This window comes from uncultured Treponema sp. (genome assembly GCF_946187725.1).
Taxonomy (GTDB): domain Bacteria; phylum Spirochaetota; class Spirochaetia; order Treponematales; family Treponemataceae; genus Treponema_D.
In genome coordinates, this window is sequence record NZ_CAMHSK010000014.1 from 1 (window position 1) to 57,671 (window position 57,671).

General features: G+C 43.3%; 49 protein-coding genes and 2 tRNA genes (1 of these 51 running past the window's edge). 14 read left to right on the plus strand and 37 right to left on the minus strand.

Going from position 1 to position 57,671, the window contains the following annotated elements; all coding sequences use genetic code 11:
• Positions 1–207 precede the first annotated feature (207 nt).
• The 5 genes from Q0Q74_RS07140 to Q0Q74_RS07160 form a co-directional block, all read right to left on the minus strand.
• Positions 208–474 carry a hypothetical protein gene (locus tag Q0Q74_RS07140; RefSeq protein WP_294429654.1) on the minus strand — a complete coding sequence of 89 codons (267 nt, stop codon included), beginning with the start codon at positions 472–474 and terminating at the stop codon, positions 208–210.
• Positions 475–549: 75 nt separating this feature from the next.
• Entirely contained in the window at positions 550–999 is a 450-nt protein-coding gene (locus Q0Q74_RS07145; RefSeq protein WP_294429655.1) for a YcgN family cysteine cluster protein, read from the minus strand.
• Between the two features lie 4 nt (positions 1,000–1,003).
• Positions 1,004–1,909 (minus strand): undecaprenyl-diphosphate phosphatase, encoded by a 906-nt coding sequence (locus Q0Q74_RS07150; RefSeq protein WP_294429656.1) that lies wholly within the window; start codon positions 1,907–1,909, stop codon positions 1,004–1,006.
• A 10-nt stretch (positions 1,910–1,919) separates the two neighbouring features.
• Positions 1,920–2,783, minus strand: coding sequence for an alpha/beta hydrolase (locus tag Q0Q74_RS07155; protein ID WP_294429657.1), 864 nt, complete (start codon positions 2,781–2,783; stop codon positions 1,920–1,922).
• An 18-nt stretch (positions 2,784–2,801) separates the two neighbouring features.
• Complete coding sequence (locus tag Q0Q74_RS07160) at positions 2,802–4,631, minus strand: M3 family oligoendopeptidase (protein WP_294429659.1); 1,830 nt, start codon at positions 4,629–4,631, stop codon at positions 2,802–2,804.
• Between the two features lie 116 nt (positions 4,632–4,747).
• Here Q0Q74_RS07160 and Q0Q74_RS07165 point away from each other — a divergent pair, with 116 nt between their 5' ends.
• The gene (locus tag Q0Q74_RS07165; protein WP_294429660.1) at positions 4,748–6,016 is read left to right on the plus strand and encodes an HD domain-containing protein; all 1,269 of its coding nucleotides are present in this window, start codon (positions 4,748–4,750) and stop codon (positions 6,014–6,016) included.
• A gap of 4 nt (positions 6,017–6,020) precedes the next feature.
• Here the strand turns inward: Q0Q74_RS07165 and yfcE are convergent, their stop codons facing one another.
• On the minus strand, positions 6,021–6,587 hold the full coding sequence (yfcE, locus tag Q0Q74_RS07170) for a phosphodiesterase (RefSeq protein WP_294429661.1): 567 nt from the start codon (positions 6,585–6,587) through the stop codon (positions 6,021–6,023).
• A 53-nt stretch (positions 6,588–6,640) separates the two neighbouring features.
• Positions 6,641–8,476: an arginine--tRNA ligase gene (gene argS, locus Q0Q74_RS07175; RefSeq protein ID WP_294429662.1), complete on the minus strand. Its 1,836-nt coding sequence runs from the start codon at positions 8,474–8,476 to the stop codon at positions 6,641–6,643.
• 224 nt (positions 8,477–8,700) lie between these two features.
• Between argS and Q0Q74_RS07180 the strand changes: the two genes are divergently transcribed.
• Positions 8,701–9,852: a glycoside hydrolase family 88 protein gene (locus Q0Q74_RS07180; protein WP_294429664.1), complete on the plus strand. Its 1,152-nt coding sequence runs from the start codon at positions 8,701–8,703 to the stop codon at positions 9,850–9,852.
• A gap of 67 nt (positions 9,853–9,919) precedes the next feature.
• Here the strand turns inward: Q0Q74_RS07180 and Q0Q74_RS07185 are convergent.
• The 8 genes from Q0Q74_RS07185 to Q0Q74_RS07220 form a co-directional block, all read right to left on the minus strand.
• Positions 9,920–9,992 (minus strand) — tRNA-Thr (locus Q0Q74_RS07185).
• An 88-nt stretch (positions 9,993–10,080) separates the two neighbouring features.
• Positions 10,081–10,545 (minus strand): hypothetical protein, encoded by a 465-nt coding sequence (locus tag Q0Q74_RS07190; RefSeq protein ID WP_294429665.1) that lies wholly within the window; start codon positions 10,543–10,545, stop codon positions 10,081–10,083.
• 207 nt (positions 10,546–10,752) lie between these two features.
• A complete protein-coding gene (locus Q0Q74_RS07195) occupies positions 10,753–11,754 on the minus strand; it encodes a restriction endonuclease subunit S (protein WP_294429666.1) in 1,002 nt (333 codons plus the stop codon).
• Entirely contained in the window at positions 11,744–13,609 is a 1,866-nt protein-coding gene (locus Q0Q74_RS07200) for an N-6 DNA methylase (protein ID WP_294429667.1), read from the minus strand. Before Q0Q74_RS07200 ends, Q0Q74_RS07195 begins: the two co-directional genes overlap by 11 nt.
• A gap of 263 nt (positions 13,610–13,872) precedes the next feature.
• Positions 13,873–14,898 carry a sugar kinase gene (locus tag Q0Q74_RS07205; protein WP_294429668.1) on the minus strand — a complete coding sequence of 342 codons (1,026 nt, stop codon included), beginning with the start codon at positions 14,896–14,898 and terminating at the stop codon, positions 13,873–13,875.
• Positions 14,899–15,214: 316 nt separating this feature from the next.
• The gene (locus Q0Q74_RS07210; protein WP_294429669.1) at positions 15,215–16,174 is read right to left on the minus strand and encodes a hypothetical protein; all 960 of its coding nucleotides are present in this window, start codon (positions 16,172–16,174) and stop codon (positions 15,215–15,217) included.
• A 21-nt stretch (positions 16,175–16,195) separates the two neighbouring features.
• On the minus strand, positions 16,196–16,723 hold the full coding sequence (locus Q0Q74_RS07215) for a hypothetical protein (protein WP_294429671.1): 528 nt from the start codon (positions 16,721–16,723) through the stop codon (positions 16,196–16,198).
• Positions 16,720–17,028: a hypothetical protein gene (locus tag Q0Q74_RS07220; RefSeq protein WP_294429672.1), complete on the minus strand. Its 309-nt coding sequence runs from the start codon at positions 17,026–17,028 to the stop codon at positions 16,720–16,722. Before Q0Q74_RS07220 ends, Q0Q74_RS07215 begins: the two co-directional genes overlap by 4 nt.
• Before the next feature lie 174 nt (positions 17,029–17,202).
• On the opposite strand from Q0Q74_RS07220, the gene Q0Q74_RS07225 reads away from it, so the two are divergent.
• Positions 17,203–17,541, plus strand: a complete 339-nt coding sequence (locus Q0Q74_RS07225; protein WP_294429673.1) for a helix-turn-helix transcriptional regulator — start codon at positions 17,203–17,205, stop codon at positions 17,539–17,541.
• 70 nt (positions 17,542–17,611) lie between these two features.
• On the opposite strand, the gene Q0Q74_RS07230 is transcribed toward Q0Q74_RS07225, so the two are convergent.
• Together Q0Q74_RS07230 and Q0Q74_RS07235 are read right to left on the minus strand one after the other, a co-directional pair.
• Entirely contained in the window at positions 17,612–18,163 is a 552-nt protein-coding gene (locus Q0Q74_RS07230; protein WP_294429674.1) for a histidine phosphatase family protein, read from the minus strand.
• Positions 18,163–18,699: a peptidylprolyl isomerase gene (locus Q0Q74_RS07235; protein WP_294429675.1), complete on the minus strand. Its 537-nt coding sequence runs from the start codon at positions 18,697–18,699 to the stop codon at positions 18,163–18,165. Before Q0Q74_RS07235 ends, Q0Q74_RS07230 begins: the two co-directional genes overlap by 1 nt.
• A gap of 133 nt (positions 18,700–18,832) precedes the next feature.
• On the opposite strand from Q0Q74_RS07235, the gene Q0Q74_RS07240 reads away from it, so the two are divergent.
• Genes Q0Q74_RS07240 through Q0Q74_RS07250 form a run of 3 tightly spaced genes read left to right on the plus strand, consistent with a single transcriptional unit; the run spans position 18,833 to position 20,826 of the window.
• Positions 18,833–19,714: a GNAT family N-acetyltransferase gene (locus Q0Q74_RS07240; protein WP_294429676.1), complete on the plus strand. Its 882-nt coding sequence runs from the start codon at positions 18,833–18,835 to the stop codon at positions 19,712–19,714.
• A gap of 8 nt (positions 19,715–19,722) precedes the next feature.
• Entirely contained in the window at positions 19,723–20,247 is a 525-nt protein-coding gene (locus tag Q0Q74_RS07245) for an NUDIX domain-containing protein (protein ID WP_294429677.1), read from the plus strand.
• 39 nt (positions 20,248–20,286) lie between these two features.
• Positions 20,287–20,826, plus strand: a complete 540-nt coding sequence (locus tag Q0Q74_RS07250; protein ID WP_294429678.1) for a hypothetical protein — start codon at positions 20,287–20,289, stop codon at positions 20,824–20,826.
• 208 nt (positions 20,827–21,034) lie between these two features.
• Here Q0Q74_RS07250 and Q0Q74_RS07255 read toward each other — a convergent pair.
• Positions 21,035–21,106: transfer RNA gene (locus Q0Q74_RS07255), tRNA-Cys, on the minus strand.
• A 100-nt stretch (positions 21,107–21,206) separates the two neighbouring features.
• On the opposite strand from Q0Q74_RS07255, the gene Q0Q74_RS07260 reads away from it, so the two are divergent.
• Positions 21,207–22,895, plus strand: a complete 1,689-nt coding sequence (locus tag Q0Q74_RS07260) for a glycoside hydrolase family 3 protein (protein ID WP_294429679.1) — start codon at positions 21,207–21,209, stop codon at positions 22,893–22,895.
• A 105-nt stretch (positions 22,896–23,000) separates the two neighbouring features.
• On the opposite strand, the gene Q0Q74_RS07265 is transcribed toward Q0Q74_RS07260, so the two are convergent.
• The 3 genes from Q0Q74_RS07265 to Q0Q74_RS07275 form a co-directional block, all read right to left on the minus strand.
• A complete protein-coding gene (locus tag Q0Q74_RS07265; protein WP_294429680.1) occupies positions 23,001–23,681 on the minus strand; it encodes a tRNA-uridine aminocarboxypropyltransferase in 681 nt (226 codons plus the stop codon).
• A gap of 69 nt (positions 23,682–23,750) precedes the next feature.
• A complete protein-coding gene (locus Q0Q74_RS07270) occupies positions 23,751–26,798 on the minus strand; it encodes a right-handed parallel beta-helix repeat-containing protein (RefSeq protein WP_294429681.1) in 3,048 nt (1,015 codons plus the stop codon).
• A gap of 85 nt (positions 26,799–26,883) precedes the next feature.
• On the minus strand, positions 26,884–27,387 hold the full coding sequence (locus Q0Q74_RS07275) for a hypothetical protein (protein WP_294429682.1): 504 nt from the start codon (positions 27,385–27,387) through the stop codon (positions 26,884–26,886).
• Between the two features lie 246 nt (positions 27,388–27,633).
• Here Q0Q74_RS07275 and Q0Q74_RS07280 point away from each other — a divergent pair, with 246 nt between their 5' ends.
• Positions 27,634–28,608, plus strand: coding sequence for a phosphatidylglycerol lysyltransferase domain-containing protein (locus tag Q0Q74_RS07280; protein ID WP_294429683.1), 975 nt, complete (start codon positions 27,634–27,636; stop codon positions 28,606–28,608).
• 12 nt (positions 28,609–28,620) lie between these two features.
• Complete coding sequence (locus Q0Q74_RS07285) at positions 28,621–29,103, plus strand: hypothetical protein (RefSeq protein ID WP_294429684.1); 483 nt, start codon at positions 28,621–28,623, stop codon at positions 29,101–29,103.
• Positions 29,104–29,155: 52 nt separating this feature from the next.
• Here Q0Q74_RS07285 and Q0Q74_RS07290 read toward each other — a convergent pair whose 3' ends face one another.
• The 7 genes from Q0Q74_RS07290 to Q0Q74_RS07320 all read right to left on the minus strand — a co-directional run bounded on the left by Q0Q74_RS07290 (position 29,156) and on the right by Q0Q74_RS07320 (position 34,660).
• Positions 29,156–29,452 carry a type II toxin-antitoxin system YafQ family toxin gene (locus Q0Q74_RS07290; protein WP_294429685.1) on the minus strand — a complete coding sequence of 99 codons (297 nt, stop codon included), beginning with the start codon at positions 29,450–29,452 and terminating at the stop codon, positions 29,156–29,158.
• Positions 29,442–29,693 carry a hypothetical protein gene (locus tag Q0Q74_RS07295; protein ID WP_294429686.1) on the minus strand — a complete coding sequence of 84 codons (252 nt, stop codon included), beginning with the start codon at positions 29,691–29,693 and terminating at the stop codon, positions 29,442–29,444. The genes Q0Q74_RS07290 and Q0Q74_RS07295 overlap by 11 nt, the downstream gene beginning before the upstream one ends.
• Positions 29,694–29,750: 57 nt before the next feature.
• On the minus strand, positions 29,751–29,993 hold the full coding sequence (locus Q0Q74_RS07300) for a TIGR03905 family TSCPD domain-containing protein (protein WP_294429687.1): 243 nt from the start codon (positions 29,991–29,993) through the stop codon (positions 29,751–29,753).
• Between the two features lie 25 nt (positions 29,994–30,018).
• Positions 30,019–31,215 (minus strand): ABC transporter permease, encoded by a 1,197-nt coding sequence (locus tag Q0Q74_RS07305; RefSeq protein ID WP_294429688.1) that lies wholly within the window; start codon positions 31,213–31,215, stop codon positions 30,019–30,021.
• Entirely contained in the window at positions 31,209–31,895 is a 687-nt protein-coding gene (locus tag Q0Q74_RS07310) for an ABC transporter ATP-binding protein (RefSeq protein WP_294429689.1), read from the minus strand. The genes Q0Q74_RS07305 and Q0Q74_RS07310 overlap by 7 nt, the downstream gene beginning before the upstream one ends.
• 142 nt (positions 31,896–32,037) lie before the next feature.
• Positions 32,038–33,099 carry an HlyD family efflux transporter periplasmic adaptor subunit gene (locus Q0Q74_RS07315; protein ID WP_294429691.1) on the minus strand — a complete coding sequence of 354 codons (1,062 nt, stop codon included), beginning with the start codon at positions 33,097–33,099 and terminating at the stop codon, positions 32,038–32,040.
• 10 nt (positions 33,100–33,109) lie between these two features.
• Positions 33,110–34,660, minus strand: coding sequence for a hypothetical protein (locus Q0Q74_RS07320; RefSeq protein ID WP_294429692.1), 1,551 nt, complete (start codon positions 34,658–34,660; stop codon positions 33,110–33,112).
• Positions 34,661–34,713: 53 nt separating this feature from the next.
• Between Q0Q74_RS07320 and Q0Q74_RS07325 the strand changes: the two genes are divergently transcribed.
• Positions 34,714–34,845, plus strand: coding sequence for a hypothetical protein (locus tag Q0Q74_RS07325; RefSeq protein WP_294429693.1), 132 nt, complete (start codon positions 34,714–34,716; stop codon positions 34,843–34,845).
• A 124-nt stretch (positions 34,846–34,969) separates the two neighbouring features.
• On the opposite strand, the gene Q0Q74_RS07330 is transcribed toward Q0Q74_RS07325, so the two are convergent.
• Together Q0Q74_RS07330 and Q0Q74_RS07335 are read right to left on the minus strand one after the other, a co-directional pair.
• Positions 34,970–36,175, minus strand: coding sequence for a TraB/GumN family protein (locus tag Q0Q74_RS07330; RefSeq protein WP_294429694.1), 1,206 nt, complete (start codon positions 36,173–36,175; stop codon positions 34,970–34,972).
• A gap of 81 nt (positions 36,176–36,256) precedes the next feature.
• Positions 36,257–37,603, minus strand: a complete 1,347-nt coding sequence (locus Q0Q74_RS07335) for a tetratricopeptide repeat protein (RefSeq protein ID WP_294429695.1) — start codon at positions 37,601–37,603, stop codon at positions 36,257–36,259.
• Positions 37,604–37,809: 206 nt separating this feature from the next.
• Here Q0Q74_RS07335 and Q0Q74_RS07340 point away from each other — a divergent pair, with 206 nt between their 5' ends.
• On the plus strand, positions 37,810–39,420 hold the full coding sequence (locus Q0Q74_RS07340) for a hypothetical protein (protein WP_294429696.1): 1,611 nt from the start codon (positions 37,810–37,812) through the stop codon (positions 39,418–39,420).
• A gap of 164 nt (positions 39,421–39,584) precedes the next feature.
• Positions 39,585–41,012: a trehalase family glycosidase gene (locus Q0Q74_RS07345; RefSeq protein ID WP_294429697.1), complete on the plus strand. Its 1,428-nt coding sequence runs from the start codon at positions 39,585–39,587 to the stop codon at positions 41,010–41,012.
• A gap of 227 nt (positions 41,013–41,239) precedes the next feature.
• Here the strand turns inward: Q0Q74_RS07345 and Q0Q74_RS07350 are convergent, their stop codons facing one another.
• Positions 41,240–41,944 (minus strand): response regulator transcription factor, encoded by a 705-nt coding sequence (locus Q0Q74_RS07350; protein WP_294429698.1) that lies wholly within the window; start codon positions 41,942–41,944, stop codon positions 41,240–41,242.
• 196 nt (positions 41,945–42,140) lie between these two features.
• On the opposite strand from Q0Q74_RS07350, the gene Q0Q74_RS07355 reads away from it, so the two are divergent.
• Positions 42,141–47,648: a carboxypeptidase-like regulatory domain-containing protein gene (locus tag Q0Q74_RS07355; protein WP_294429699.1), complete on the plus strand. Its 5,508-nt coding sequence runs from the start codon at positions 42,141–42,143 to the stop codon at positions 47,646–47,648.
• A gap of 187 nt (positions 47,649–47,835) precedes the next feature.
• Here Q0Q74_RS07355 and Q0Q74_RS07360 read toward each other — a convergent pair whose 3' ends face one another.
• The 5 genes from Q0Q74_RS07360 to Q0Q74_RS07380 form a co-directional block, all read right to left on the minus strand.
• Entirely contained in the window at positions 47,836–48,810 is a 975-nt protein-coding gene (locus tag Q0Q74_RS07360; RefSeq protein WP_294429700.1) for an Rpn family recombination-promoting nuclease/putative transposase, read from the minus strand.
• Positions 48,811–49,029: 219 nt separating this feature from the next.
• The gene (locus tag Q0Q74_RS07365; RefSeq protein WP_294429701.1) at positions 49,030–50,433 is read right to left on the minus strand and encodes an ATP-dependent 6-phosphofructokinase; all 1,404 of its coding nucleotides are present in this window, start codon (positions 50,431–50,433) and stop codon (positions 49,030–49,032) included.
• 263 nt (positions 50,434–50,696) lie between these two features.
• The gene (locus Q0Q74_RS07370) at positions 50,697–52,394 is read right to left on the minus strand and encodes an ammonium transporter (RefSeq protein ID WP_294429702.1); all 1,698 of its coding nucleotides are present in this window, start codon (positions 52,392–52,394) and stop codon (positions 50,697–50,699) included.
• A 427-nt stretch (positions 52,395–52,821) separates the two neighbouring features.
• Positions 52,822–54,666, minus strand: coding sequence for an asparagine synthase B (gene asnB / locus Q0Q74_RS07375; RefSeq protein ID WP_294429703.1), 1,845 nt, complete (start codon positions 54,664–54,666; stop codon positions 52,822–52,824).
• A gap of 129 nt (positions 54,667–54,795) precedes the next feature.
• Positions 54,796–55,479: a PrsW family glutamic-type intramembrane protease gene (locus tag Q0Q74_RS07380; RefSeq protein WP_294429704.1), complete on the minus strand. Its 684-nt coding sequence runs from the start codon at positions 55,477–55,479 to the stop codon at positions 54,796–54,798.
• Between the two features lie 351 nt (positions 55,480–55,830).
• Here Q0Q74_RS07380 and Q0Q74_RS07385 point away from each other — a divergent pair, with 351 nt between their 5' ends.
• Positions 55,831–56,433: a shikimate kinase gene (locus Q0Q74_RS07385; protein WP_294429705.1), complete on the plus strand. Its 603-nt coding sequence runs from the start codon at positions 55,831–55,833 to the stop codon at positions 56,431–56,433.
• 33 nt (positions 56,434–56,466) lie between these two features.
• Here Q0Q74_RS07385 and Q0Q74_RS07390 read toward each other — a convergent pair whose 3' ends face one another.
• On the minus strand, positions 56,467–57,671 hold the 3' portion of the coding sequence (locus Q0Q74_RS07390) for a cation:proton antiporter (RefSeq protein WP_294429706.1). Its footprint extends 538 nt past the window's final position; only the last 1,205 of its 1,743 coding nucleotides appear in the window; its start codon lies off the right edge, out of view; the stop codon is at positions 56,467–56,469.

Here is a 57,671-nt window from a genome sequence, read left to right on the forward strand (position 1 = left end):
CTACGGCCTCCGGGTTATGAGCCCGACGAGCTGCCAACTGCTCTACCCAGCGTCGTTCAATGTTCTGTTAGAATAGTATAAATATTTCTTTTTGTCAATATTTATTTGTATTAAAAACAATATTTATTTTTGTACAAATTGATATTGCTTTTGGAACAATTTTCTCATATGCACTTTCGTTTTAGCGGCTGGGGAACTGCGAGAATATTACTCGTCCTTTTCGTATATTGCTTCGAAATCGGATTGTTTTATGATGTAAAAATCGCCTTTTTTGCCACGAACTACATAATCGCCGAGGTTGGCTTTTTCGATTTTTTCTGCGTTTTTGACTTTGAGGACTGCATCAAGGGTGCCGTCTTTGTCCATATCGGCATAGTCGAACATTGCGAACTGACTGGCGAAGGTTTTTATTTCTGACTGATTTTTGCCGTTCCACTGAACAGCCTCAATGATTTCCTTTCTTCGATATTTCATGGGGATATTCTAACATAAAATCTTGAATATTTTTACAATTTTTTTTGATTTGTTGCGTTTTTAGCTTATGGATTTTTATGCTTGTCCGTCAATCTCATAGTCTTCCCAGTTTTCTTCTCCGGCATCGCATTCGTGTATGCCGTTTTGGATCATTATTCCGCTTTTTTTTACGCTTTCGAAGCTGCCGATTATAAGAGGATGCCAGTCGGGGAGAGGATTTTTGTAGTATAGGCGGCGGTATGCGCATGTTTCCGGGAGCCAGTCACATTTTCCGACATTGTTTTTTGTGAGGTGGGAACATTCTGGTTGCTTTTTGAAGCGGTTTTCGTAGTCTGTGCAGCGGCAGGTTTTTAAGTCGAGAAGGTCACAGGCGATTCTTGTGAAGTGGATTTTTGTGTTTTTTCCGCGCCCTGTGATGAATTTTCGGAAGCAGCAGAGACCGCATCCGTCACACAAGGCTTCCCATTCTTCTTCCGTCATTTGTGCGAGCGACTTTGTTTTGTAAAAATCGTTTGAAGATGGCATGTTTTTAGAAGAAAATCAAGCCGAGTATACCGAGAGGAATCAGGTAGCAGGCAAACCATTCCAGCTTGCCTTTGCGGATAAGCTTCATCAAAATCGAGAGCGAAAGATAGCCCCATGCAAAAGAAGCAATGCATCCGCAGAAAACTGGAAGTGCACCAATCTGACTGCCGACTTCGCCCAAGTCTTTTGCTTCGAGCACGAATGCGCCCAAGATTGCCGGAATTGAAACGATGAACGAGAATTCTCCGGCGGCGGCACGGTTTACTCCTGCGAACTGTGCACCGGCAATTGTTGAACCAGAACGGCTTATTCCAGGCAGCGTACCGATTCCCTGCATGAAACCGATGAAAAGTGACTGTCGGATTGAGATTCCTTTTGCTTCGAGCGGGCGGTCGTGTTTTTTTGCCCAGAAAGAGCTGAAAATCAAAAGACAGGCCGTGAAAAGGAAGCCTGCACAAGTGACTTTTATCGGCATTTCTGGAATCAGTTTGCTTGTGACGATTCCCATTGCACCGGTTATGACAGTCGCAAAAATCACGGCGAGAATTGTCTTTCGGCCAAGTTCATCCGTGCCTGTGAGCAGGTCTGTTTCCGGGGGCGTTACGGGGGCGGAGCCACCGTTAGAAGGGGTAGCGGAAAACGCTTGCGTTTGGAGCGAGGGGAAGGCATTCCCCTTTTGATTTTTAAAAATCCAGCGGAAAAGAATCACGAAGAGGCGGGCGATTTTCTTTCTGAAATAGAGAATTACGGCCGCAAGTGTTGCGAGATGAAGCATTACATCAAAAAGAAGTGGAACATCGTTTAAACCGAAAAGTTTCTGTGCGACGGCGAGATGGCCGCTTGAAGAAATCGGCAGGAATTCCGCGATTCCCTGCAAAACGCCAAGAATAATTGCTTGAAAAACAGACATTTTATACTCCTTAAATATTTATAGACGGCAAACCTTCAAACCAGTTTACAAAAAGTTCGGGCCAGACAGCGCATTCTTTTTCAATGTTGGAGCTGTCCGCCAGTGCTGATTCTGAATTTGCCAGCGAAAGCGCATGTTTTCCTCTATTAAATAGATGATACTCGAAATCGATATTTTTTTCATAGAGCGCATCTGCGAGAAGAATTGTGTTTTTGGCCGGAACTGTTTCGTCGTGAACCGTGTGCCAGAGAAAAGACGGCGGAAAATCAGTAGAAACATTCTTTTCGAGCGAGACGACATCGCGCATTTCAGTGTGGCCAAGCTCCCGGCAGATTTTTTCTGAATCGGATTTGGAAATTGAACCGATTACATTCTGAATGGAAGCTTCGTGACAGAATCGTTTGTCAGAAGTGATTACCGGATAACACAAACATAAATAGTTCGGGCGAATTTCATCGCTTGTGTGATGAACATAATCTTTCAAAAAGCGTGAATTCCAAAAGCATCCGAGACTTGCTGCCAGATGCCCGCCAGCCGAGAATCCGCACACGATGATTTTTGAAGAATCGATTGCCCATTTTTCGGCATTTTGACGGATAAGTGCGACTGCATTCGCCAAATCACAGAGAGCATCGGGAAATTTCATTGGTGCGACAGCGTAACTTAGAATCGCTGCATGAAATCCAAGCGAATTCATTCGGAGTGCGACAGGTTCACCCTCCCGATGACCAATGTGTTCGTATCCGCCGCCAGGTATTACAATCACGAGCGGGCGTTTTCGTTCCGGGTTGAAAGTACTTTTTTCTATTATATATGTTTTTAAACAAGCCGACGATTTATCTCGATTCGGAAGCTCAATAGTCTCGTAAATCATTATGCTTTTCCTTTGGGATTACGCCAGCTTTTTCAGTAATTCAAGTTCGCGGGAATACATTTCGATTCCGCTTTTCCAGAAATCTTTTGTCGTGATGTCAAATCCGCACTTTTTGCATAAATCTTCGCAACTCATGTTACCTGTGTGTGAAAGAAGTTCCGAATAGGTTTTGGCAAATTCTGCACCTTCTTTCTGGTAGAGTGCGTAAAGCCCTGCGGCAAAAAGCTGACCGAAGGCATACGGGAAATTGTAGAAATCAAGCCCTGTTGAGTAATAGTGTGATTTGACGGCCCACATGTATTCATGGCGTTCTGAATTCAAGCCGTTGCCGTAAGATTTTTCTTGTGCTTCCTTCATGAGCCTGCAGAAATCTTCTGAATTAAGCTCGCCATTTTCGCGTTCTTCAAAGACGCTTTTTTCAAAGTAGAATCGGCAGAGGATATCGACTAAGACCTGGCTAACATCCTGCAAATCCAAATCGAGAATCTGAATCTTTTCGCTGTCAGAACATTTTGAAATCATATCCTGCTTGACGATTGTTTCTGCAAAGGTCGAGGCGGTTTCGGCCAGTGTCATCGGGTAAGAGAAGAATGCGGCCGGCTTGCCCTTCATGCATGAAAAATGGTATGCGTGACCAAGTTCATGTGCGAGCGTTATGATGTCGCTGAAAGCACCCGTGAAGTTGGTCATGATGCGGCTCTGGTGTCCGAGTGCAAAATCTTCATCGTATGCGCCGCCGACTTTTCCTGCGCGAACCTCTGCATCAATCCAGTTTTCGGCGAAGGCCTTTTTAGCAAAATCTCCCATTGCCGGACTGAAAGAAGAATATCGTTCGATTATGTATTCGCGTGCTTCGTCGAAGGACCATTCTTTTGAAAGCAGGGAAGTTCCTGATTTTTCGGAATCTTTTGACATTGGAGCAAAAAGGTCGTAGAACGCAAGTCCGTTTTTGTCAGTGCTTGCGGTCTGGCCGTTTTTGTGCAGGAAATCTGCCTTGAGCCTGAAATATTCTCGCCACATCGGAAGACTGTCTTCGATTGCGCCGATAAGTGCATCCAGTGTTTTTTGAGAAAGGCGTGCCGAAGAAAGTGAGCGGTCGAGTGCCTTCTGCCATTTGCGGCGGCGGTTCAGCGTGAGGGTTTCGCCTTTGAGGTTTGCAAGGCAGGCTGCGAAGGCAATTTCGTTCTGTTTGAGAAGGGCAATTTCCTTTTCGTAAGATGATTTTCGGAGCGAAGAATCTGGTGAATAGGCATCGTTACGAAGTTCGTTGAAAGTTTTGCCTGTTTCTGAATCCTTGAGGTTTGAAATCAGCTGTTCGTGGAGTCTGTCCCATGCGTCTCCGCCGGTCTGCTGCAGCTCGCCTGCAAGTTTTTCACATTCCGCGCTCATCTGATGTTTGGTTTCTTCGAGTGTTTCGTTCAGAAGGTAGCGGTAATCTTCAAACTCTGGGAATCGCTTGTAAAAATCTTCAAGACGACCTGAATTGGCAAGCAAAACTGACTTGAAAGTCAAGTCGAGCTGTTTGTAGCGCAGCGTGAGGTTGTCAATCTGTGTGATATTGTTGAGGTAAGCCGTATTCGTGGTGTCGACTGAATAAATTATGTAAGCGTAGGCGTTGAGTGTTCCGCAAAGGGCGGCAACTTTATTGTCTGCTTCAAGAAAGCCTTTTAGCCATGTCGGAAAATCAAAATTTTCGTTTGCATTTTTGATGAAAGTGCGTGCTGCTTCCAGAAGATTTTCAAGATTTTCCATTCCTGCCGTGAAATCAGCAAGAGCGGCCTTGTATTCGGGTGAATTTATAGAAGAAAAAAGTGTGTTTAGGTTCCAGTGTGGGATTTTGTTATTCATAAAAACTATTATGCTGTCTGAAAAAAGATTTTTCAACTGTCCGCAGAATCAAATCTTTCAATTTTGAGTGAATTCATGATATTCTATAGGGAAAGGCTTAGAAATGGGGGCTTTAAATGCAAAATTCCTTTGAATCGGTAAAGACTTGCACCTTGAATCACAAATATGAGCAGGCTATCAGCAGGGAAATACCAATCTACTCTCGTGGAAATGGAATCCGCTCTGAATTTGAACGCGACTACACCCGTTTGCTTCACTGTCAGGCTTATTCAAGGCTCAAGCATAAGACACAGGTCTTTTTTGCACCCCATAATGACCATGTTTGTACAAGAATGGAACATGTGCTTCATGTGGCTTCGGTGGCTTCTACGATTGCAAAATATCTTGGACTTAATCAGGAACTTACTCAGGCGATTGCAATCGGGCACGATATCGGTCATGCACCGTTCGGGCATTCTGGCGAGGATATTTTAAACGACTTGCTTGGAAAAAAAGAAGGTGCGAATGCTCCCAAAAAATTCTGGCATGAACGGAATTCCCTTTTCTTTGCTGATTTTATTGAGACTCTTGATGATCCTAACGGAATAAAACGACCGCTGAATCTGACTTACGCTGTGCGTGACGGCATAATCTGTCATTGCGGCGAAATTGACCAGCAGGGGGTAAAACCGCGTGATGAAGCAATCAATCTTTACGAAATCAAACGGCCCGGATTTGTTCAGCCATTTACCTGGGAAGGCTGTGTCGTAAAAATCAGTGATAAAATCGCTTTTTTGGGGCGTGACATTCAGGATGCGCGCTCTTATCATCTTCTTGACATGGGCAGTTACCGTCAGCTTAGGGAAATCGTCACCGAAACGCTTGGAATGACAAAATCAGGAAAGACTCTTTCACATCGAAGCGGGCGGGCTGTAAATCCGAGTGTATTGATTAATGATATGATTGTTGATTTGTGCGAAAATTCTAATCCCGATGAAGGTCTGTTTTTTTCAGAAAGCTACTTTCACTTTATAACCGAACTGAAAAAATTCAGCTATGCGAATATTTACAATCACTGGAGACTTGTTGAATTCCAGAAATATGCAAGAAATGTCCTTGAAACGATTTTCAACACACTGATGAGGGCGCAAATCTATGTTCAAAAAGGCACGGTCGAGGTTCATCTTAGTGCCTATCCAAAATTAGGTGATGAATTTTGCAAGTGGCTTCTTCACTATTCAAATTATGCCGAAAAGACGAATCAAAAAAAGCCCCTTAACTACGAAACATCCGCCGTTTTCGACATCACCGACAACGAAAGCTACAAAAAATGCGTCATAGAATTTATCTCAGGCTGCACTGACCAGTTTGCGATAGAATGTTTCACAGAAATAATAAGCTTTTAGAGAATCAAACTTCGTTCTTGCGAATCAATTTTCCTTCTATAGAATACAACCCGATTTTCACTTTCTCTTTTTCTGCTTCCAGGATTCCGCAGGTTTTGCCGTCGTTGCATTTGGGGAGCGAGATTGAGCCTGGATTAAAATAGAAAAGACCCTTTTCTTCTTTTAACTCTGTGACATGAGTGTGACCGCTCAGAACGATTGAACCTTTGGGAAGAAGTGTAGAAAGCTCGTCGTGTGTATAAAGATGCCCGTGGTGCAAAAAGAGCCGGCGAATTCCGTTTGGTGCGGGAAGTGCGATTGTACTATAGGCGTTGAGACAGGGGAAGGTAAGCATCATTTCGTCAACCTCACTGTCGCAGTTACCGCGCACGCAGATGAGCTTTTCTTTACGCGCATTCAAAAGCTCCGCGGTGCGCTTAGTATCCCAGCCTTGGGGAAGCGGGTTCCTCGGACCGTGGTTGAGATAGTCGCCCAGGAGGATGATTGCGTCAACTTTGCTTTCAAAGGAAGCAAGAGCCGTTTCGAGGCATTCTGCGCTTCCGTGGATGTCGGAGAGGATTAGGAAGGTCATGTTTTTCTCCAAAAAAATGCGCCGCACGGAGGCGGCGAAATGTGTTTTTATGACTACATGCGATCCAGATACGGCACGAGAACCAGTCCCATTGCTTCTTTGAGCACCCGTAGCGTTGCCTTTGCGAGTGTGAGGCGGGCTTCTTTGAGCTCTTTTGTCTCGGCGCTCATAATCGGGCACTGCTGGTAGAATTTTGAGAAGAGTTTTGCGATGTCGTAGATGTAGTTTGCCATGATTGACGAGTCTTTGGCTGTTGCGGCTCTTGCTATGGTCTCCGGGTACTCGCCAAGGCGTTTTACCAGATCCCATTCTTCGCCTGCTTTGAGAAGTTTTGCTGCGTTCTCAGGACTTGCCGGGCTTGTTCCTTCGTCTGCGGCCTTTCGCAGGATTGAAGCGATGCGTGCTCCCATGTACTGCAAATATGGGCCTGTGTTTCCGTTGAAGCTCAATGATTCTTCCGGATTGAAAACCATGTCCTTAATCGGGCTGACCTGAAGAAGATAGTAGTGGAGGGCGGCGAGTGCGACTTTTTCTGCGACCTCATCTGCGTTTCCGACTTCTTCTTCGCGGCCTTTTTCTTTGATTGCTTTGAGTGCGTCTGCGTGGAGCGAGTCAATCAAATCATCTGCGTCAACGACTGTGCCTTCGCGGCTCTTCATTCGACCGTTCGGAAGGTTTACCAGGCCGTAAGCGAGGTGATAGAGTTTGTTCGACCAGTCAAAGCCGAGTTTTTTGAGAATATAGAAGAGGACTTTGAAATGGAAGTTCTGCTCTGTTGCGACGACGTAAACTAGCTCGTTGAAAGCCCAGTCTGAGTGGCGGCTGATTGCGGTTCCGATGTCCTGTGTGATGTAAACGGATGTTCCGTCTTTTCGGAGCAAAACCTTTTCGTGGTCTTCACCGTCTTTTCCTTTGCCGACTGCTTCTGTTACGTCAACGCGAACGCTTCCGTCCTCTGCCTTGAAGAATACGCCTTTTTCCAATCCTTTCTGGATTTCGTCCTTTCCTTTGAGGTAGGTTTCGCTTTCAAAGTAGAATTTGTCGAAGCTGACTCCCGTGCGATTGTAAGTTTCTTTTACGCCGTTGAAAGTCCAGTCGTTCATTGTCTGCCAGAGCTTTCGGGTTTCCTCATCGCCTGCTTCCCATTTTCGAAGCATTTCTTCGGCCATTTCCTGTGCCTCAGGGTGAGCTGTCTCCGGCTTGTCCTTTTCGCCCTTCAAGTAGCGGTCGAATTCAACATAGCACTGACCTACAAAGTGGTCTCCCTTCATTCCCAGACTTTCCGGTGTGTCGCCGTTTTTCTCGTGGAAGAGTTTGTATGCGAGCATTGACTTACAGATGTGGATGCCGCGGTTGTTGATAAGGTCAACTTTGCAGACCTCGGCTCCTGCCTTTTTGAGAATGCGTGAAACTGATTCACCCAAAGCGTCGTTTCGCATGTGTCCCAGATGAAGGGGCTTGTTTGTGTTGGGTGAAGAGAACTCAATCATGATTTTGCTTCCGGCAAGGTGCGGCTTTCCGTCATTGCCCAAAGTTCCGAAGTTCTCGCCCTCTGTTTCGATTTTTGTAAGGATTGACTTTACGGCACCTTTTTTGTCCATTTTGAGGTTTACATAAGGGCCAACAGCGAGCACTTCACCGATTCCGGCAGCTTTTCCGCTCTCGTTAATGAGCTTTGCCACTTCCTGCGCAATCTGCGGTGGTGCTAATCTGAGCGATTTCGCGAACATGAACATTGGAGAGCCGATGTCGCCCATCTCTGGATTTGGAGAAGGCTGCACGACGAGCTTTTCTGCCTGTGCTTTTTCTGCTTCAATATTTTTTTCTTCGATAATTTTATTGACTGCTTCAGCCAAAAGATTCTTAAATTCTGTCTTTACATCTGCCATAATGTACATATTATAGAAAAAAGTAGGCTTTAACAAGACAGACTGTGATTTTGTTTTTAACGCAATAATCCTAGGTCTGATAGGAATTTTCCCTTACTATTCCGTTGCTTTCGTATTATTATGTAATATAGATGAAATTTGCTTGCATAATTACGGCACTATTGTCATTTTTTGCACTTAGTGCTTGTAAAAGTACAAATATTGAAAAAAGTAGGAGCCATATCGTGGATACAAAAGTAATTGACCAATATATTGATGATTTGATGACAAAATCGACTGCCGAAATTCCTGTCTGGAACATCGAAAAGGCGCGGGCTGGCAAAAAGTCTGGCTGGGATTACATTGACGGTTGCATGATTATGGCTCTTCTGGAGCTTTACGATACCAGCAAAGACGAAAAATTCCTCAAATTTGCGGATTACTACGAAGATTTTAGAATCAGTGATGACGGCACAATCGACGGTTTCAAAAAAGAAGAGTGGAACATCGATTCAATCAACGGCGGAAAGAATCTTTTCCCTCTCTATGCGCTCACTAAAAAAGAAAAATATCGCCTCGCTCTCGATAAGCTTTACGAGCAGGTAAAATCTCAGCCACGCACAAAAGAAGGCAATTTCTGGCACAAAGAGATTTACCCGAATCAGGTTTGGCTCGACGGCCTTTATATGGGCTTGCCGTTCTACATGGAATACGATGCAACTTTCAACGGCGGCAAAAACAAGGACGACATTTACAATCAGTTCTTCAATGTAGAAAAACTGATGAAAAATCCTGCTGACGGACTTTACTATCACTGCTTCGACAGCTCAAAATCTGCTTTCTGGTGCGACAAAAACACCGGTCTCTGTCAGAACTACTGGCTCCGTGCGCTTGGCTGGTTCAGTATGGCAATGCTCGACACTTTGAATCATGCTCCTGACAAAGGAAGCGATAACTGGAATCACTTAAAGCAGATGTTCATCAATCTTCAGGATGCAATGCTCAAAATTCAGGATGAGAGCGGAATGTGGTATCAACTTCCGGCTTTGCCAGATGTAAAGGGCAATTATCTTGAGACTTCAGGAACTTCAATCTTTGCATATTCTCTTTTGAAGGGCTTGAGGACTGGAATTTTAAGCGGAACTCCGAACGAAGAATCATACAAATCAGCCGGAATCCGTGCATTTGAAGGAATCTGCAAAAAATATCTCAATACTGATTCTGGAAAACTGAGCCTGGGCGGAATCTGTCTCGTTGCTGGCCTTGGTCCTGAGAAAAACCGCCGCCGCGATGGAACGGTAGCTTACTATTTGAGCGAGCCTGTCGTTCAGGACGATGCAAAAGGTGTCGGCCCGTTCATCCTTGCGTATAACGAATACGCTTTGTTGAAGAAATAAGCAGACTTTGGCCGTTAACAATTTGCTTTAAAAATAAAAAAGCTTCTGTCTGTTCAGAAGCTTTGCTAGCCGACTGTCGGACTTGAACCAACCACCTGCACGTTACGAGGGTGCTGCTCTACCGGATGAGCTAAGTCGGCGGGAACGGATTGCAATAATCAACCGTTATTGTGGAAGAAATTATATCATTTTTTGGCTTTCGATGTAAAGCCTCTAATGGTATTTTCCTTAGTTTACATTTGAAAGAGCGCCCGTTCCGCCGAGAACTGCTGTTACAGCACCGCCGATTGCACCTCCGACAGCGGCTCCGATTCCAGTACAAATCAAAGCTGCTCCCACGACAATTGCAGCTCCAATGGCAATTTTCTTCCAGTTGTTCTTGAACCAGCTGCCAATTCCGCCACCTGAAACCATATCAAGTTCTTTTTCGGTAAGTTCAACTGTCTCGCCTTTGTTCTGGCCGTTTACGGCAGCTTCAAACTGAGCCTGAACGAAATCCATCTGTTCCTGCAATTTTTCTACTTCAAGTTCAGGATAAAACGCGTGAAGATTTTCAAATGCTTCTTTTGGGGTTGAGGCTGTTTCTACGATTTCAGTTATTTTCTCTACATCGAATTTTTCTGATACTTTCTCGATTTCTGTCTCTGCGACACCTGCGTTTGCCAAAACTGTTTTCATCTCTGCGTTTGTCATAATTTTCTAAAATCTCCTTCTATGACTCGCCATTGCTTTTCCGTAATGGTTCAATTTTAAGGAAATGCCCTACAGGGATGTAGGGTAAGAGCAAAGAGAGAATTTCGTAAGAAATTCTCGTTTGAACAGGAAATACAAGGATGTATTCCCTGTTCAAATATTTATACGAAGGAGTTTGAGGGAAGGCTAAAAAAAATCAGAATCTTTTTAAATTCTGTCGCTATAAGGCAGTGATTTTATATAATTTTCCATGAAAATGTAATCAGGCGTGCCGTCTTTTGTGGTCGGAAGTTTTAACACAGTATTTTTGATAATATCCATTTTGAACGCTCTGCCATATGAATAGCGATAACTTTCTTTTCGGAGCAATGTGACGATGAAAAGACCTGTGAATTTATTTAGCCAATCGGCTCTGATAACAACAATATGGTCTCCGCAAATGAAATCATTTTCTTGATATGAAACTGTGGCAGTAGTATCTCCAATTACGATTGCATTACCACTTTGAATGCCTGTAAGTTCTTGATTTTTGACGAAAGATTTTACACCATTTTTTTCATCGGTTCTTGTGATGTATGGAACTGAATCTTTTGAATTTGGATCGGAATTTATCAGATAGTCATCATTATAGGCTTGTGCCTTATTAATAGAAGAAATTATATCTCCAAAGCGGAATCGTTGCCATTTGCTTGTATCGGGAGAGGCTGGTTTTTTCGTGATTTTTGTTGTAATCAGCTTGTGGTGCAATGATTTAATGAAGCACTCCATGAAATTCCAGTCAGGTGAACCGGTGGTCGTTACAGGGAGTTTGATTTTGGATTCCTTCATTTTTTCGAGCGTCCATTTTCGCCCATAACAGAATCTGTATTGTTCCTGCTTGATTATCGTGCATAGAAAAAGAGCGTTGTATTTGTTCATCTCCCAGCCTTTTGCATAAAGGACATTTACATCATCGCTTGCCCAAAAAGGCTCGTCTTGATGAAAGGCTTCTCCGACACTTCCGTTATAGTTTACAGTTATACAGTTTGGTTCCCAAAGCTCATTTTTTGGAATGTCAATTTTTTCGCGAATACCGTTGTTTTCGCTAATAGCTCCAAGAAAGTTCACATTTCCAGAAATCATATCTGATTTTGTGAGTCTCTTACCTTTTTGAAAGTCAAATAAATCTCCGAGAGTAAAATAGTTCCAATTTTTGACATCAAGATTCATAAGCCGCTCCGCATTTTACTTTGTATGCCAAAAAATTATTTATCGTCTGCTGAAAGTCATCCACTGTGAGTGTCGAATAATCTGTTTTCATGTATGCTTCGCAAAGCCATTCATCTTCCCAAGTGACGCTTTTCCGTGCTGTCAAGCCATCCTCAATATCACGGTTTCGGTAGAGCGTTACCCATTTTTTCTCGATTTCTGTCCATTTGCTGAAAGCGTCGATTCGACCGAGCTTCTTTCGTTTTACAAATCCGTCATTTTTGTAGTACCCGAAGAAAGTTTCCTGTGTGCTGTCGTGCGGAGTATGTGCTTCCCAGACCATAACGCAGACCGTTGTTCCCACCGGATAGAAAATATCGTCGGGCATTGAGAAAACTGCTTTGAGGGTGTGATGTTTGAAAAGACGCTCGCGAGTTGTCTTGAACTTTGTGCCGATTGCACAGCTCATCGGAACGACTACAACCCCAGTTCCACCGGGAGTGAGAATATCAAGCAGATGTTCTGTGAATTCAAGTTCTTCCTTGTCACCCTGTGAATATGGCGGATTTATGAGACCGATGTTTATATTCTTTTTTTTGAGTTCCTGCGTGATTTTTTCGTTGAAGCAGTCACCCTTGTAGATATTCGATTTTCCGTCTTTCCGGATAATCATGTTCGCAATTGCGAGCGTGTAAAGCCCGTCGTCAAACTCAACGCCGTACAGACCTTCTTTTCGAATTCGCTCAACTTCTTCAGGATTCGCACTCTTGAACATTCGGCTCATTGCCGTTACAAGGAACGAAGCCGAACCGCAGCAGATATCCACGACCTTGCTGTTTTTGTTTACGCCTGCCAAATCGCACATAAACTCCGTGAGATGCTGTGGAGTAAGAACGATGCCGAGTCCGCTTCCGTCTCCGCCAGAATACTTGATGAATTCGTGGTAGAACACGCCCAAAGCGTCAAGGGTGCTGTCGGCATAATTCATCATAGGCTTGATTTTCATTTCAAGCTGCTCTATGTACCAAGTGATTGAGTTTTTGTGGCCGAGCGGAATTTCCTGAAATTTCGTATTGTCCTGCAAGGTCTTGAAAACCTGCTTTATGTAGCTGATTCGCTCGTTTCTTATGTCGCTTTCGGCAAGAACATTTTCGATTGCCGCCTGAATATTCTGCATGACGAGTTTGTAAGATGTGAGCGACTGGTAACTCTTACAAAAATCATCGTCATTCAATGCAATTAAAATTCCTGCGATGAAAATTGGCTTGTGAGATTCGGTGACTTTGATTTCGCGCAAGGCTTCGTGCATGATGATTGCGGTCTCACGAATCTCATCGAGCGAGTATGATTTTTTGATTTTCTTTCCGTTTATAAGCTCGATGTAGTTTTTTGGTTCAAGAATCAAATCTTGGATTTTCTTCAATTCTTGAAACGAATCAGCTCCCTTCTGCCAGTAGAAAGTGCTTGCCTTAATCTCGTTTTTCTTTGTTCCGCTCACGGCAACAGCAATTACATTGTATTCTTCTTTTAGGTGCTTTGTGTAAAAGAGAACTCCGTCTACGGCATAATCTTTTGGCTTTGAGCAATCTTCGGACTGGTGAAATTTGACAGATTTTTTGCACTCAACCACAATGATTGTTGAGGTAGCGTCATTAAAAGTGATTACATATTCAGGTTTTGCTTTTCCACTTCCTGTAACTGAATAATCACTCAGACTACATTCTTTTGGCTTTCCACCCATTTTTTTGAGAAGATTTTCTATTTTATCGAGAGATTCACAATCGCCCTGTGGAAAGACATAACCGAACGAATTTTCGCCGATTGTGCATTTCATTTCGCGAAGAGTAAGACTTTCCGTGTACTGCTCGATTGCCATAAGATTACCTCGAAAATATTATAGTAGATTTGTATGATAGTGTCTATACAAAAAAAGCGGGGCATATGAAAATCTGATTGCCCCATTTCTTTTTGTCACAAGAACAACTCTCTGTGCTCTCCATAGCTCTGTGAGGATTTAAAATAAAAAAAGACTCTCGTATTACCGAAAGTCTTTCCTAAATCACATATAAACAATCTGTGGGTAATTTCTGTCGCTCGACAACTCGTTAGAATTGCCGTTACGATAAAAATCGAAGATTTTTATCGCTGAATTCGTCCAGAACCGTCGCCGCCTGCGAGCTTGTTAACTTCGTCCTCAGAAACCATATTGTAGTCTCCGATGATTGAGTGCTTCAAGCAAGATGCTGCAACTGCCCAGTTGATTGAATCCTGCGTGCTCATTCCTTTGAGCTGTGAGTGGATGAGTCCGCCGCCGAATGAGTCACCGCCACCTACGCGATCAACAATCCACATCTCGTATTTCTTTGAGAATGCGTAGTCTTTGTCGTCAACGTAGAGAAGAGCCTGCCAGTCGTTGCGGTTAGCGTTGATTGATGAGCGGAGAGTGATTGCGACTTTTTTGAAGCCGAATTTCTCTTTGAGCTGGCGAGCAACTGAAACATAACCGTCGTTGTTCAAAGTTCCCTTAGTTGTGTCAGTTCCTTCAGATTTGATTCCGAACACGTCGTTTGCGTCGTCCTCGTTAGAGATACAGACATCGACATATTTACAGATTTCTGTCATTGCTTTGCGGGCTTCGTCTTTTGTCCAGAGCTTTCCGCGGTAGTTAAGGTCACAAGAAGTTGTGATGCCCATTTCGCGAGCTGTTTTGCAAGCTTCGATACAAGCAGTTACCATGTTTGGTCCCAAAGCCGGAGTGATACCTGTGATGTGGAACCATTTTGCGTCCTTGAGGATTTCTTTCCAGTTGAATTCTTCTGGTTTTGCGAGCTGAATTGAAGAGCCTGCTCGGTCATAGATACATTTTGAACCACGCTGAGAAGCGCCTTTCTCGTTATAGTAGATACCAACGCGCGGACCGCCACGAACGATGTACTCTGTGTGAACGCCGTATTTGCGGAGTGAGTTTACAGCTGCCTGACCGATTTCATGAGTCGGGAGTTTTGTAACGAAATATGATTCATTTCCGTAGTTTGCGAGAGAAACAGAAACATTTGCCTCACCACCACCGAATGTTGTTGTCATTGAATCAACCTGCACGAAACGATAATAATCAGCCGGCTGAATGCGAAGCATCAATTCACCAAAAGTAACTACCTTTGCCATAGTCTAAACTCCTAGAATTTAATTATTTTAGAAAGTATATGACAGCAAAGGGCCTTTCTCAATTAAAGATTATGCCATGAATTTGTATTTTAGTGACAGAAAAAGATGTTGGACGCTACCGTGCTTGCGCACGGTCGGGCTTTTCGCGGTTCTAATAAAAGCCCGACAGGATGTAGGGTAAAAGCAAAGAGAGAATTTTCTTCTAGAAAATTCTCGTACGAATCAGAAAATACAAGGATGTATTTTCTGTTCGAAACAATCCCTAGCGCATTGAACACCGTGGCTCAAGCCAAGCTTCCATACAGGACATTTTCTTTTAATATTTTGAATCCCCATTTGTTACAGGTAACCCTACATACATTCCTATCATATAATCGTCTTTATTCAAGTAAGAAAGTTCACCCCTTAAAGAAATTTTCTGGAGTATTGCTCGAATACCAACATCCCATTTCCATGTAAAACTTGCACCAGAACCTAAAGGAAAATACGAGTCTTCCATTAAGCAGCCAATTCCACCGCCACCATATACTCCTAAATCAAAATAATTCCAGCCAAACTGCTCACCAATATTTATATCAAAAAGCAAAGCACTGTTTCCGCTAAGGGCATAATAATCAATCTGCCACATAAAAATACCACTGTGCCATACATCTGCTGTAATTGGCACACTTTCACAACTTAAGGCAAGACCGATTGTTGAATCTGCGAAGAGTTTTTCACGAGGTGTTTGGACACCTACAGACCAGATAAGATACAAATCATCATCACTTGCATAAAACTCTTTACCAGTAATAATGTCTTTGTAATATCTTCCTGCGTTTCTGATGGTTTCTTCCGGGTCACTGGAATTTGCCGTATCGCTTGGCGGCTGTTTATAGCTCCTTTCTGGTGGCAGAGGTAGATTATTCAAATATTCAGGGCATTTCGTCAACAGGGGGGAATCATAATTATGATTTGGCCGACATTGAATTTCCTCACCACTTGTAGAAATATATCCGTACACAACATATCCACAATTGTCCGTCCAAGTCGGGTCAATCCAAAACTGAACACCATCATCCCTCTGTATCCAAAGCCATGAGTGATGAACAGCCCTCTCACCTCTTCCATCTGCATGTCTATGTGTTTTTACGGAACGATAACCACCTGCAGCAGGAATTTTAACATAAACTCCGTTTTGCACTGTTGTATAGTTATTACTACTGCCTGGATATTGCAAAATAATTGTGTTTGTATCAGAGTGAACCCCTGCAATCCAAACCTGCTGCTCGTACATTCCTTTTGAGTTGTAATAATTTTATGGATAAATTCCATGTTGCTTAGATATGCTTCCATTAAAACAAAAACCAAAGTATAGTAAATCATTATCAAGAACAACATACTCTGTATCATCATAACCGTTAAAAACATCATATACTTTCGTTATATACTTATATTTGACACTATAGGTATTTCTATAAGGAAAATTTTTTACTATACTGGAAAAAGAATTAAATATTCTGTCATCATTTTCTGAATCAGCAGGCAAGAAGTATATTTCTATTATTTTTCCTTTGTCATTAAAATAATAGTTTATATAGTCAAAAAATAAACCTTCATATTTTACACCTCTTGCTTGAATACAATTTTTGTTTTGTTCAGCAACATTCCATTTTATTCCCCATATTCCTAATTGTTTTTTTACTTGTGTTATTGTAGATGCTTTTGTAAATCCCATAACATTCAAAGGCTGTTTTGAATAGCTATATCCTTGAGTTGGAACTGATTGTGCATATAACTGTAACAATAGCACCAAGAAGATTATTATTGAAAAAACTTTTTTCATTGATTTTCTCCTGTCGATTTCAAATATCCTGCATTTTCAAGACAGTTTATTAAAGCTTGTTTCGTTTGCTTTGCTGCGTGTCCAAGCGGTGAAACAGGAATTGTGTTTTCAACTTGCAATTCTTCAATCCAATATTTTATATTTTGAATTCTTTCCTTTATTGATCCAACTTCTCTCTGATAAATAGACGCGTGTTGCTTTATATTCTCAATACAAGTATTCATATCTATTGAATTCTTTTTAATGACATATTCGTATACACAAACCTCGCAACAGATTATGTCTTCTTCTAACTTCCATTCCATATTTTCCACCTACGTAAAAACAGATATTTTATCTTCAATACTCTTATTTATACCAAAAATAACGACTATTTCTCTTACATAATAATGCTAAAATATATTTAAAGCAACTTTTTAAAATTTATTTACAGATAAATAATCAGTTTTTAGAAAGTCATATGAGTCCATATTTATCGTATGTCTGTAAAAGAAACCTTTATAAGAAATCTGAAGTATTTTAGAAAACAAAGTGGCTTAACTCAGAATCAACTGACTCTAGAAATTGACATGGGGTTGGGCTACATCAACAGCGTTGAGCAAGGAATCTTTTTTCCGCAGCCAGATGTAATTGATTTGATTGCGAATGTTTTAAAAATCAGCCCGTCAAAACTCTTTGATGAAAATGCAAGTCCTCAAAATGTTCTTTCCAATTCCGAGGAAAGTTTTGTTGATAAAATAACCGATACGATTTTGAAAAAACTTCGCCCAGTCATAAAAACTGACATCAATGCTGCAATAAGGGAAATTGTAAAGTAGAAAAAGCTAATGCGTTAGCGGGTGTAGACGGCGATGTACTGAATCCCTAGCGCAGAGATCTCCGTACACACTATCGCAGCTGTTTTAGCTTGCAGTTCTCTATCCCCGCTTCCCAGAACTGTGCGAGCGGAATGTTTTTTACCTGACAGATTATGCTTGAATTCATTGCACCGTGGCCAACAATCAGGACATCCTTGCCGGCTGTCAAATCAGGTTCCACGACTTCTTTAAGAAAATTGCCTGTTCGTGCAAAAAGTTCTTCAAAAGATTCTCCGCCTTCAGGGGCAATGTAATGTTCCGGATCTGTAAAAAAAGCGAACATCTGGCAGTCACGGTTTTCGTATGCCTTTTCGACACCTTCAAACACACCGAAAGACATTTCAATGAGGCGATTGTCGATAATGATAGGGATTTCGCGGTCACGGAGCAGGATTTGTGCCGTTTCCCTTGCACGCACCAGCGGTGAGCAGTAGCAGACATCAAAGTGCACATCTTTGTATTCTGTTCGTGCATCATCTGCCATCTGCCGTCCCTCATCGTTCAGGGGAATGTCAGTGCGCCCCTGAAGTTTTTTGAGGTTGTTCCAGTCAGTGCGTCCGTGCCGCATGATATAGAGACTCATTATTCGCCACAGCCACCGCAACCGCTTCCACAGCCGCTGCCGCATGATGAGCATCCGCCGCCGCAGCCGCCACATCCGCCGTCTACGAATGGTGCAAGCTCTTCTTCGGTTGCATCGCGGACATCAACAACTTCTACATCAAAGCAGAGTTTTTTGCCTGCAAGCTCGTGGTTTCCGTCAACAGTGATTTTGTCGTCTGTGACTTTTGTGACTTTTACAATCATCGGACCTGTTGCTGTGTCTGCCTGGAACTGCTGGCCGACTTCAATCGGGAAATTTGCATCGAACTGGCTTCGTGGAACTTCTGCAACGAGTGCTTCATCATATTCGCCATAACCCAATGCTGGTTCAATCTCTGAATGAAATTTGTCGCCTGGATTTTTGCCTGTAAGTTCCTGCTCAAGCCCTGGAATGAGCGACCCGATTCCGTGCATGTATTCAAGCGGCTCTCCGCCAACAGATGAGTCGAGCTGATTTCCTTCGACATCTTTAAGCGTGTAATGAATTTTTACCATCTTCTGATACGCAATTTCCATATTGTACTCCAAAAAATTGTGTCTTCATCGGATTTATCCCGATTTTCTTCCATATAAAAATATAGAAAAAATCACAAATATTCAAATAAAATCTGCAAAATCCGGGAAGTTGTGGTATAATTTTTTAGTCGAAATGCTGATTTTTGAACTTATCGATTGCGACGGACCGGGATTCATGCAGGTTCGCAATCAGGTTTTTGATTATCTTCTCGCAAATGAGCACAAATGTGTTTCACTTGTGGCTCACTTTATTAAAAAAGACACAAAAATCCTCTATATTCTCGATGAGCGCAACAGCATTTGGGGTGTGCTTTCCATTTCTTCTGGCGGGCAAATCCTTCACTGTCTCGAAAGCGATGTTGTTCTTCCCGTTATCGAAGAATACTTTGGTGCGGTCAAGCCTCAAAAATTGCACAGCATAATCGGTGAACAAAAATACAGTGACGCAATCGCAAAAATCTTCCTTCAAAAGTTCGGTACTGTTCCCAAAATCTCAATCGATTACGCTTTAATGGAATACAATGCCGCCTCTGCCGAAGCCGCCGAACTTGCCCGAAAAATCGATTCCAAAAGAAAAGCTTTTCTTTCAGAATGTGAAATCTTTGACTGCAAGGATTCTGATTTTGACGCCATGTTCCCAATTCATAAAGCCTATGAGCTTGAGGAAGTTGTGACTGACAAACGCCAGTATAATGAGCAGGCCTCAAGAATCATGCTCCGTCGGTCAATTCAAAGCGGTGAAGTTTTCGGAGTCCGTTACAACAATAAAATCGTTTCAAAGGCATCAATCAATGCCAAAGGTGAAAACTGCATCCAGCTGGGCGGAATCTTTACTGATACGACCCTTCGTAATCGTGGAATTGCTTCATTTCTCGTAAAAACACTCACCCAGCGATTCAAAAAGCAGGATAAAATCATCGTCCTTTTTGTTAAAAAAGCGAATGCCATCGCGCTTAAAGTTTACGAAAACTGCGGATTTAATTCTTTTGCAGACTATAAAATCTTATATTACTAGGAAATACTGTGAAAAACGACTTTAATTTCTGTCCGAATTGCGGCGGAAAGAACATTCAGAATGTAAAAATGCGGAAATGGCTTTGTTCTGACTGCGGATTTGATCTTTACAACAATGTTGCTGCTGCTGTGGGGCTTGTGATTCAAACCGGAGACGGAAAGGTGCTTTTTGAAAAGCGTGCCAAAGACCCCCGCAAAGGATTCCTTGCTCTTCCAGGCGGATTTGTTGACCCTGACGAAAGTGCAGAAGAAGCCTGTATTCGTGAATGTCGAGAAGAACTGGGCGTGGAGCCTGTTTCGCTCAAATTCATAGCAAGTTTTCCGAACACTTATCTCTACAAGGGCATTCAGTACAAAACTTGCGACATTTTCTTTGAAGCGAAACTACCCGAAAATGCAGAACTTCACGCTCAGGAAGGCGAAGTTCTAAGCGTAGAGCATTGCTTTGTGCGCAGCGAGCAGGAACTTTCGGAACTCCCGCTCGCCTTCGAAAGTGCCAGAAAAACGCTTTCTCTCTGGCTCAAAAATCGTTAAACTTTATACTCTCCAGAATTTCTAACATCAGGATTTATTATGAGATTTGAATTAATTGCTTACTTTGGCATGCTTTCGGCTGCTTTGATTGCTTATATTGTGATTTTGTGCTCGATTCCGCGTCGCAGGAAAAAGATTTTTTCTCAGGCGGGGGAGTGCGTCATGCCGCTCAAGGTGCCTTCTTCAAAAAAATGGGTCTGGATTGCGGTTCTTGCTTTTATATTGATTCTTGTCGTTCCGTTGCGGAATTTCGGATGGTTCATAAATGTCGTTCTTTTGGGAACTGCTCTTTTTGCCGCTGAACTTGCTGCACGGGAAGCTTCTGGAGTCGGAAAGGCCGGAATTTACGAGAACATGTTGATTTCAGGCACGAGCTCAGTTTTGTGGAGTGAAGTTTATTCGCTTCCGACTTTGGCTTATGAAAATGACCCGGAAACTACGCAGGTTGATTTCAAGACACTTCGTATTATCATGCAGAACGGAACTGAACAACTTATTGTTTTTGAAAGTGAAGAAGAAAGGGCAAAGGCTGTAGAAGAGATTTTACGGCTTGCACCGAAATTAAAGCCAGCGGACTAATTCAAAAAGATCAACAGGTTAAATAAGGATGGGAGTGAACGCATAAACCCTCAGAGCACAGCTCTTCGGGAGACTCGCTAAAAACTCACCTCGTGAATTTTTGCCCTGCTACGCAGTGCCGCTCCCTATATAATAATCGAACCCCAGCTTTGCTAGAAAGGTTCGTTGGGCAAAAAAATGAGCCGCTAAGTGCGACTCATACTTTGCAAGGCGTCTAGCGGAATCGAACCGCTCAATGATGGTTTTGCAGACCAGTCCCTTACCACTTGGGTAAGACGCCAAATAAGTGTTAATAATATACAGAAAATCGAAAGATTTGTCTAGTGCAATAGAAAAAATATCTTGAATTTGGTAGAATGTCTCCGTTGTCGTGACGGTTTATGAAAAAGTTTCTTTCCTTTATTGGCGTTTCTTTAGCATTTTTTAATTTTTATTCTCAGAGCTCATCGATTCCGGCTAATGCTGATTTCTGGAGCGATTATCCGAATGAAGAACTGGCAGATTTTTTGATTTCCAAGATGAGCGATGAAGAACTTCTGTCTCAGATTTTTATGTTCGGATGGGCTGGTGAAGAACCAAGTGCTCTTCTTAATCAGTGGGTTGGTGACAGAGGACTTGGCAGCGTAAAGGTTTTTGGCTGGAACACGGACAACACAGAAAAAGTCGCAAAATCAGTGGCTTCGTTGCAGGAACTGGCTCAGAAAAGGCGGCTTCGTATTCCGCTGTATGTCGCAACTGACCAGGAAGGCGGCTGGATTCGACATGTCAAAGGCGACACTTCTGAAACGCCTGGAAACATGGCGATTGGTGCGTCTCAATATCCTGTTGATTCTTATTACAGTGCTTTCTATATTTCGCGTGAAATCAAGGCACTCGGAATCAACATGAATTTCGCTCCTACGATTGACTTGTACACAAATCATGATTCTTCTGTAATCGGTTCGCGTTCTTTTGGTGAAGAGCCTGAATTTGTCGGTCAGCTTGGTTCGGCTTTTGTGGCAGGCTCGATGGCGGCAGGTGTTATTCCTACGGCAAAGCATTTTCCGGGGCATGGCGATACCAGTGCTGACTCACACGGAAAATTGCCAGAAATCTTCGCTGATTATTCAACTTTGGAAGAGCGTGAACTTGTTCCTTTCAAATACTTGATTTCTCAAAAAGTTCCGGCAATCATGAGCGGTCACTTGAGTTTCCCAAGAATTACTGGCGGTGAACCTGCTTCACTTTCAAAGACATGGCTTTCTGAAATCTTGCGTGAACGACTGCACTACGAGGGGCTTATAATCACTGACGATATGATGATGAATGGCGCAACTTTGTATGCAGGAAGCAGTTCTGAGGCATTCAGGCTTGCAATCGAAGCCGGTAATGACATCATCATTTCTTCACGAACGGCTGAGCTGGATGAGAGGCTTTGGACATCAAATCTTTCAAGCATGAGAACAAACAAAAGTTTCCGCGAAATCGTTCTCAAAGCTGCTCATCGTGTCGTGCTTTCAAAACTTGTGTATTTCAAAAATCCGAATGCGGCTCCACTGTACCCGGAAATTTCATCTCTTAAAGACAAAATTCCTGACAGGGATGGCCAGAAATTCTTCTTGTCACAGGCATGCCGTTCTGTTACGGCTTACAAAGGTGCAAATCTTCCTTACAGGCGCAAATCTGATGAAAAGATTTTGCTTGCCGGTCAAAATCAGTTCCCGGAATTCTTTGCCGAAGCAAAAAAGCGGCTTGGTGATTTCGCTCAGTTCAAATTTGATTACGAACTTGGCCCGATTCAGGCTGACTGGATGAGCAACAATATTGAGGCAATGGCACCGGGCTACGACACAATCATAATCTGCGTGGCAAATGAACGCAGCGCAATGATTGCAAAAAGGCTTGAACGCTCTGGCAAGCGCGTCATCATCCTTTCTGTGCTTACGCCAGTTCCTCTTTTAAGCGGATTTGATTTTGCGGATACGATTCTTTTTGGATACAGTTATTCGCCTTATACATTCGCGGCTTTGTTCGCGGCTCTTTGCGGCGATTTCGTTCCCGAAGGAAAAGTTCCTTTGAATTTAAAGTAAATTGATGCGCCCGCTATGGAGCTGTGGCGAAGCCAGTCGGGAGCGTAAGCGGACGACCGAGCGGATAGCGAGCAGCGTAACAGCGGGAGACAGTAAATTTGCGCCCTAAAACTCTGGCATTTCCTTTTTGACTGTGTATTTGTAGTCGGTTGCATGGCTGTTCGGGAGCTTTCCGTCAATGCGGTCATTTTCTTTCTGAATCTGAAGTTTTACAAGCTCTTTGAAGGCGGTCATCAGGCACTCTGGATTTACGCTCTTGTCAACGATTTCTGCTTCCTGAAGTTCTTTTATGAGGTAATAGCAGGTTTCAATCGTGGAAACGCACTCTTCGCTCGGTTCTTTTTTGAAAGTGTAGACTGAGCGGTAACTTTTTGCAAAACTCAGCTTTGGAAGTGCCATTATGTTCGTGCTGAGACGAATCATTTTTTTTGAGCAGAACCATGTCGAATCAATCAGGATTGCGAGGAGCTTTTTGTTGCCGATTTGTGACTTAAATCCTTCTTTGTGGGCGTTCCATGCGTCATCGCCGGGGTAGAGAAGAACCGGATAATAGCGTTCGTCTGCCAGCAGTTCGCAAAGCCTTTTGTTTTTCGTAAAATCGATTCCGACAAGAATTTCGGAGTCAATCAGGCCCGCACTTGCGATTCTGCCTGTTCCGGTGCGGTTCCGTTTTGCTTCTTTTGGGTGCATGAGAAAGACGAATTTGACGCCGGAATCAAAAGGCGGAAGATATTTGCAAAGGCAGGTTTCTGTAGGCCTTAAACATTTAAAACAGATTGTACGCATAGAAGGGATTTTAATTTGTTTGGGCGTTTATGAAAAGAGGGGGCGAAATTGCCCCCTCGAAGTCAGTTTTTATTTCTTTTTGCCTTTGCCGCGAACGAGATAGTTGTAATCTGCTCCGACTCCGGCAGGAACCTTGTCTGTAAGCTTGAAGAGGTCGCCCAAATCAAACACACCGTCAGCGCTTCGTGGCAGTCTGTTGAAGGTTTTTCCGTCTTCTTTGAGGCCGTTCGAAATGCCTTCAAAATCAACGCTTACGAAAGAATCTTTCTGGAGTTTTGCTCCTGTTGAATTGACTGCTTCGGCACCATTGTAGAAATAGTTGTCTTCTGAAGCGAGGCGTTTCTTCAAATCAGGTGCTTTTGACTCATCGAATTTATCCATTCCTGTGCCTGCTACAGAAAGAACGCCCTTAGCTTGTACAGTTCTCGGATACTGCTTGCCATCGCCTTTTCCGTAGAGGTTGAGGTTTGTGTCTTTGTTGCCGTAAATCGTACAGTTTTCAACGATGAGTGCCGGGTTTGAGTTCGTTGTGATTCCGTTCAAATCGTTGTTGAAAGAAACGCTGTTGATGATTCTGTGAGTAACGGCAATTCCGTCGCCACCGAGTTTGAATCCGTTTCCGTCGCCCTTGCCTGTGTTGTCGATTTTGCGTCCGTTGTTGTATGCGATACAGTTTTCAAGGATTACAGCACCGATTGGGCCTGTTTCGATTTTTGCGTACAAATCCCAGCCGTCGTCAACATTGTGGTGTGCAACGCAGTTTCGGAAGACATTGCCTTCGCCGCTTGTGAGTTTTGAAGCGAAACCATCGGCGTTGTTCTGTGCCGGGTCAGCATTTCCGAATGATTCACAGCCGTAAATCAAGTTGTGGCTTGGCCATTTTGAAGGCGGTTCTGAAGCTCTTCCTGAAATCTGAATTCCTGTGTCGCCGTTGAGGTAAGTATCAACCATGCGGATTTCATTATAGTTTCCTGCGATTTGAATTGCCTTGCAGTCGTCAGGTGTGCCGGTAATATCGATGTTTTCGATTGTCCAGTAGCTTCCGTAAAGCTGGAATGCAGATACGCTTGCTTTTGAGCCTGCGAAGTCAATTATTGCGCGGTTATTCGGGTCTTCTGATTTGAGGGTTTTGCGGGCTTTTTTGGTGCCGTCGTTTCCTCGTTCAATCAGAATGTTTTCGTTCGGGTAGTATTTTCCGCCAGCGAGAATAATTGTCTGGCCAGGTTTTGCGTATTTGATAGCTGAATCAAGGTCAATCGGGTCATCTTTTGTGCCTGCACCAAAGATTGTGCCTTTCTGAGAAACATGAAGTTCTTTTCCACTGAATGGAACAACTGCGACCGAATGCATATAGGTGACTGACTTGTAGTTTTCTTCATAGTCGTTGACATTGATGTCGCTGTTGAACTGAGCGATTACCTCTTTTGGAGAAGGACGCCATCCGTCTTCAGGATCAAAAGTGACGATGAAGTCAGTGATTCCTCTTCCGCCGTCGAGCTTGAGCTTGAGAACCTTTTTGTAATCCTCATTAGCCTTAACTTTGTCAGCCTTTACATAGACTTTGCCATTGTTGTCTTCAATGTGGATTGTGCCCTGTGCATTTGCCGTGAACACAAACGGATATTTTGCGTTGTACCAGGTTGAAGGGCAGTCAATCAAAGTTGTGAGCGGAACGAGTGTCGGTGGCTCAGGGATTGCGGCCGGGTCTTTCTTTGGATCAGTGACTTTGAAATCAACATCGCTGAAAGTTGCGTTACATCCTCGTGCAACGGCAAAACCGACATAAATGTGCTCTTTATCGAGCTGAACGAGCTTTTCATTCTCGTTGTCGTACATGATGAATTCTTCGACTGAATCTTCAGAAGCAATTGCCTTTTTGTAAATCGCATGATAGCCAGTGTTGTCTTTTTTGAGGGTAATGCGGTAAACATCGCCGGTTTTGATTGCATCTGAACTCTGGTCGTAGCTGAATGCCTTGCTTACGCTCAATGCCTTCTGAGAAATTGCAGCGTCTCCTTCGTTGATGATTGCATCTGTGATTCCAGAAACAAATCGTGAACCGAGACCGTCTTTGATTTCCTTTTTTGCACCGTTTACATGTGTTGTATATTTGCGTGAGATTACGCCAGCTGAATTGTTGTATGCGATGACCATTGCTTCGCCGTCTGTTCCAAGCCTATCGAGTGCCAAAAGACCAAATCCTTCCTGACCGTCTGCCATCGGATTGTGGTAATCAACTGTAACGGTTGCAGTAAGCTCAAAGTTTTCTTTGTACGGATCAAGCTCTGTATAATAGAAGGAAATGCCATCGAAGAAGGTTTCGAATTTGCCGCCCTTGTCGATGATGTTTCCGGTTTTCGGGTCGAATGTACATGAATTGAGTTTTACTTTGAGGTCGTCTGAATCAAGAAGCTGGTAATTGTTTCGTTTTGGGCTTGTTGATGTGCCGAATTCGGTGAATTTCCATGTTCGCTCTACTTCTGCGCGGACGGTCTTTTTGATTGAATCAGAATCAAGTGATTCATCGCCGCGAATTGCCGATACGGTGAAGTTTGAGACTGTTCCGACCGGAAGAGTGATTTCGGCCTTCAATTCCTTTGTTTTTGGAAGAGAGACCTTCTTTTTGCTGGCATCAGTGTATGAAAGAACATAGCCGTCTGCTTCTGGAACATCTGTCCATGTGACGAGCATTTTTCCTTCACCAAGATTGCGTACCAGAACGGCACTTTTTACGAGTGGAAGAACATATTTGAATGTTGCTGGTGCAGACTCGTGTTTTACGGATTCAGAGCTGCGTTCTGCATAAACGACGAAAGTGTAATTTCCAGATTTTGTGACTTCGAAAGAAACAGATTTTGCTTCTTTTCTTGTTTTTCCATAAACCAGATTCTTAGAAGAGCCGGTGTCTCCCTTCATGCTGACGAAACCTTTGTCAGCACCGTCATTTGATGTGAGGCTGTTGAACGAAACCGTGATTTCATTTGCCCCAGTTTGTTCGACCTTTGTGATTGATGGTGCGGCGACTTCAGCCCAGGGCTTTTTGTCTGCGAATGCACCAGTCATTGCTGCAAATGAAATTGTTGCGGCACACAAAAGTTTGAAGAGCGATTTTTTCATTCTTAATCTCCTGTCTAAAAAATTATAAAAAAGGCAGACTTTTTTAGTCTGCCTCTCACCTTATCCTGAAATTGAACAGATAAAATTATTTTGTGATTTCGATTTTGTAGATGTACATTCCGCCTGAAGTGCTGAATACAGCGTAAGTACCTGCAACGGCAGCTTTTGCTGAATCAACATAAGCAGGACCTTCTTTCATTGATGTAACTGCAAAAACCGCAATTTCTTCGTTTGTGTCAAGATTTACGAGATGAAGCGGTCGAGAGCCTGAGCCTGAGTTGTTTGCGATGATTTTAATTGTTTCGCCTGCTTTTACAGGGAAAGTGATGAGACGCTCGCGTTTTGCAGCGTTTCCTGAACCTTTTGTAGAAATTGCCTGAGTGAATGTGTCATCGCCGACAGCTTTTGGATCAACTGTTTTGACCTCCATGGCTTTTTCGACAGATGCAACGAGAACGAATCCGTCTTCTTCCTGTTTTACTTCAGTAATTGAAGCTTTTTCGAGGTCATTTGCGCAGATGTAACCTTCTGCAAAAACAGAAGCACCAAACAAGAGTGTTGCAGCAATAGCAGCCATAATCTTCTTCATAATATTTCCTCCAAAGATTGTCTTTTAAAAATAAGAACAGACTTTTTTTGTTAATGTTACAAGCAGAAGTCGCTTGCATGCTAAGTATAATCTGACTTAAAAATAAAAAACATACTAGTATTTTCAAAATTCCGATATTTGCCATGTCCGTAAAATTCATAATGGAGAGCAGTGCGTTCACGGAGTTAACTTCCCTAGTTTTTCTTGTTTTTTACCTATTAATTCGGTATAATTTGGCACAACTTGATGGACTGGTCGATTCTTTCGCTTCATGATTTTCATTTTCTCAAGGATTGTCTGCTTTGCTCTGACCTGGAAGGAAGCGACACTTCACTTGTAAACATTTTTCTTCTTCAAAAAAAATATGACATCAAAACTGCGGTTCACAAGGGCTTTTTATTCAGATATTACACTGGAAAAGAAAATCGCACCGGCTATGGCTTTCCCCTGCGGCTCTGTCCCGAAAAGCTCGGCAATTCCGAAAATCCTTTTTCTTTAAAAGACGCAATTTCTTCAATTATACACGATTCTGAAGCAAGCGGCCGTAAACTCAAATTCTGCCTTTTGACCGAAAATCAAAAAAATCAGCTTGAAGACTGTTTCAGAAGTGATTTCCCGGAAATAAAGCTTGAATGGCAGACAAACCGCGATGATTGCGATTACCTCTATGAGCGTGAAAAACTTGCGGCTCTGCACGGAAAAACCTACCATAAAAAAAAGAATCATGTGTCACGCTTTTTGAGGAATTATGATGGAAACTGGGAATTCCGTTCGCTGAATTTGTGTGCAATCGCCAGCGACATGATTTTTGTTGCACAGAAATGGCTTGAAGAACGATTTGCCGCTTGTGAAGCCGGTGAAATCACAATCACTGATGATGAAAGAAGGGCACTGATTTTAGAACATGATATGATAAAAACCGCCCTTGAAAACAAAGATGATTTTGCGCTTGACGGCGGGGTTTTGTATACAAACGGAAAGCCCGTGGCAATGACGCTTGCATCACGCCTTTCTGAGAGGATTCTTGATGTTCATTTTGAAAAATGCCTTTCCGAAGCCGCCGCTGCCGGAGCTTACGCCGCAATAAACTGGTGTTTTGCAAATTCATGTGATTCTTATGAAATTTTGAACCGTGAAGAAGACATGGGAGTCGAAGGACTTCGAAAAGCAAAGTTGAGCTATCATCCGCAAAAACTTCTTGAAAAATACTATTCTGTGTAAGTTGAGAAAATTATGCTGAAATCAATTCTATCTTCTGAAGATTGTGCTGCCTGTAAATTCTGCTGCTCGTTCAGGCGGAAGAGCCTTTGGGAAACCCCAGTTTTTGACAAGAAAAATAAAGAAAAACTCGAAAAAAAATATCCTGATGCCGTATTCAAAAAATCAGGTTCATCTGGATTTACAGTTGATTTGATTCATCTTTACAAAACCGATGATGAAGAAGAGGAAGCCGCATGCCCGTTTTTAGGAAAAAATGGCTGTCTTCTTGAATCCGATGAAAAACCCTTCGACTGCTCAATCTGGCCGCTTCGTGCCTGTAAAATTGACGGACAAATCAAAGTCATGCTCGAAAACACCTGCCCCGCAGTCAGCAAAGTTCCGCTTGAAAAAGTCCGGGAACTCGTTGACTCAGGCTTAGGCGCAAAAATAATCTCCTATGCAGAAAAAAATCCAGATTCAATCAAACCGGTTCTGCCAGGATTTGTGGTGTTTTAGGAGAAATACAGACAGAAGATAGAGTGCTATTGAAATAAACTCTATATTAGATTTATTTTTTGCTTTTCTTTGTATCAAAAATATTCGTATGTGAACTTATGCGATACAGGGTGAGAATCAGAAGTTTTCCTTCTTCACCTTTTTTGTAGACCAGAAGCAAGTCTGGGCGAATATGACATTCTCGGTAGCCGATATAATTTCCATGCAAATCGTGGTCGCGATATTTAGATTCGAGAGGTTCGTCTACTTGAAGTTTATCTACAACCGTTTTGACATCAAGCTTTTCTTGCTGATTCAATTTTTTAAGATCTGTCTTAAACTTGCTTGACGCTCGAACTTCACGCCTCATTGCCAATCTCCGCAAGCAACTCATCAAAAGAGTTATAAGAGCTGTATTCCCCACGCTCAACCTGCGCAATAGCTTCATCAAGACCGTTTCGTGCCTGTTCATCGCCCTCAAAACCATCTGAAACACTTTCCTCTTGTCGGCGTTTCATCAGTTTTATGAGATATTCCATTACTGCAAGTTGTTCTGCATACGAAAGCAAATCAAGCTGGCTTTCAAAATTTCTTAATTCCATCGCTGACATGATACACCTCCTCCTGCAAGTTATTTATAGTATAACTCTTTTTGAGGATAATACAACTCACCCCATCACAGCTTTTGCAAGCTGGTCAGCACAGGAAGTGCCTTTGTTTCCGCAAAGATTTCCGAGCAGCTTTGCGGAGATTTCTTCGGCTTTCATGCCTTCACAGAGACGGGCGATTGCCTTGAGATTGCCGTTGCAGCCGCCTTCAAATGAAATGTTGTGGATTCTGTTTTCGTCGTCGCGCTCAAAGTGAATGACTTTGGCACAGGTGCCTTTTGTCTGGTAAGTGAACTGTTTCATGTGTGAGAGTATAGCAGAAAAAATCCTATCCCGCCAGCGCTTCTACCGGGTCCAGTTTGCTTGCTTTGATGGCGGGGCTTAGGCCGAAGAAAATTCCGACGAACACGCTGAAAATGAAGGAAATGAAGCAGGCCGAGACTTTGATTGCGTAGGGGAGTTCGGTGGATACATATTCAATTGAAAGGCTCAGTGCGATTCCGAGTGCGATTCCTAGTGCGCCGCCTAAAAGAGTGATGCTTGCGCTTTCGACCAAAAATTGACGACAGATGGCAAATGGGCTTGCTCCCAGTGCTTTTCTAATGCCGATTTCCTGTTTGCGTTCTGTTACGGTGACTATCATGATGTTCATGATGCCGATTCCGCCGACCAAAAGCGAGATTGCCGCGATTCCTGAAAGCATGAGCGAAAGGGTGCCCATCACGCTCTGAACCTGTTCAATCATGGTCTGCATTGAATTTACGCTCACGCTGCCTTCTGTTCCGGATTTTTCGGTCATGTAAGAATTTATGTCCGTTACGAGCTGAGAGCAATTGCTTGTGTCGGTTGCCTGAACCATGATTGTGTCCGCTGTGGGATTCGGCTTGATTTTTTTTGAGTAAAATCCGCGCGGAATGTAGATGCCTGTTGTGGTGGATTCCATTCCCGCTGATTGTTCTTTAAGCACTCCGACGACCGTAAATGCAAACGGCACTTTCGAGGCTGTGACAATCACGCCCTTGCCAACGGCATTTCCGTCCGGGAAAAGAGAAGATGCGACTTCGCTTCCGATAATCATTTTCTGGCTGCCCGCAACATCATCCGTCACGGTGAAATAGCTTCCTGTGTCGAGTTCGAGGCTGTACATTTCAAGGTATCCCGGTTCAATCGCCGTTGCATTTGAAGAAACGGTGGTCTCGCCGTATGAAACTGAAAAACTCACGGAATTTTTGTACCAGATTTTTTTAATGTTCTTAACGCTGTCGAACATGTCTTTGCGCAGGGATTCGTCAAATTTTACGGTCACGGCATCGCGGTTTCGTCTCATCCAGCCGCCCGAACTCACGCTCACCAAATCCAGTCCCGAAGAGCCGAACTGATTCTGAATCTGCTTCGTGGAACTGGCACCAATGCTGGTAATGATGATAACGCTTGCCACACCGATAATCACGCCCAGCAAAGAAAGCACCGTGCGTGTCTTCGACCGAGAGAAATTGCGAAGCGAGTCGATAAAATCTTCTAACATATCTTGTCTTCCTGAATTTGACCGTCCAGAATGCGGATGCAGCGTTTGGTGCTGGCACCGATTCCTGGGTCGTGGGTGACGATTACGATTGTCGTTCCTGTGCTGTTGATTTCGCCGAAGAGTTCCAGAACTGCTTTGCCGGTCGATGAGTCAAGTGCACCGGTCGGCTCGTCTGCCAGAATTATTGCCGGTTTTGTGACTGTAGCCCGCGCGATTGCAACTCGCTGCTTTTGACCGCCAGAAAGCTCGTTCGGAAGGTGATTGATTCTGTCGCTAAGACCAACTTTTTCAAGGGCTTCAAGTGCCATGTCGCGACGGAGAATGCGCTCAATTCCCTGATAGCGCAACGGAACCATTACATTTTCAAGCACGGTCATTGTGGGCAAAAGATGGTACTGCTGAAAGACAAAACCGATTGTCTTGTTACGAAGCTCGGCAAGTTCTTTTTCTGTCATTTTTGCCGTTTCCCTGCCACCGATTTTAACGATTCCGCTCGTGGGCCGGTCGAGGCAGCCAATCATGTTCATGCAGGTGGATTTGCCTGAGCCGGAAGGACCCATGATAGACATGAATTCCCCTTGCTCCACGGAAAAAGAAATCCCGCGCAAAGCATGAACTTCTTGTTCACCCATCGAGTAAATCTTTCGTACATTATCCATCAAAATGACTGGCTCAGACATAAAATCTCCGAAAAACAATGCGTCAGGGGGTGTAGCATCTTTAGTTGCCGCTTGCGGCAATGAGCGTTAGCGAAGTGCGAAACACCCGACCCGCGAAGCGGGGGACGCCCAAACTTTCCACTCTCAACTTTCCGTTTTCCACTTAAAACGGTGGTGGCCCCATCATTCCGCCCTGAGGCTGATTCTTGTTGTTTTTGCTGGTTTTTTGACCTTTTTTGCTGATGCTCATTCGGCCGCTCTTTGAAGAATCACTCTGGGCTTTGAGCATTTCGCCGCCGGAAAGACCGCTGATTACATTTACATATTCAAGACCGTAAGGCTCGACTGTGACGCTGACTTTTGTCGTTTTTCCGTCACGGCCGATGATTTCTGCAAAAGCGCCGTCTTTTTCGCGCCCGATTGCATATCGCTCAACGACAAGTTTTGCTTCTGGTTCAGTAATCTGGATTTTGCCGGTAAAACTGAAATTCGGAAGCACGCCGGCCGGAACATTATCGATTCGAACCTTTGCCTTTACGATTGTTGCTCCACGGCTCGTAACTTCGCCAATCGCGGGGTAGGAGACAAGATAGCCTTCAACAGTGCCATTGTAAGCCGGGAAGGTAAAATCAACTTTTTGACCGACCTGGAGCTTTGAAACATCGGTTTCGGCAATTTCAACATCGGCGGTAAGATAGCTTGTATCAACGAGCGTGCCGATTGAATCTTTTGCTTCAAGATAGTCGCCCGGATCTACATCGAGGCTGGCGATGATTCCGTCAAAAGTCGCGACGATTTTGCGGTTTTCGATTTTTCGCACAAGGGAAGTTCGCTGCGTTTCCATGAGCTTGAGTTTGCCGGCCGTCTGATTCTGGCGTGCCACGGAAATTTCATAATCAAGGTTCGCAAGATTGTACTGCTGCTCGGTGTCGTCAAGCTGAACGATTAAATCACCCGCTTTAACATGGTCGCCTTCTTTTTTATAAACACCCACGACCGTTCCGTCATTCAAGGATTTGAGCGTCTGGGATTTTGCCGCCGCTACGGTTCCGGCAATTTCTATCGCGTTTTCATAAGTTTCTTTTCGGACACGATAAACTGTCTGCGCTGAAGCCGCCGATTTTTCCATTGCGTGTCGTGAAACTTTAAGAATCGTAATCAGCACTATAAGCGCAATCACCACGCCGAGAATTATTTTCTGTTTTTTAGTTAATTTTACTTTCATCTTCTTGCTCTCAATTTTCAACTTTTCGTTTAGTGGTTCCAGATTCCCTCACAAACATCAGTTTCACATTATTATTATAGATGATTTTTTCAATCGAATTAATCAGTTTGTTCATCTGCGCTTTGTCACGGCTGTTTGCGGCATCAAGATAATCACTTTCGGTTACGCTGCCTGCCTTGAGCCAGTTGTCCATGTCGTATTCGAGCTGAGAGTACATGTCATATTCTTCGGCATAAGATTTTTCTGACCACTGCAAGTCGCCCCGTTCAGAAAGCTTGTCGATAACCGCCGTTTCGTAATCATCTTCGGCACTTTTAATTGCTATCTCATTAATTTGTGAATCAAGCTCGCCCTGCTTTTTATCGATTTTGGCAAGCCTGAATGTGTTGGGATTGAGAGTGAGCGAAAAGGTGTAAACAGGTGATTTTGAATTTTGCCCGGAACTTGTACCATTTAATGGAAAGAGATTGTTGCTTGTGGGAACAGAAACACCCGCACTTGCCGTGATTCCGTGCCAGTCAAAAGTAATTCCGCCGTCAACCGTATCATATTTTGAACTTGATTCATTGAAGGTGTAACCCGCATAGGCTCCAAGTTCGAGCGAATAGTCTGATTTTTGCTTTAACTCACCGATGTATTTTGACCAAACGGCACTCTCTGTTTCTTTATAGTTTTCGGCCTTGTAAGAAAGCGCGTCTTCCATTTCGACAGCAGGAATTTCCTGTGGCAAAAAGGCCATTACCTTCTCGAAAGCCTGTCTGCTGATTTCTTCTGCTTTTTCAATATTAAATGTCTTAGGATCAAAAACTCGCTCGTAATCAACGCCGCATTTTACCGCAAAGACAGCTGTTTCCCTTTCAAGTTTGCGAAGTGCTTCGTTTACATTCCGGCGGTCGCTCTGACATTGAAGGTATTTTTTTCTATATGAAGCACTTGTTTTGCTGTAACCCTGGGCTGTCAGAACTCGTAAATCCAGCTCATCATCATACAAATCATTTCGTGCTGTAAGAACCTTTGAAACATAGCTGTAAAGATTTTTTAGATTCGTGTAAAACTCGTTTTCGACCGTGAGTGCCTGATTTTGTGCTGCCCGTTCTGCTTCAATGTAAGCGCGTTCTGCTTCAAGAAGAGAGATTTTTCGTTTGAGCGGGGCTGCCGTAATAATCCCCGTTGAGAGCTTTACATTGCCGTTATCCAAAAATGTTCCGTTTTCTTCTATATTATAATTTGATTTTTTGGTCATCGGTAAAGTGGCGGTGAGTTTTGTATCGTTCCATTCCGGGATTCCAAGCGAAGCTGAAGGGGTGAAAGTGAATTTTGTTCCATCTGAAGACGATTGGATTTTTACGGTCCCTGTCGAAAGAGTGAGTGAAATGCCGTTGTTGATTTTTGAGGCATCGTAAGAAAGCGCCTTGTTTTGAGCTGTAAGACTTGCCTTTTGAAGAGTGAGGTCGTTTTTGAGAAAGCCGAAAAGCAAGGATGGCAGATTTGATTCAGAAATCGAATTTTGAGCCAAAAAGAGAAAGCAGAAAACCGACAGTCCTACACGAACTTTTTTCATGCCTCTATTTTAGCGAAAAAGGCTTTAGATTTCATTAATAGAAACATAATTTATTGTTAGATAAGAATTTTTTCAAATATGCAATAACAGGCAATAAAATTGCTTTTGAGGAATACTTCGATGGTAATCTTCCAAGCGAACTTGAAGCATACAAAAATAAAGAAGTTACTCTGGAACAGAAGTAATAAAAAAAATGTCATTGCGGGCAACGGTCTTCAAACCAGAACCTAGCAATGACACACTAATTAGGACGAGCGAAGCGATGTCCAGTATCTAAACTGCTCACCGCTCCCTGCTAACTGTTCTTATCTATTGAAACAATCCCTTAAAAAACGAGACGATGCTCACCACAATCGATGAGCCGCCGATGAAGGTTCCTGCGGAGCTTCCGAGGCTTGAAAGGAAGAATACGAGAAGCACGCGGAGAAGGCGGTTTTTGTAAAATCCTTTGATGCTTGAAACATCATCCATCATGCTTTCCATGTCGGCAACTTTTGGCTTGCATACAAAGGCCTGCACGATTCCGGCAAACATTCCCACGCCAACAAGCGGGCAGAGCGAGGTGAACGGAGCACCGACCGCCGCCATCAAAACTGTGAGCGGATGTCCGCCTGCAATCAAAGCACCCAGACCAGCCAGAATTGCGTTCCAGAGAACCCATGCACCCAGCAAATCTGCGCCTTTCTTCATGCCGCCAAAGACAAAACCTGCCGCAATCAATGCCACTATGATGACAGGGATTGCCCAGCCGATAATCTTTGCGCTGAGCTTTTTTTTCGGCAGTGAAGAAATCTTTTCGGTGTCGCTGCCTTCTTCATTGCGGGCAATTTTTTCAAGATGAGCCTGAACGCCCGGCAAGTGACCTGCGCCCAAAACAGCAACAACGCTTTTGCGCTCATCTTTCTGAACGGCTTTCCAGATATGCGCCGCAAGATAAAAATCCCGCTCGTCAATCAGAACTTCTTTAACGCCAGGCATGAAAGTTGCAAGCTCATTCATCATGCCGTCCATTTCGCTTTTGTTTTTGAGATTTTCGATTTCATCGCCCGAAACTTCGTCTTTCGTCAACGCACTTGCAAAAAGGGCAGAGAGAAGCTTGACCTTTCCGTAACCAGAGTTTTTTGCCCATGCACGGCGGAGCGTCGTCTGAATCGGGCGGTCAACCATTTCAGACGGAATGCCGAGGTCTTTTGCCGCTTCAATTCCAGCGCGCATTTCATCACCGGGCTGCACACCGACATTTGCGCCCATTCGTTTCTGAAAACTTGAAAGTACAAGGTTTGCAAGTAGCAGGAATCCCTTTTTCTCTTTAAGGATTTTGATTATATCGAGATTTTTCCAGCTTTCCTTGTCGTTGAGTGCCGCAAATCTCTGTTCATCAAGTTCAATAGCCACGCAATCAGGCTTTTTTTCGGTAATGACAGCCTTTACTTCATCGCAGCTTGCCTTTGAAACATGAGCCGTTCCCAAAAGCAAGATTTCTTTTCCATCAAGATTCAAATTTATCTGTGACATTAATTTCTCCATAAAGAACTGGACGAGCGAAGCAATGTCCAGTTCCGCAATTGCTAACTTCTCACTGCTAATTGCTAATTTTTATATCCCCATTTCTGCCCATTCTGCAAGGCGGTATTCAAAGAAATCTGCTCCCTTGATGTCCGTGACTTCTGCATAGTATTTGTGTGCAAGATTCAGCTTTCCTTTTATATCCCAGTAAACGGCAAGGTAGTAAAGATATTTTCCCTTTTTCTTTTTGCTCTCTTCGTTTTGAATTTTGAGAGTGAGCGTTGATTCACCTGTCATGTCATGGAAAAGCCTAAGACTCAGATATTCGTAAGAATTCCTGTCGAGGTTTTTCATTGCTTTTTCAGTGAATTTCTTGCAGTCCTGCGGTTTTTTCAGTTTCTGAAGACAGGCTGCGAGCATCAAAGCGTAAGAAGTGTGTTCAGGATTTGCATTGTAAGCGGCTTCAAAGGATTTTCGGGCATCTTCATAATCTTCTTTGCGCCATGCCAGCATTCCAATAGACTCGTACGCGTAGTAGTATTTCGGATTTTTCTGAACGACTTTCTGATAGTAATCATAAGCCTCATCAAAACGACTCTGCTCGTCACAAAGACCGGCAAGATAGGCGTAACCCAAAAAATAATCCGGGTCGAGTTCCGTTGCCTTTTTCCAGGCTTTTTCTGCATCAGCATATTTTCCTGCTTCACGGTTGAAATTTCCCAAATCGAAATAATAGTCGCTGTTTGTCGGATCGATTTCAATTGCTTTTGAGACATATTCTACGGCCTTCTTAAAATGGCGTGATTCTGCCTCAAATTTCGCAAGGTATGAGAGTGCAGGTGCATTCTGCGGGTCAATTTCAAGAATCTTATTAAAGCTCTTTTTTGAATCATCATCGCGCTGAAGATAGTATGACATCTTGCCGTGACCAAAAAGTGCTTCAATGTTATTCGGATCGCCTTTAATCGCCTTGAGGTAATAATCGCGTGCATTCCTGTAGTTTCGCTTTACGGCCTGCTCGTTTCCAAGCTCGATGTTTGCGTCCGGGTTGTTCGGTGCAATCGTAAGGATTTGCTTTAGGTACTGCTGCTTTTTGATTGCGTTTTTCTTTTGCTTGGCAACCATAGCGTTTAATAGAAGAATATCGAGATTTTTTGGCTCTTTTGCGAGCAGCGAGACGGCAATCTTTTCGGCATCGTTTGTTTTTCCAGCTGAAAGGAGAAGCGAAGCCTCAAGCGTGCATAAATCCACATCTTCCTGCAGATTCGCCGGCATCGTCTGAAATAGCTCAAGTGCTTCCGAAAGGCTTCCTTTTGACAGAACCGAATTCAATTTTTCGACAAAGGCAATTTCTTCTTTTGATGTTGCCGCCATTCCAGAAAAAGCGAAAACGCTAATCAACATGAATACAAGGGCTGTTTTTTTAGTCAGTCTCATTTTTTTTCCTTTTGAAAGGGCTGATTTCTCTGCCCCCCTTTTAACTTTCCCCGCCGTTTGATAAACTGATTGTAATGTATAGACATCCAATTAGAAAATCGTTCGGGCTTATCGTCCTTTATAGTATTATAATTATCGGAATTTTCGTGCTCCAATTTAGAAATGAATCCGTTTTTTCAAAAAATATAGGATTGCTTTCCGTTTCAATGGCGCAGAGCCAAAGTGAAAGCGGTGAAATTTCCCTCAAAAATTCACTCCAGGTTTCATTCAAAGGCATTTCCTTTACCGCTGATGAAGTTTCGCCGGCAGTTCTCGTGCAGAAAGGGCAGAGCAAGGAAGAAGGTCAGAATCTTGTTCTTCTTTCTTATGAGCAGCCCACGCCACTCTCTTTTACATTGAACTTTACTCATGATGTCGCGCTCACTTTTGCAGTTTCTGATACTGATTCAAGTGCGAATCTTTCGATTACCGCAAACATTCCGAATTCGGCGAGCGGTCTTTATCTGAATTACAAACCAAGTTCAGGCTTCTCGGTTACTGAAAAAACAGGCACAAAACTGATTCTTAATTCAAAGAATCTCACTTATGCTTTCATTGCACCAAAAATTGACGATAAAAGCATTTACTTCTCTGCAAAGAATTTCGTTTCTTACTATGTCGCATACAATCCGGCGGTTGAATTCAGCTTTGATTCTCTTGATCCAGATCTTGTCATCGCACAAAAATCTACTTACGAAGCAAATATTCAGAAATTCAGGGCAAATCTTACTGAGTCAGTCGCAGAAGCAATCAGAACCAGCCAGAGCCTTTCAGAAAAGAGCGTGATTGCCTATGTTGCAGAACTTGCTTCTCAGGGGCGATACACCGAAGCTGTAAATAATGTCCCGGATTCATTCAAAAAGGGCAACAAGCGCACCTATCTTTCATCAACTTATTTCAATACGCTCGAAGCAATGTATCCGTCTTTGGAAATGCACCGCGAAAACATGGCAGATATGCTTGAAAATGCCATGAATTCGCCGAATCTTTCAATTTTCAATGTAGAGGGGCTTGCAGAATACATCGACAGCCTTGCGGACACCACAAGAATCCATGCTTTCCTGGAGCAGACCGAAAATCTTCTTGATACGGCACATAGTTCTTCACAGGTTAAGCTTTCACAGGCAAGCGGAGTTTTGACCACTTATCTTCATCTTTCGTCGCTTCATTCTAGCCTTGCTGATTCGCTTCTTCCGGCCGCAAAAAAATGTCTTCCTATAATCGAGTCCAAATGTGTAATGCGCGACTCTTTGCTTTACCTGAACGAAAAAGACAATACCGTTTCAAATTTCCTTGCACTCAGCACAGGTATGGCTCTTGTTCGTTGGGGTGAATTCAACAATGACGCAAACTGCGCAAGAGTCGGTTACACAATTATCAACTCAATTCTTTCTATTAATACGCTCGATACAATCACTCAGGCAGATGTTTATCCTGTTCTTGTTGACAATGTTTTCTATCCGCACTACAAGGTTCTTTCACGCAATTCTGGCAAGGTAATCTGGGCATGGACTTGTGCTCCTTCCGTCACCTATTCTGAACAGCTGAATGTTGCCACAATTGTCGTCGGCTTCCAGAGCAGCGAATCTAACTATCTGATTATCAACGGCATCCGTGAGTTCAGCGGAATCGAGATTTACGGCCTTTCATACCATTCTGACCCACGGTTCGAGATTTACAATTCGTCGGGCTTCGTTTATAAGGAAGACCGTAATGTGCTTCTCTTGAAGTCACGCCATCGTTCAAACACCGAAGTCGTACGGCTCACTTACAAATAGCGTTTTTGCCTGATTTTCATAAAGTTTTATATAACAGAAGTACGGGAAAACTAAAAAAAAACTCTAAAAATTAATAATATTTTTGAGCAATTTTTTAAAATCTATGCTATAATAAAAGTGATTTTCCTTGAAGGTGTTTTTGCTTTAAGGCTTTGGAGTTTTTTGTGAGCAAGAAAGATTTTCCCAAAATTCATTTTTACGATCAGGATTTTGTCGACATTTATGACAAAACCTGGAGTTGGCTTTCAGATTCGTGGATTAATCCCAAAACGAATGAAGTCTCTCCAGACGGCTATTTCGTTCATCCCAATGAAGAGCAGATGGTCATTGATCAGTCAGAATCAATTTTCTCAACTTTTTTCTTGGTTTATTCCAACAAGAATTATACTGCCGAAACAAACCTTGATTATCTCTACAAAAAGCAAGAAGAAAATGGTGCAATCCGCTGGAAGTACGATTTAAAAACAGGTGCACCTGTTGTAGATAGCGAAAATCCAGAAGGAATCGGTCTGCCTCTTTTCGCATGGGCCGAATTCAATCTTTATCACAAACTCGCAAACAAACGCCGCGTCAAAGAAGTCATGCCTATTCTTCAGAACTACATGAACTGGATTGACGCAAACTTCAAAAAAGAAAACGGTCTCTACGCTGTTCCGGCAAAAGCCTGCGGTATGGAAAATTCTCCGCGTGCAAATGCCTGCTACCCGGTTGATTTTAACGCATGTATGGCAATCAACGCGCTCAACATGAGTTCTCTCGGCGACATCCTCAACGATAAAGAACTCAGCTTCCAGTACAAGCGAATGTATTTCGGTCTCAAAACCCGCATCAATTCTTACATGTGGGATTCCGAAACAGGCTTCTATCACGATTTAAATGATTCCGAAGAAAAGCTGCCACAAAAAACAATCGCCGGCTTCTGGCCTCTCCTTGCAGAAATTCCTAATGCCGACAAAGCCGATGCTCTCGTTGCTCATCTTTCAAATCCGGCTACTTTTGGCACCGAGCATCCTTTCCCAACCTTGAGCGTTGACAGTGCCGAATTCACCGAAAATGGCGAAGGCTATTGCGGTTCAGTTTATCCGGCCATGAACTTCATGGTTATCAAAGGATTAGAGAAATATCAGCGTTATGATTTGGCACGCGAATGTGCAATCCGTCATCTTTATTTCGTACTCGAAGGCTTACAGCCAGCCGACGGAAGCAAAGGTGATTTGTACGAAGCATATCTTCCGTGCAAAGAAGGTGCTGCCATCAAATCTGGAAACGATTCTTTCCCACGCAAGCACTGCATGATTACAATCGGTCTTTCTACAATCGCGCTCATGATTGAAAATGTTATCGGTCTTTCAATTTCTCTTCCTCGCAAGACCGTTGACTGGATTATTCCAAACCTTGAAATCATGGGTATCGAAAAGCTTTCCCTCAAACGAAACCTCATCACCATTTTGAGCCACAAAACTCCACGCGGATGGGGAATTCAAATGGAAAGCGAAAAACTCTACTATTTTACTATCAATATTCTGGATCAAAAGAAAAAGACTTTGCCGATTCCTTCAGGCAAGTGTTCAATGCTTATCGACAAGCTGTAGTGGCTGTTTAATAAGAAGTCCGGCTTTTATGCAGGAAACGGTGGTTTCGACTTGGCTCAACCACCGTTTTTTTATGCCTGATGTGGTGGTTTCGACAGGCTCAACCACCGCAAAAACTTCTTCTTAGACATCCCCTTTTTTTATGAGAAAATCAGGTTTTTGCTTAATATAATGGAAGAAATCGACTTAAACGCTGATGCTTAGTCTGAGGCGTGAGAATGCTGCCGTTAAGCTGCGAGCGGTAGGGAAGCGTCTACTGTACATGACGCGTGAATTCTATACTTGTATCCCCCCCCCCCTATTTTTGTGAATAGTGTATGACGGTCGTAAGTCTTGGTTTTGCTGTAGATGTGGGAGATGTGATTTTCTACGGTGCGGATTGAAATGCCGAGCTTTTCGGCGATTTCGTGATTGTTCATGTCGCAGAGAGCGCATTTTAAGACGATTTTTTCTGTTTTGGAGAGCTGCTGATAAATTTCTTCGACTTCGGTGAGCTTGTCTTTTAAATTGCCGGAAAAATACTTGTTTCCTTCTAATATAGAATAAATTGCTTCAAAAAGCGTGTTGATCCCGCATTCTTTGGAAATGAAGCCCATTGCGCCGTATCGTTCGGACATGCTGGTGCGCAAGTGGCCGCAGTTATCTAATGAAGTGAAAACAAGTGCCCTAATATCTTTGCCTGATTCTTTGATTGCCTTGAGGATTTTGTAGCCTTCCTCGTTTTTCTGTTCGCCGATTCCACGGAAATTCAGCTCCAGAATGGCGATTACCCGCTCGTCTTCTTCGAGCTGAGCTTGGTCGATTATTTCAATGGCATCTTCTACGGTGTTTGCTGTGGCTGCGATTTGAAGGTCTTTATTTCTGGAAATCCATGATTTTATGCCTTCTTCGGCGACTTGTTCAGATTCAAAGATAAAAATTAACTTTTTCATAGCTACGATTTATTCTAACACAGAAAATCTAAAAATAAATAGAGAAACTAGAGAAAAAATCAAAAAATGTTAAGAAAAATATAAGAATTTCCTAAATTTTTGTGAGTCACACGCTTATTTTCAGATTTTAAGGTAGTTTATAATTTTCGCTGTCTCTGTCAGGGATATAACAAAAAATTTCATAAAGGAGATTTTTATGAAAAAAATTTTGGCTTTGATGGCAGGAGTTGCATTGCTCTTCACATCAACAATTTTTACTTCATGTTCAGACAGTGATGATGATTCTAGTTCATCTGGCTCATCATCATCTAACAAAAACGGCTCCCTCGTCGGTGTTGTTCTGGACAACAAAGGTGAACCGGTAGAAGGTGCTACCGTTACTCTCGGTTCAAAATCTACAAAAACGAACTACGGCGGTGAGTTCGAATTCACTAATGTTGCTGTAAACGACTTGAAAAAGGTTACAGCCGCAACTACATCTGGTGGTGCAAATTATTCAACAGATGTCACTGGCACTGGCTATACTTTGACTGCAAAGAAAGACGGTTATCTTTCTTCAACAGTTGCTGGTATCTATGTAACATACCGGGACACAGAAAATCCAGAAGATACACGAATGAATGGTCTTGTTAACTCATTGCAGACTACTTATTCAAGTATTTTAACAGCTTATGCTGGTGCTTTGAATCCTGCTTCTTCTGTAGCTGAAGGTGCTGTTGCTGCTGGTACTGCAGGTTCTACTGCTACAACAAATACAACTCAGATTGCTGGTTCTGACTCAGTTGTTACAACAACAACTCAGACTGGTTCTGATTCTGCAAAAGTATTCAAGGACATTTCTGAAGCAATTTCTGCTTTGAAGACAATGTATGACTCTGACTACTACACAGAGTATTTCTCAGATTTCGCAGGCTTGGGATTGGTTCCGCTCGATGCTTCTCTCAAAGGTAAGATTAAGCTCAACCTTAAGACTCAGAACGGTTCTACTTATGATGCAGAAACATACATTCCAACATCAAAACCGAAAGTTCATGTATCTTACACTGCTGGTACAAATGCTCTCACAACTACAACAACTGGTACAACTGTAACAACTATAGGAATCGGTGGCACTGATTACACTTGGGAAGCAACTGTTGACGAGAAAGGAAACTTCTCATTCGACAAGAACCTTCCTTCTGGAGTTCCTCTCACAGTTACAGTTGATATGTTCTTTGAAACAATCAACGGAACTGAGTACTGCTTCTCTTCACAGTCATCTGTAATCTCTGCTCAGAACACTGGTGCAGCTACAACAACTACTACTGCTGGAACGACAGTTGTAAACAACACATTGAGTGCTATCACTCTCGGAAGCGGCGATGTCAATGACGAGAGCATTCTTCTCATGCTCTTCGCTCAGAACGACAAATTCTGGGTTACAGATACAAATGTTGACAGCACAGCTACAGGCGTATTGCTCAAGACAACAGACGAACTCACATTCACATTCAACAAACCGATGGTTCGTGCTGATTTCAAAGCTAAAGACAGCAAAATTGCTAACCTCAAAGATACTGAGTACACAGCTACTTGGAGCGAGGACAAAAAGACTGTTACACTCAAACCTGTAATTGGTTACTGGATTCTTAGTGATGCTTCAGATGAAATCACAATTACTGGTGAAGCAGAAGACGGTGCAACAGCTGTTTTGGCTACAAAAGCTCTTACTGCTTACTTCGATACAAAAGTTTGGGTATCTGTAAAAACAGAATCTCTCTCAGACTTCAACGGCGGTATCCTTTTGAGCGACCCAATCGTTCTTGAATTCTCTAAGCCAATGAACGAGCAGATTGCACTTACTGTAACTGGTTCAAGCACTGCTTACACAGAAACATGGAACACTGAGAAGACTCAGCTTACACTCACACCAAACGGTGGATATTGGGATGTAACTGGTACAGCTCCTGGTGGTGTTGCTGGAACCGCAACAGTTGCAAATCTTGTTACTGTAGTTGTAAATACTAACGGCGGTAGTTCACAGACTTATCACAACACTAAATTCGGTTACTGGAAAGACGGTGCTATTGATACATCTACAATTGCTGACGCTGTAGCTGATAAACTCGCAGTTTACTTCGACAGCTACATTGATGTTGAAACCGCTAAGGCAACTGCAACAGGACACGAGGCATTTACTGTAACATTCAGCAAGGCTCTCAAGTCATTCACAAAAGACAATAACATCACTAAAGTTGAAGCATACGATGGTACTAGCTATGTTCAGATTTATGACTTTGATGCTTCTATCGATGCAGCAAACAAGGTTGTTACAATCACTTCAAAAGGTTCTATCTTCAACAAGAAGGGTTCTAAATACAAAGTAACCTTCAAAAATCTTGAAGTAGTTGACGGCTCTAAGATTTTCCGTGAACTCGGAACAAAGGGCGGAACAACTTCTTCTAACAAAACTTATGCTGCTGAAACAAAATTTGGTTTCGACGGTCTTGAATTCAAACCTTCTAAGATTGAAGTTGTTGATTCAATCCCGACAACAGCACAGCTTTCACGAGCACTTGTAAATGTAACAACTGCAAAAGTTCTCAAGATTACATTCACAAAAGCTATTCAGAAAGCTAACATCATTGTAACTGTTAACAGCAAAGCAACAGACGGTAAGAACAACTATATCGATGGAAATGTTGTTTACATTCCTCTTGATGCAGTTAAAGCTGTAAATGATACTATCGTTCTTTCTGGCAATGTACTTTCAGTTGATTATGTAACTGGAGCTGCAAACGCTACTGACGAAACAGCTACATTCAGCACAGATAACATCAAGAAATGGTTCGACTATGCTGCTGATGAATTTGTCATCACTGCAGCCCTCAACCTTACAGGCACAAGCCTTGTTGACGGTCTTGACCATGTAACAGGAAAAGCAGAGTACAAATCTGCTAACACAATTGCAGTTGGTACACCAATCACATTCACATTCGATGCTGATTTGTCTGGCTACAAAGCAACATACAAGATTTTCGGTCTTAAAGATGTTGACAATGATGCTACAACAGACATCGTTATCCTCAAAAAAGACGGTGAAGCTTCTGTTGCTGGAAACACTGTAACAATCAACGACAACACATTCAAAGCAAAGAAAGTTGTCGGAGACAAATCTACATATTATGTAGAACTTCGCGTTGACAATGCTGCTGGCATTAAAGTATTCTCTACAACAAGTCCATACTTTGGTTCTACAGCTAAGAGCTTTGAAGAAACTGTAAAGGGATTCACTGGCGACGATCAGATTTATGACAAGCCAAATACAGGAACTACTTCAGCTCCTGTTGATCCAGATACAACTCCAAATACAAACAAGAACTACGGTTCATTCATTGTTAAGGTTGCTGAAAAGGATATCCTTGTAGACACAAGCCTCATCGAAACAACAACTGCTGCCCTTTCAAAGGCAACATACAAAGCAGCTAAGGCAGTTCCTGCTAAATCTGCAATCACATTCACATTCGCAAACGAACTCGCAGCTGACACAACTGCAAGCTACGAATTGTATGATGTTTCAGCAAAAGATTCTCGCAAAGTAGTTTCTTCTGGAGCTGCTACAATTGCAGGCAAAGTTGTTACTGTTCAGGACAACCTCATGGTTGCTGGCCAGCCGACCGTAAACGGCAAAAAAATTACAACAGTTACTCAGGACGCTGATACAGGTATCACATCTTACTTCTTGAAACTCGAAGTTAAGGATGCTGCTGGTACAGTAATCTTCTCTTCTGACAACAACCTTTGGACTGCTCCTTCAAGTGGTACTGACAAACGAACTGCCCTTCAGAAGGCACTCGTTGGCCTCGTTGCTGACGGATTGTTCAAGGTAGAAGTTGCTCCATTGGCAATCGAAAACCTCAGCTTCGTTGAAGAAGACAAAGACAACTTCAATGTTGGCTTGAAGACTTACAAAGCAACTGGAATCAATCCAAAGACTGATGTAAGTGTTAAATTCAATGCAAGCATCCCTGCTGGCGCTAAATACACTTATGCAATCAACGATGGTTCAAAGGATGTTGCAAAATCTGCTGAAGGTGGAGTTGCTGTTGCTGCTGCTACAGACACAATCACTATCCCAGGTGAAAAACTTGTTGCATCAACAACTAAGATCAACTCATACAAGTTGACTCTCAAAGTTAAAGAGGGCGACAATGTTCTCTTCGACACAGAAAATGCTTGGCTCGGTAAAGTTACTGACTATGAGAAGAAACTTACAGATTTGCAGGATGATAATTCATTTGGTACAAATGCTGTAAAATTTACTTCAGGTACAGATGTCAGTGTAATTACTACTAAGGCACTTAACATCCCGGTTATTAAGACTCAGATTGTCACAAAAGACGATGCAAAGGGTAACAAGAGCAAGACAACAAAAGACGATGATAAAGACTTCAAGAAGTCTTATAAGTCACCAATCGTTCTTCAGTTCTCACACCCAGTAGAGAATTATACAGTTAAGCTTTATAAGGCAACTAAGCTTTATACAGCTAAGAAGGATCCTTATAGTGGTACTGCATCTACTGATTTCTCAGCTTATGCAAAAGAAGCAGTTGGTGCTAATGAAGCAACAAAACTTGCTGACTTTGTAAAAGATGGTGCTGAGTATATCTTCGAAAGTGCACAGACAATTTCTGAAGACAAGAAAGTTATCACAGTTACTCCTGCAAACTTCTTTGACATGGATACAAAAGTAAATATTGCTGTGTTCAACGAAAAGGGTGAATATGTTGCAGTTAGGGATGATTCCGACAATGCATATGATTCTGCTCACGTTGTAACATTCACAACTTCAAATGTAGCTGCTGACTACGCTCAGAAGTTGGCTGACAGTGTTACAGAAGCTGTTACTGTAGATAATTCTGCTGCTTCAACAACTCTTAAGATTAAGACTGATAAAGCAGAAATCGGTAACAATGCTGCTGTTGAATTAACAATTCCAACTGAATGTTCAACACTCTCTGGTGAAATGCCAAAGTATACTGTCTATGTTAAACCTGCTGACGGAGTTTATGCTCAGAGCGGTACTAATAACGATTTTGGTAAAGATACAGACGGTGCTGCTATGTCTGCTGCAAACTTCAACCTTGGTCGTGAAGCTGCAAAGACTACAGTTCTTGCTACTGATACATTGAATGCAACTACATCACCAGTTGTATATCCATTCAAATATAACGGTACTGTAGAAGGTATTGTTGTAAAAGTTCTTGATGGTAAACACACTGTATACAAGTTTACATTAACAGACCAGAAGGAACCAGTTCTTACTGTTGCTGATGATGCTACTACTAATCCTATTGTCCTTACTGCATTTGTTAAGAATAAGACAACTGGTGTATGGCAGGCTGATATTGCAGAGGGTTCTAAATTTGGTGCTGACAAAACAACTTCAGAAGCTGCTCGTAAAGACTTTACATTGAAAGTTACTGGCGATGAATGGCTTAAGAGCGTAACTGTTGCTGTAAGTGAAACAACTTCTACTGCTACAGGACTTGCAGAAAATGCCAAGAAGAAGACTGAACAGAAGAAGGCAATTAAGTACTTGACAGGTGAGACATCTGCAACAATTGCATTCACTGAGGCTTACTGGTTCATTGATGATACAATTACTATTAAAGCAACTGATGCTTCTGGTAATGAATCTACATATGAAATCAGAATTAAATAAAAATCTTTACCCCGCTGGTTAACCCCAGTGGTGTAATGTCACACTAAACCAAAACAGCCACCTTGTATTGCTACATGGTGGCTGTTTTGTTGTAAGTACAGTTTTTAAGGGGATCCTGTTCATCAGTTTGAATTAGACCGTTGAATAGTGCATTTAATGACAGTTGCAGCGTATCAAGCGTCATTTTTTAAGAGAGCCGTTTGATTTCCTCAGCAGAAAGCCCAACTCCTTGGGCAATTTGTTCTACAGGTAAGCCCATTTGAAGAAAACGCCTTGCAGTTTCAAAAGCCATTTCGCGTTTACCGCGGGCTTCTCCTTCTGCAAGCCCAGCAGCTCTTCCGCGAGCTTCGCCCTCAGCAAGTCCATTGTTAAAAGCGTATTTTTCGCGGGAGATGCAGTCGTGGACAAATCTTTCGTAGCCGAACTGGTTTTCCCATTCCTGCTGGTTGCGGCTCATTTTGTTTAAGAGTGCCTGTGCCATGTCCATTTCCTCCTGCATTGCGGTAAGTTTTTGTAAAAGGGATTGTGTCTGCGGATTTCCGCCCATCTTTATCAGAATAGACCAAAATTCTACTTCTGACAACTCTTTCGCCCCGTCTGCGAGTTTCTTTAGAATCTCGTTGATTTTCGGCAATTCGATGTAGTGAATCTGCATAATATCACTTAGTTCCGTGTTGTCCTCGCGTTCCTTGAAGGTATACGCGTGATGCAATTTCTTGTCTTCGATTTTCTGGAAATCCATGAACATGATTTGATAAATGTGCGGAAGTTGCGAGTACGGCTCGCCTGACGAGAGCGCGTTGTGTGTTAGGGTGGCGGCGTAGTAGATTGAGCGCTTGATTTGGTCGTCCTTGTACATCGAGTTTTGTAGCTCGACATCGACTTCACTGCCGTCCGCCAGCTTGCAGTGTATGTCGAGTCGCGGAAATTTGCCGTCTGTGCGGGTGGGAAGGAGTTCGGGGTTCAGGACTTTTGTTTCCTCGACTTTCTGCCCGATTACCGCCGAAAGCATTTTGCGTCTGCAATACGCTGATTCCTTGCACTCTTTTGAGAAGAAGGATTTGAATACGATGTCGTTTTTTAGGTTGAGAATCCTTCCTTCTGCGACAGCGCGTGCGGCCTGTTCCTTGACTTCATCGTCGATTATGATTTGATATTTCATATCGCCACCTTTTTTACAAATAAAATTGAGTGAAAGAAAAGAATTGTGTTCCCTTTTCACTACACTTATTTATTTGAAAAAAAAGTCACTTTTCGGCAATGTCTACAGATAATATTTTGTTATAATTGACGAAAAAGGCCGCTCCGCCGTGGAACGAAAAAAAATGCCTGCATGAAGGATTATCGCTTCATGCAGGCGTTTTATCATAGGGGAGCGGGCTTATTTACCTGCTTTTTCCTGTGCTTTTTTTTCTTCTTCTTCAGCGTTTTTCTTCATGTGTTCGATGACTGACTGAATGTTGTTGACCATGAGAATTGGCTGACCGGTAGCGTCGAGAGCGTCACGCCAGAGTGCTCCTTCTGGATCGACTGTGTTTCGCTTGCGTGTTACCATTTCGGTCGGGATGATGACATATTTGTCATGAACAAGACCAACTACGCACTTTGTTTTGCCTGCCATTGCTGCATGAACGGCATTGTTACCCAATCGTTCACAGTAGATTGAGTCGTTTGCTGTTGTGACTGCAGAACGAACCTGATAGCTTGGGTCAACATATTTGAGGTTGACATGGATGTTTTTATTTGCGAAGTATTCGTTGATTTTGTTACAGATGAATACACCGATGTCAGAAAGCTTTTTGTTTCCTGAAGCATCCGTTTCGTTTGTAGACTGCAAATGCTCCTGTCCAGCACCTTCTGCAACGATTACAACTGCATGACCGCGTTTTTCGAGGCGTTTTTCGAGATGTGCAAGGAATCCGTTTGGACCGTCCATATCGAACGGAACTTCTGGAATAAGACAGAAGTTTGTTTCGTGGCTTGCGAGAGTTGTTGATGTGGCAATGAAGCCTGATTCACGGCCCATGAGTTTTACAACACCGATACCGTTAATCTGTGACTCAGCTTCCATGTGGATAGCGTCAACTGCCTGACGAGCCTTTTCTACAGCTGTTTCGAAACCAAATGAACGGTCGATGAAGAGAAGGTCGTTATCGACTGTTTTTGGGATTCCGACGACTGCAACTTTGAGACCGCGTTTTTCGATTTCGCGGGCGATGTCGAGGGCACCACGCTGAGTACCGTCACCACCAATGATGAAGAGCATGTTAAGGCTGAGTGATTCAACTGCATCAACGATGTCTGCAACACGGTTTCCGCCGCCACGGCTTGTTCCGAGGAATGTACCGCCGTTTTTGTGGATATCATCAACTACTTTTGGAGTGAGTTCGATTGTGTCATATTTTGACTCCGGGAAGAAGCCCTTGAAACCATAGCGGAAGCCACGGATTCTTTTTACACCATAGCGATACCACAAGCATCGTACTACAGCACGGATAACATCGTTGAGACCTGGACACAGACCGCCACAGGTACAGATACCTGCATTTACATGTGCCGGGTTGAAATAAATGAACTCGCGGGGACCTGCCTTCTGCATGAGGTTCCCTTTTGTTTTTTCATTTTCTGTTGAATTTGCATCAAATACATTTACTCTGTAGCGAACAAAAGATGTGTCACGAACATAATTAGCACGGAATTCTCCATGTTCTTTTGAGAGCTCGATTGGTGACGGAACTTTACATTCACCAAGCTGCTCAACAGTAAAATCGAATTTTTCTTCCATTGATAGCTCCTTAAAAATAAACGCGAATATGCGAAAAGCTAACATCCATTTTATGCTGAATTCAATGAATTTTCAATACAAAAATGCTCTACTTTTGCACTTTTACGCACGATAAAAAAAAGCCACTCAAAAGCGAGTGGATTTTTGCGTTAGCGATTGTAGCCCCGAAGTTGCCAGCGTGCTGGCAATGAGCGTTAGCGAAGGGCGAAAAGCGCGACCCGCCGAAGGCGGGTAACGCCATTTTCTTCTATTATATTGTCCCCTTAGTCCTGAAGGGCTTCATATCCTTCTTCGCCAGTTCGGACTTTGATTACATTTTCTACATCGTATACGAAAATCTTTCCGTCACCGATGTTTCCTGTGTAAAGGACTTCCTTGGCTGCTGTTACGACCAAATCAACTGGAACTTCGCTTACAACGATGTCAACCTTGATTTTTGGCAGCAGTGTCATATCCATTGCGACACCACGATACTTCTGGACATTTCCGTGCTGAACACCGCATCCAAGTACATTTGCAACTGTCATACCTGTAACATTGATGTCGTTCATTGCTGACTTCAACTCGTCGAACTTGCTTGGTCGTGTGATGATTGTGACCTTGTGGAACTTAGCATCAGGACGCTCTGTTGCCTTTGTAACTGGAATTGCCTTTTCAACTGGAACAGAACCCTTGACTGTTGGTGCAAGTGCTGAATCTGCATCTCCTGGAAGACCCGCATTCATTACCTGTGGAGCCATGATGAATCCGCCGTAAGCAGAATCGATTCCGTGTTCAAGTTTATCAAGACCGATTACTTCTTCTTCGCGGCTTGCACGGAGACCGTGGAACTTTTTGATTGCCGCAAAGACGATTACCATACAAACTGTTGTCCAAAGAACAATTGTACACTCACCGAGAGTCTGAACTCCCAAGTGCTTGAATCCGCCGCCGTAGAATACACCGCTTTCAACATTGAAAAGACCGTCTGCCAAAGTACCCCAGATACCGTTTGCAAGGTGAACACCAACTGCACCAACCGGGTCATCGATGTGGCACTTCAAATCAAGACCTTCAACTACGATTACTACAAGGAAACCTGCCACGATACCGATGATGCTTGCACCCAAAGCGTCAACTGTCGCACATGGAGCAGTGATTGCAACCAGACCTGCAAGTGAAGCGTTCAAAGTCATTGAAACATCTGGTTTACCGTTTTTGAACCATGTGAAAAGCATTGTTGTGACACAGGCAAGTGCCGGAGCGATTGTTGTTGTTGTGAATACTGCTGCGAGACCGCCGACACCGAGCAATTTTGTACAAGCTGCACCGTTGAATCCGTACCATCCGAACCAGAGGATGAATGTTCCCAAAGCACCCAAAGTGAGCGAATGACCAGGAATTGCGTGAACCTTTGTTACCTTTCCGTTTTTATCATAATCATATTTTCCAATTCGTGGACCGAGGAACATTGCACCGATTAAAGCTGCTGTACCACCGACTGAGTGAATTGCTGCAGAACCTGCGAAATCGACGAATCCGAGCTGAACAAGCCAGCCGTTTGCGTTCCAGACCCATCCTGCTTCGATTGGATAAACAACTGCTGAAATTACAGCCGAATAGATACAATATGAACTGAATTTTGTTCGTTCAGCCATTGCACCAGAAACGATTGTTGCCGCTGTTGCACAGAAAACAAGGTTGAATACAAAAGCCGACCAGTCCAATTCAGCAAAAATAGTGAAAAGCTGCAAGTGCGGTTTTCCGATTACGCCAAACAGATAGTTTTCGCTCATCATAAGACCAAAACCAAGCAGCATGAACATAGGCGTTCCGATACAGAAATCCATCAGGTTTTTCATGATGATGTTTCCTGCGTTTTTAGCCCGTGTAAATCCCGTTTCAACCATTGCAAAGCCGCACTGCATAAAGAATACAAGTGCCGCACCAATAAGGAACCAAACTCCCCAAACTTCGTTCATTTTTTAATACCTCCGTTTTTTAATAAAGGGGGAAGTCTCCCCCTCGCTACAAAGCGTTGCTTTTTCGCTACCCCTTCGCCTAGGGCTGCCGCCCTAAAACCCGCTGGCAGCAAAAAAAAGGCGATGACATCAGACACTGTGCACTCGTGCCCGACATCATCGCCGGTTATAAAAAAAGCCGAAGATTCTTGTTAAGAAAAATCTCCGGCTCCATTGCCAATTTTAATAAAAAAAGGTCGCAAGAAGTGAATCCTGCGACCTCATTGTCGTGTGATAAAAACTTATATCTTAAAATTAAGATTGTGTCAATAATCCGACACTTGATTTTACAAAAATTAATGGACTTTTTTATGCCTTGTAAGCATCGTTATGAACACGTCGCACGCTAACGCGTGCTTAACGAGTTTGCTTTGCAAACTCGCAGGGCTTATTTTGCTTTATAAGCATCTGTGTGAACACCGCTGATAGCTCTTCCAGATGGCTCGTCCATGTTCTTCCATGTGGCATCCCATTCCAATGCTTTTGCAGTAGAGCAGGCAACTCCGGCTTCGTGCGGAACGCAGCGGGCTGCACTGTCGCTTGGGAAGAGGCGGCTGTAAATCTCGCGGTAGTAGTATTCCTCTTTTGTTTTTGGCGGATTGACCGGGAATCGGTTTTCGCGGCGGGCAAATTCTGCGTCGCTTACCTTTTCTTCGGTCATCTTTTTGAGAGTGTCAATCCAGTTGTAGCCTACGCCGTCAGAGAACTGCTCTTTCTGACGCCATGCAATGCTCTCTGGGAGCAAATCTTCAAAGGCCTTGCGCAAAATCCATTTTTCCATGCGCTGTTTGCCGTCCGGGAGCTTGATGTTCATTTTATCGCTCGGATTTAGGCTCATCGCAATGTCGATGAAATCTTTGTCGAGGAACGGAACGCGGCCTTCAACGCCCCATGCCATGAGTGATTTGTTTGCGCGAAGACAGTCGTAAAGATGGAGCTTGCTCATTTTGCGGACAAGTTCTTCGTGGAATTCCTGTGCGTTCGGTGCCTTGTGGAAGTACAAATATCCGCCGAAAAGCTCATCACTTCCTTCGCCCGAAAGAACCATTTTGATTCCCATTGATTTGATTACGCGTGCAAGAAGGTACATCGGTGTTGAAGCACGCACGGTCGTAATGTCGTATGTTTCAATGTGGTAGATTACATCAGGCAGGGCATCCAATGCTTCCTGAATCGTGAAGTGAACTTCATGGTGAACGGTTCCGATATAGTCAGCGGCTTTCTGTGCTGCAATCAGGTCCGGGCTTCCTTCAAGACCGACTGCAAATGAGTGAAGACGAGGCCACCATGCACTTTCTTTTGAATCGCTTTCAACTCGCTTTTTACTGAATTTCTGTGTGATTGCCGCGATGATTGATGAGTCCAAACCACCCGAAAGCAAAACGCCGTAGGGAACATCGCTCATGAGCTGTGCTTTTACCGCACTTTCAAGGCCATTTCGTACTTTTTCGATTACGCTTGGATTGATTACTTCGCCTTTTTCGTCTGTAGCACGCGGATTGTTTTTAACGGCATCGAACGATTCCCAGTCACGCTTGTACCAGCGAACAGGAGCAGGGGCTGTCGGGGCGTTGCGGGGTGTCCCCGCAGAAGGGGTGGCGGAAGACGCGTCAGCGGCTGGAGACAGGGGAAGGCTTTCCCCTCCTGAATACAAATAATGTCCGGTCGGGAATTCTTCGATTGTCTGGCATTCGCCTTCAAGGGCTTTAAGCTCGCTTGCAACATAGTAGCGGCCTGCCTTGTCCCAGCCCTGATACAGCGGGATTACACCGATTTCGTCACGGGCAATCAGATAGACATCATTTTCTGAATCGTAGAGGGCAAATGCAAAGATTCCGCTCAATTTTTCAATCATTTCGGTAAAATTTCCGCTTTCACGGTACTTCTTGTAAAGAGGAATGATTGCCTCACAGTCGCTTCCTGTCAAAAAGTTATAGCTTCCGTTGAATTCGGCACGGATTTCTTTATGATTGTAAATTTCTCCGTTTGCCGCAAGAATGATTTTTCCGTCATCGCTGACCAGAGGCTGCTTTCCAGAAAGAGGGTCAACGATTGAAAGTCGTTCGTGGCTCAAAATTGCATTGTCACCAGTGTAAACGCCGCTCCAATCCGGGCCACGGTGACGAATCTTTTTGCTCATTTCCAAGACTTGTGAACGAAGCTCGTCTTTCAAGCCCTCCGCAACCGGCTTCCCGCCTGAAGCCAAATCAAATGCACCTACAAAACCACACATACTTTTCTCCTATTTTGAAAAAAAAAGGTCGTAGACAGTGCCTCGCTTTTACGAAACATTATCTACGACCTCTTTGCCGTTTTTGAAGTTATACAGCAAATGGAATATTTTTGTCAATATTAGCGGATTTTACTGCTGCTCCTGTTTGGGAATGGATTTCGCGGCTACATAGAAAATGCGACATTCAACCGCCGCAAACAGGATTGCGACGATTGCAAGCCAGTGATAAATCGATGTAAAACTTGCGAAGAAATTGTAGATTCCGTGCAGAAGAACCGCGTAGATGAATGGCATTGGATTTTTATGCTGATTTCGGAAATTCCAGATGTAAAGACCGCTCAAGCCCGCTGCGAATACATGGATTGCCTGTGCGGAGAAAATGCGGTCAATGAGAAGGTGGATTACGATTTCTTTTCCGCCCTGATTTTGAATTTCCTGGAATTTTTTGACGATGTAGATGACCGATTCAAAACCGCCCACGGTGAGGCCGTAAAGGATTACACAGCAGAAAAACGCTCCCAAAACCTGATTTTTCTGCGGAATCAGGCACATGAAAAGCATCTTCATTGATTCTTCGATGAGGCCGTTGAAAAGGATTGCCGTAATCATGAGGGATGCGAAAGTGTATGCCGTGAAAATGGGGAGACTGAGGACATAAAACTGAAGCATCGAAGTGGGAAGAACGGTAATGAGTGCCAGAACACAGGCAACAAGGCAGTATTTGATTTTAAGGTCTTTATTGAGGATTAGCGCAAGCGCGAAAAAAAGTGCGGAAGGAATGAAGCAAATTCCTAAAAGTGCGTACAAATTCATGGCAAAGATTGTATCATTTTTTTGCGTGAAGAACTATAAGGTTGAATGTCGAGTTTTGAAATTTACTGAGTGCATAAAAAACGGCTCCCAGTCGTGATAACGGCTTATCGAAACCGCAGGCTAGCCTGCTACACGCGTTTTGTGCTTGTAACTATATACATTTGCCGCTTGCGCGGCAGCACAAAACGAGTGTTTTCGTAAGCCGTTTCGCTCCCTCGCGCCGTTTTTGCCATATCCGGTAAGTTCAAAACTCAACATTAGACGGCTATATCGGCATAGAATGGAAAAATGTCGAGTTTTGCATCACTCAGAGGATTTGCAAAACTCGACATTTGACCTATAATCTTTTTCATGAACTCGATAATTCTTTTGGGGATAAAGCACTGCGGGAAATCTACGCAGGGGAAGCTGCTTTCAAAGCATTTTGGCTGTCCTTTTTTTGATACGGATGATGAAGTTACTGCTCTTACTGGAAAGACTCCGCGCGAAATTTATTCTGAGCAGGGAAAAGATGCCTTTATTGAGGCTGAACGGAATGCTTGTGAAAAACTTGCCGAAAAGATTCTGAATCAATCTCAAAATGAAGGGGAGTGCGTGTCTTCTGACGGTATTGCCTGTGTGATTGCAACAGGCGGCGGAATCTGCAACAATCCGGCTGCACTTGAAGCCCTTCATAAAACCGGAAAATTTGTTTTTCTGAACGCTGATGAAAAAACTGCCGCCGACAGGATTGTCCGTGAAATAAAATATGACGGCGTGGGCGTGATGAAAAATCTTCCGGCATACATTGCAAAGGAAAATCCAGAGAATGTAGCCGATGTACGGGCGATTTTCCATAATTTTTACGAAGAACGCCAGAAGATTTACAAAGATTTGTGCGACATCGAAGTAAAACTCAATTACACTGCAACAAAAACCGAAAACATGGAGAAAATCATAAAAGCACTAGGGTAGTGCCCAATTGCTAACTGATAATTGCTAATTATTTTACCCTTCCATTTTTGCCAGTTTGTGCTCAAGTTCTACGATTTTTGAGTGGATGTAATGGTCGACCGCAAACTTTTCCAGCATTCCAAGCGGGTCGTTCTGCTCGTTGATTATGCAGATTGCGTCCGTGTCGTAGTCAGAAAAAAGCTGGTAGGCGTCGGGGAGTGAGGCTGTGACCGGGCATGTAACCGTGGGCTTTTCCATGAGGTCCATCGCAAGAAGATTTTCGCCCATTTCTCCGATTTGCATTGCTTCCTTGAGATGTTCTGTTGAAATCTGACCGACGAGCTTTCCTTCTTCCGCGCCGTCATTTCCGCGCACCTCATAATTTGTGTTTTCATGGTGAGTGAAGTTTTTGATGATGTTTCCGACCGTGTCTGTGTCGTTGACGATTGTGTATGAATTCGGACGGCAGAGAACATGTCCCTTTATGCTGATGTCGCTGACTTTTGCCGTTTTCATCAAATCTTCGGCGGTGACATTTAAGCCGACTTCACCGGCCTTGCTTACGCCGTATTTTACGCAGATTGGACCAAGAATCTGAACGATGAAAGTTGTGGCCGTAATGATGAGCATGATTTGAGGCCCGATTGAGTCCTGAAAATCATTCCCGGCAGCGATAGACAAACCAATTGCAACACCTGCCTGACTTAAAAGACAATATGGGAGATATTTTCGTACTGATTTAGGGGCATTCGTGAGCCTTGCGCCAAGTCTGCTACCGATTGTTTTTCCGAGCGTGCGTCCACCGACATACAAGAGCGCGATGATTGCTATGAACGGCGTGACAATCCAGATGTTGAGCTTTGCGCCGACTGTTACGAAGAAAAGAACATAGACTGGCGGCGTGAATTTTTCGACCAGCTTGAACATTGCGTTTGTCTTTTTATGGGCAAAATTCGTCATGAAAAAGCCGATGAACATGGCCGAAAGAATGTTGTCGAGGTTAAGCGCGTTGCATATTCCCGTACAGAGAAAAAGGGTTCCGAGCGAGAATCCAAGGACGCGGTCTTCGTTGTGCATGATGTTCTTTAAAATCAGGTTCAAGATGAAGCCGAAGCCAAGACCCAGCGCGACAGATCCAAAAATGTCGTAGGCGATTGCTCCAAGCTGAGAGAGAAGTGAAACGGAATGTCCGCCTAAAAGTGGTGCTGAAATCGTGGCGGCAATTGCGTACAGGATGAGGGCAACTGCGTCATCCATTG

What these genes read in the sequence shown, in the direction of transcription:
- Q0Q74_RS07235 (WP_294429675.1), bottom strand. Translation starts at nt 18,699, where the DNA reads ATGGAAATTGCGTATCAGAAGATGGTAAAAATTCATTACACGCTTAAA.
- Q0Q74_RS07195 (WP_294429666.1), bottom strand. Translation starts at nt 11,754, where the DNA reads ATGAATCTTGATGTCAAAAATTGGAACTATTTTACTCTCGGAGATTTA.
- Q0Q74_RS07370 (WP_294429702.1), bottom strand. Translation starts at nt 52,394, where the DNA reads ATGAACGAAGTTTGGGGAGTTTGGTTCCTTATTGGTGCGGCACTTGTA.
- Q0Q74_RS07310 (WP_294429689.1), bottom strand. Translation starts at nt 31,895, where the DNA reads ATGTCTGAGCCAGTCATTTTGATGGATAATGTACGAAAGATTTACTCG.
- argS (WP_294429662.1), bottom strand. Translation starts at nt 8,476, where the DNA reads ATGGCAGATGTAAAGACAGAATTTAAGAATCTTTTGGCTGAAGCAGTC.
- Q0Q74_RS07340 (WP_294429696.1), top strand. Translation starts at nt 37,810, where the DNA reads ATGGCGCAGAGCCAAAGTGAAAGCGGTGAAATTTCCCTCAAAAATTCA.
- Q0Q74_RS07330 (WP_294429694.1), bottom strand. Translation starts at nt 36,175, where the DNA reads ATGTCACAGATAAATTTGAATCTTGATGGAAAAGAAATCTTGCTTTTG.
- Q0Q74_RS07240 (WP_294429676.1), top strand. Translation starts at nt 18,833, where the DNA reads ATGCTGATTTTTGAACTTATCGATTGCGACGGACCGGGATTCATGCAG.
- Q0Q74_RS07295 (WP_294429686.1), bottom strand. Translation starts at nt 29,693, where the DNA reads ATGTCAGCGATGGAATTAAGAAATTTTGAAAGCCAGCTTGATTTGCTT.
- Q0Q74_RS07285 (WP_294429684.1), top strand. Translation starts at nt 28,621, where the DNA reads ATGCTGAAATCAATTCTATCTTCTGAAGATTGTGCTGCCTGTAAATTC.
- Q0Q74_RS07360 (WP_294429700.1), bottom strand. Translation starts at nt 48,810, where the DNA reads ATGAAATATCAAATCATAATCGACGATGAAGTCAAGGAACAGGCCGCA.
- Q0Q74_RS07200 (WP_294429667.1), bottom strand. Translation starts at nt 13,609, where the DNA reads ATGGCAATCGAGCAGTACACGGAAAGTCTTACTCTTCGCGAAATGAAA.
- yfcE (WP_294429661.1), bottom strand. Translation starts at nt 6,587, where the DNA reads ATGACCTTCCTAATCCTCTCCGACATCCACGGAAGCGCAGAATGCCTC.
- Q0Q74_RS07215 (WP_294429671.1), bottom strand. Translation starts at nt 16,723, where the DNA reads ATGAAAAAAGTTTTTTCAATAATAATCTTCTTGGTGCTATTGTTACAG.
- Q0Q74_RS07300 (WP_294429687.1), bottom strand. Translation starts at nt 29,993, where the DNA reads ATGAAACAGTTCACTTACCAGACAAAAGGCACCTGTGCCAAAGTCATT.
- Q0Q74_RS07220 (WP_294429672.1), bottom strand. Translation starts at nt 17,028, where the DNA reads ATGGAATGGAAGTTAGAAGAAGACATAATCTGTTGCGAGGTTTGTGTA.
- Q0Q74_RS07210 (WP_294429669.1), bottom strand. Translation starts at nt 16,174, where the DNA reads ATGTACGAGCAGCAGGTTTGGATTGCAGGGGTTCACTCTGATACAAAC.
- Q0Q74_RS07350 (WP_294429698.1), bottom strand. Translation starts at nt 41,944, where the DNA reads ATGAAAAAGTTAATTTTTATCTTTGAATCTGAACAAGTCGCCGAAGAA.
- asnB (WP_294429703.1), bottom strand. Translation starts at nt 54,666, where the DNA reads ATGTGTGGTTTTGTAGGTGCATTTGATTTGGCTTCAGGCGGGAAGCCG.
- Q0Q74_RS07260 (WP_294429679.1), top strand. Translation starts at nt 21,207, where the DNA reads ATGAAAAAGTTTCTTTCCTTTATTGGCGTTTCTTTAGCATTTTTTAAT.
- Q0Q74_RS07225 (WP_294429673.1), top strand. Translation starts at nt 17,203, where the DNA reads ATGTCTGTAAAAGAAACCTTTATAAGAAATCTGAAGTATTTTAGAAAA.
- Q0Q74_RS07290 (WP_294429685.1), bottom strand. Translation starts at nt 29,452, where the DNA reads ATGAGGCGTGAAGTTCGAGCGTCAAGCAAGTTTAAGACAGATCTTAAA.
- Q0Q74_RS07190 (WP_294429665.1), bottom strand. Translation starts at nt 10,545, where the DNA reads ATGACAAACGCAGAGATGAAAACAGTTTTGGCAAACGCAGGTGTCGCA.
- Q0Q74_RS07265 (WP_294429680.1), bottom strand. Translation starts at nt 23,681, where the DNA reads ATGCGTACAATCTGTTTTAAATGTTTAAGGCCTACAGAAACCTGCCTT.
- Q0Q74_RS07165 (WP_294429660.1), top strand. Translation starts at nt 4,748, where the DNA reads ATGCAAAATTCCTTTGAATCGGTAAAGACTTGCACCTTGAATCACAAA.
- Q0Q74_RS07140 (WP_294429654.1), bottom strand. Translation starts at nt 474, where the DNA reads ATGAAATATCGAAGAAAGGAAATCATTGAGGCTGTTCAGTGGAACGGC.
- Q0Q74_RS07335 (WP_294429695.1), bottom strand. Translation starts at nt 37,603, where the DNA reads ATGAGACTGACTAAAAAAACAGCCCTTGTATTCATGTTGATTAGCGTT.
- Q0Q74_RS07250 (WP_294429678.1), top strand. Translation starts at nt 20,287, where the DNA reads ATGAGATTTGAATTAATTGCTTACTTTGGCATGCTTTCGGCTGCTTTG.
- Q0Q74_RS07315 (WP_294429691.1), bottom strand. Translation starts at nt 33,099, where the DNA reads ATGAAAGTAAAATTAACTAAAAAACAGAAAATAATTCTCGGCGTGGTG.
- Q0Q74_RS07150 (WP_294429656.1), bottom strand. Translation starts at nt 1,909, where the DNA reads ATGTCTGTTTTTCAAGCAATTATTCTTGGCGTTTTGCAGGGAATCGCG.
- Q0Q74_RS07270 (WP_294429681.1), bottom strand. Translation starts at nt 26,798, where the DNA reads ATGAAAAAATCGCTCTTCAAACTTTTGTGTGCCGCAACAATTTCATTT.
- Q0Q74_RS07145 (WP_294429655.1), bottom strand. Translation starts at nt 999, where the DNA reads ATGCCATCTTCAAACGATTTTTACAAAACAAAGTCGCTCGCACAAATG.
- Q0Q74_RS07155 (WP_294429657.1), bottom strand. Translation starts at nt 2,783, where the DNA reads ATGATTTACGAGACTATTGAGCTTCCGAATCGAGATAAATCGTCGGCT.
- Q0Q74_RS07275 (WP_294429682.1), bottom strand. Translation starts at nt 27,387, where the DNA reads ATGAAGAAGATTATGGCTGCTATTGCTGCAACACTCTTGTTTGGTGCT.
- Q0Q74_RS07205 (WP_294429668.1), bottom strand. Translation starts at nt 14,898, where the DNA reads ATGGCAAAGGTAGTTACTTTTGGTGAATTGATGCTTCGCATTCAGCCG.
- Q0Q74_RS07320 (WP_294429692.1), bottom strand. Translation starts at nt 34,660, where the DNA reads ATGAAAAAAGTTCGTGTAGGACTGTCGGTTTTCTGCTTTCTCTTTTTG.
- Q0Q74_RS07355 (WP_294429699.1), top strand. Translation starts at nt 42,141, where the DNA reads ATGAAAAAAATTTTGGCTTTGATGGCAGGAGTTGCATTGCTCTTCACA.
- Q0Q74_RS07385 (WP_294429705.1), top strand. Translation starts at nt 55,831, where the DNA reads ATGAACTCGATAATTCTTTTGGGGATAAAGCACTGCGGGAAATCTACG.
- Q0Q74_RS07380 (WP_294429704.1), bottom strand. Translation starts at nt 55,479, where the DNA reads ATGAATTTGTACGCACTTTTAGGAATTTGCTTCATTCCTTCCGCACTT.
- Q0Q74_RS07230 (WP_294429674.1), bottom strand. Translation starts at nt 18,163, where the DNA reads ATGAGTCTCTATATCATGCGGCACGGACGCACTGACTGGAACAACCTC.
- Q0Q74_RS07160 (WP_294429659.1), bottom strand. Translation starts at nt 4,631, where the DNA reads ATGAATAACAAAATCCCACACTGGAACCTAAACACACTTTTTTCTTCT.
- Q0Q74_RS07280 (WP_294429683.1), top strand. Translation starts at nt 27,634, where the DNA reads ATGGACTGGTCGATTCTTTCGCTTCATGATTTTCATTTTCTCAAGGAT.
- Q0Q74_RS07365 (WP_294429701.1), bottom strand. Translation starts at nt 50,433, where the DNA reads ATGGAAGAAAAATTCGATTTTACTGTTGAGCAGCTTGGTGAATGTAAA.
- Q0Q74_RS07305 (WP_294429688.1), bottom strand. Translation starts at nt 31,215, where the DNA reads ATGTTAGAAGATTTTATCGACTCGCTTCGCAATTTCTCTCGGTCGAAG.